This is a genomic window from Streptomyces sp. NPDC014864 (assembly GCF_043081525.1).
Classification (GTDB): domain Bacteria; phylum Actinomycetota; class Actinomycetes; order Streptomycetales; family Streptomycetaceae; genus Streptomyces.
In genome coordinates, this window is record NZ_JBIBWT010000006.1 from 1 (window position 1) to 53,472 (window position 53,472).

Sequence of the window (53,472 nt, forward strand, 5' to 3'; positions counted from 1 at the left end):
CGGCTGGCTGCACACCTACAATCACCACCGCGGACACACCGCGCTCAAGGGCCAACCACCCGCCAGCCGCGTCCCCAACCTCACAGGGCAATACACCTAGGGCGGTTCGCCCACGCCGGTCCGCGCGCCGGGGGAGCCGCCCCAGGCGCGCGGACCCTGGGATTCGGAGTGCCGGCACGGAGACCGACGGCGGGGTGGGACGGAGGGACGCCCGCGGAATGGGAAGCGTCGCCCGAAGGGGCACGGGAGGAAGGGCAGTTCGAGATCTCCCGTCGTCGGCCGGGGCGGCCGAGGGCCCGGTCGGCAAGCGCGGGCCGTGAGATCCGCAAATCTAGTGGCAGTGTGGAGAATTCCACCAAAACATGACAAGCGTGTTGCAAATGTGAAGGTGCCTTTTGGCCGAGATCACCCCTTTGGCGGCACAACTCCCCGGCACGCCAAGCGTTGACTAAGCGCCGGGCATCCGCCCGGGTGTTTTGCGTCAACCCCAAGGAGTACCTCTCGATGTCGCGTATCGCGAAGGGCCTGGTCCTTACCTCCGTCGCCGCCGCGGCCGTCGCCGGCGGTGCCGGCCTCGCCTCCGCCGACAGCGGGGCGACCGGTGCCGCTGCGCAGTCCCCGGGCGTGCTGTCGGGCAACGTGATCCAGGCCCCGATCCACGTCCCGGTCAACGTCTGCGGCAACACGGTCAACGTCATCGGCCTGCTGAACCCGGCGTCCGGCAACGCCTGCGCCAACACCTGACGTCCGCGCGTCCGCTGGGCCGGCCGTCCTCCTTCGGGTCCACCGTGGGAGGGCGGCCGGCCGCGTTCCCGACCCCGGTCGGGCCCAGGGGGCCGCGGCCGCCACCTCCTACGAAGTCATATGACGGCTTCGTATGACGACTCGGCCATCCGGCGCCCCGGGGTTTCCGTCCCCCGGAGGGCTCGTTAGGCACGGCGACGAAGACACCTCCGGTGACGCACGTCGCCGAAGAAAGGAACACGATGAAGTCCTTGAAGGCCGCCGCCGTCATCGCCGGGTCCCTGGTGGTCGCCGGCGCCGCCGCGCCCGCGTTCGCCCAGGGGTCCGCCGACCTCGCCCCCACCAGCCTCAAAGACGGCGTGAACACGCTCACCAAGGGCCCCATCGACGTGATGCCGCTGAAGCACCAGTCGGACGCGCTCGACACCGAGAACAAGGGCTCGGTGCTCAACACCGTGAAGGGCACCACCACCGACCTGAACCGCAACTCGCTCCTCGGCGGCCTGCCCCTGAAGGGTTGAGGCGGCTTGCCGACGCGCGCGGAGCCCCGAGCCCCGGGTGTCCGCCCCCGAACCCCTGACGATCGACCTCTGTGTACCTGAAAGGGACCGTAGCTGAGATGAAGTCGACCACCCGAGGAACCCTCGCCGCCGTCGTCACCGGCCTCGCGGCCGCCGTGGGAGCCGCGGCGACCCCCGCGTCCGCGGCGGGCGCGGTGCCCGTGACCGTGCCGCTGAACGGTGCGGAGAAGGCTCTCGGCACGGAACTGCCCGAGGTCGGTGGAGAGATCCCGCTGCCCGCGGCGGCCAGGCCGGAGGCCCCGCGCTTCGTCACCGGACGGCTGCTGCCGGAGCGGACGGTACCGCAGGTGCCGTTCAACGGCGGCCTGCCCGGTCTGGGCGCGCGGGCCCCGCTGGCCCACGTGCTCGGTGACGGTTTCGACCACGTCGGCGTCGCCGCGCCCGCCACGCCCCTGCGCACGCTGACGCCCGGCCTGTCCCTGGACGCCCCGCTGACCGCGCCGAACCCGGCCGGCTCCCACCTGCCGGACCTGAAGCAGCCGGAGATCGGCGTTCTCGCCCCCGTGCTGCGGACCGACCCCACGGCCGCCCTGACGGCGGGGACGGGCCGGTAACGGCCGCCACCGGGAGGCCCGTCCGGTAACGGCCGTCACCGGGACGCCCACCCGGTGATCCACGCCGGTCACCGTCCGTGCGGCGCGTGGGTGTCGGTGTGAGGCGTCCGGCGGTGACCGTGGGCGGCGTTCGGCGGTTACGTCTACGGACAACCGAACCGGACGAGGAGTCAAACCATGGACGTCAGCGTCGGCGGAGCACCGGTGGGAGCTGAAGCACCCCTGGACACGGCGGAGTCGGCGGGTGCACAGCCGCAGGTGCACGGGCGGATCCCGGCGGGCGCCGGGGTCGTACCGGTGGGCCCCGCGTCCCGCGCACGGGTGGTCCGGACCCGGCGGGACGTGACCCGCGGACTGCTCGCCTCCACCGTCGCCGTCGCCCTGGCGCCGGTCGTCACCGCCTCCCGGCCGCCGCGCCCGGAGACCGATCCCTGGGCCGGGCCGGGCGACCTCTCCTTCGGCGAGACCTACCGGGGCCGCCGTATCGAAGGCGTGTGGGTGCCCGAGCGCGGCACCCCCGGCGGCGGGCAGTGGCACGTCACCGTGGACGGACGCCCGCTGGACCTGATGCGCCGCGCCGACGGCACCTGGCTGAGCGTGGTCGACCACTACCAGTCGTACCGCACGCCCCTGGAGGCGGCCCGCGGCGCCGTCGACGAGCTAGGCCCCGGTGAGGAGCTGCGTGACGTGGCCCCCGGGCCGATTGCCCCCATGTCGGTGATTCCGGGACCACCTGCCGCACCCCGCACGCCGGTGGCGCCCGGCACGACGGGCACGGCCGGGGCGCGGGACGCGGGGCCGCCGCACGCGGGGGGCCTGCATGGCGTACACGCGTAGAGACGTCAGTACGCTCACGGCGAGCGGTTCCTGCGCTGGCAGCGCCGCCCCCGCGAGGCCCGCCACCTCCCCGCCTCCCCACCGGGACCGGGCAACGCCCAGCACGGCCGCATCCTCGCCCGGCACCGGAAACTGCCGCCGTGGGACGTGACCCCGGACGCCCTGGACGACGTCGGCCGGATCTACCGGTACGCGTGAGGCGTATCGGGGACCGAGATCCAAGGGCGAGCCACGGCGCCCTCGTTCGGGTCTCGGACCGGAAGACGGTGGGCAGAAGCCGTTCCTCGTGCCGGGCCGGTTCACCGCGGAGAATCCGGTGCGGGTTGTCGCGGATGCCCGTGCCGTGCCCGCGCGTGTGGTCGAGCGGACGGACGACTGGCCTGCCTTCGGGCGGTGGCCGCAGCAGCTGCCCGCCCGGTTCGTGCAGCGCTGCGCGCCGGAGCCCGCGGAGCCGGGTCCCGGCCTGTCGATCGGCGCTCCGGCCTTGCTGCGGAAGTGGCGGGCGAAGAAGCCCGAGTGGAAGGCGCTCTTCAGTAAAGAGCCCGCTGTACGGCGGCGATCGGAGGTCGGACCGTGTCCTTCAGGAGCGTGAGCGCCGTGCCGCCGTCACACGCGAGGGCGGCCGACGCGCCGGCCGACGTACTGCAACGCCCCACCGCAGATCAGCATGAGCAGGCTGCAGGCGAAGGCCGTAATGTCGCCAAGCCGGCTGCGCCGTCTCCTGACGTCGGTGCCACGGTCACGATCACTGCGTGGCGGGGTTGCTGTAGTCGTTGAGAAGGGGGCTGTGGCGTTCGGTGAGTGGGCCGACGCCGAGATCTTCACGCATGAGCGTGCGCATCTCGGCGGCTGCTGTGCCGCGTGCCTCCCAGCGTGCGCGATCCTCTGGGCTGCTGACAGCCGTGCCCTCGACGTAGCCGTCGCAGATGCTTCGCAGGCAGTGGAACACGTTGTTGGAGGCCCTGACGACGGGTTGGGGCGCGATGAGCCACATCCGTTCCGATGCGATGGCTATGCCTGAATCCCGAAAGGCTTGGCGCAGCGCGAGCGTCCGCTGGTCGTCGGAAGGGTGCTCTCGCTCGGCCAGGGCCCGCAGGCTTTCCCCGAGGACCTTCACGGTGGTGGTGTACTGCGTGTAGATGTCGAGCCGCAGCCGAAGAGCTTCTTTGGCGTCCTCGTGCTTCCACCGATTCCGATCGGCGATGAGAGTGGCGACGATGCCGATCGCGGCCCCGGCCAGGGTGGAGAGCAGTGGCAACCAGTCCATGCGGGCCAGCTTGGGCCATCCCACGACGGCGGCGCCAGGAGGGTTTCGAGGACGAATCAGTACCGCCGGTGCCGAGACCATCCGACGCTGACCCGTAACCAATCTCCCAAGACAGCACAACTGAGGCGGGGGAGCGAGTGTGATGACGGCCCCGGCGTGCTCGTAGGCCCTGGGCTCGCTTCTGATGGACTCCCTGAAATCCCCCAGTGCTCCCCGCCGGTCGCTGTCCGATCGTGCACGCCGAGGGCACACTCGGGGCCCTCCCACCTTGCCCTGGCTGCTCCGCGACCATCCAGCCAGGGTGACGCCGCGCAGAGGGAGAAGGCGGCGTGGTTCGTCGTTTCGTGCTCGTTGCTGCCACGCAGCCGAGCGTGACCGGCTGGGGCGAGCCGTCCGGATCGTGATCGGATCACCGCCACCGTGACGCGTCGGAGTTTCTTGACGCGTCGGATTCTTCCGACGCATACTGAGGTCATGCCTACCGACGTGTTCGGCGTGCTGGCAAACCCAGTGCGCCGCAGACTGCTTGAAAGCCTGCGCGAGGGGCCTCGCTCCACGGGGGAGCTGGCCGGCTTGTTCGAGCTCGGGAGGCCTGCGGTCTCCGAGCACCTGGCGGTGCTCCGGACCGCTGGACTGGTGCGTGAGGAGCCACGCGGCCGGCACCGCTTCTACCACCTCGAACCGGCCCGGCTGGCCGAGGTGAGTGAGTGGCTGCACCCGTTCGAGCACTACTGGCGACAGCGCATGGACGCGCTGTCCGATCTCCTGGACGAAGAAGAAGGAAACAGCAAATGACCCCGATCGACACGATCACCTGCGAGAAGTCCCTGCCCCACCCTCCGGCGGCGGTATGGAAGGCCCTGGCCGACCCCGCGCTGCACGCCCGCTGGTGGGCCGCAGGCGACGTCAAGCCGGTCGTCGGGCACCGCTTCACCCTCGACATGGGCACCTTCGGCCACCAGCCCTGCGAGGTGACGGCGGTCGAGTATGAGCGCCTCCTCGCGTACCGGTTCGCCGAGGGGACCCTCGACACCACCATCACCTGGACGCTCCACCCGCAGGGCGAGGGCACCCGACTCGTCCTCACCCACGCCGGCTTCGACCTCGACTCCCCGATGGGCCGACAGGCCTACGAGGGCATGGGGAAGGGCTGGCCCCACGTCTTGGAGCGCCTCGACGCGGCCCTGGCCGAGTCCGCCTGAGGTGCACGCGACCCGAGCATCCTCATCGGTTCCCCGTGCGCCCGGAGGGCACCGATCGCCCAGACGGCAACGGGCATCCCGGCTCCGACGACACCGCGGTGCGCTGCTGAGGGCCAAGCCCACCCGCTTCGCACCCGCCGCCGTGCGCACCGCTCTTCGTGAGCCGCGCGCACCGCTCTTCGTGAGTGGACGTTCAACGCGAACCGGCGTTCGCGTGCGCCCCGAGACGTGGTGCCGTCCTCAGATGGTCGAGCGGAACTCCCTGCCCGGCTCGGCCTGGGAGGACCCGGAGAAGGCCGACCAGGTCCTGCAGGCAGTCGACACCCGCCTCGACGGCCGGCACGCGGCGGTCTCCTGCCAAGGGATCCAGGCAGGAGCCGGACGCCGGAGGCCGAAGAGCCACCGTCTGGACGCCCACCCGAATAGTGATCATGCTGTGACCTTGTTGTATACACCTCAGAAGCCCTGACGAATACGGTCTCGCTGTGTCTAGCAACGAGCATCCACGTCCGTATCACCCCAGACCCGACGGCGACCAGTGGAACGCGGTGCGCAACGACCACTTCGTGCAGTGGGCCGGCATCAAGGAAGGCCCGGTTCCCGCCCGGAAGCGTGCGTGGCCCCGGAATACCGCGCTGGCCGTAGCGGCGGCCGCCGTGGTCACGGCCGCCCTCCTCGCAGTGAGTTGCACGACCTCGTCATCCCCCGAACGCGAAGCCGCCGCAGCCGCGACGACAACGGCCGCGCCCGCACCGCGAGCCTCAGCGACGGCCGCTCCCGCGGCGGAGCGGCCAACAATCCCCCTGGCCGAGGCGTTTCCGGTCCATGTGGCGGACGGCAACGGTGGCACCTTCACCAGGCTGGGCCGGGCCACGCTGAAGTCCTGCACCGAGCCCGACTCGGTCGGGTCGGCACTGGCCGCCGAGATCGACGCCGGCAGAGGGTGTCTCGGCGAGGAGATCGCTCTATACAAGGACACGCACAACAACCAGTTCAACCTGGCCGTCTTCACAATGCGGGACCCCCAGGAGACGGTGAAGCTGGTGACCCAACTGTCCATGAACTTCAACGACTACGAGGTCGCCGCGCAAGCCCCACCGCCCGGATCCGGCCTGCCGACCCTGCCGGCCAACAGCGGAATGGTGCAGGCCTTCACCGGACAGGGCCGCGCCATGGTGGCGGGACTTGGCCAGTGGTCGGACGGCCGGACGAGCGAGTATCAGAAGCTGGCAGATCGCTTGGAACCGCTGCTCAAAGCGGTCTCGAAGAACGTCGCTCGCTACGAGACCGCAAATTGAGCCTTTCGACGCACCACTTCCCCCACCTCTCGTCCCGTGTCCAACTTCCTCACCTCACCGAGCCGTCAGCGCTGCCTTCGCTGCCGTGCGACCACTGCATTTGGGCTGAATGCCGGCATCCTGGACCAGCTCCTCCTCCCACAACTGCTCGAGCAGCGGCAGGGCCACCTGTTCCTGACCTGCTCTCCAGGAAGCGTCGTGCCCGGGAAGAAGTTCCCTGCCGCGAAGACCGCAAGACGTACCTCCTGCGGTCACGGGCCTCTTCGTCCCGAAGCAAGTCGCCGGAGCGCCCTCCCATAGGTGGGGTACCTCTCACCTGCTGCGATGGTCCGCAGGCGTCCGCGCTCGTCGGCCCCCGCCTGTCGGCGCTGTCACGCAGTCAGGCACTCACCTGAGGCTTGCGCGTGTCTCCCGACGGGCCCTGCCCCCAGGGACCGAGCGGGCCAGCGCGCTGAGTACGAGGCAAGCGGTACCGAGGAGGAAGAACGCGCCCATGGCGATCACGGGGCCGCTCATCGCCCGCCATCGCCGCCTGCAACAATGCCGCGATGGGCGCTGGTCGCCCGCTCGCGGAGGGGAATGGCGTTGATCATTCGCGGCGTGATCGGTCTGCTCCTGCTGCTCGCAGTCAGCGCCTGCGCGGCGGTGGCATGCGGTTACCGCGGTGTTGACGTGTGGGTTTGGGACTGGGCAGACGCGCTGCGCACCCCGTACGGAAATACCTGGCGGAGCCTTACCACCATGCGGATCTCCTTCGGGATCCTGGGCGTCATGCTCCTGGCAGGACCTTTGCGAGCGCTGGTGAGCTGAACCCAGCCCGCCCCAGAATTCCTCGGGCACGCGCCGCACACTGGCTGACCGGCGTTCCGCCGGGTTGGGCACGAGAAGGGCACGGGCTGCCATCGACCACCCCTCTACGAGTTCGATCCGCGATAGCGCCAGCCCGGATCGCCACGGCTGTATGAGTGCACTACTCCGCCGAGAACCGCGGCGATCCGCTGGTGTCCGCCGTCGTTGATGTCAGGCGTGGATGTCAGCCTGCCGCACGATGCCTGCGGTCGCTCGTGGTGCTCGTTCGGGTGCGTACCTCGTGCACGTTCGAGCCCAGGTGTCCAGGCTTGACCTCAGTATGTGTCTTCTCGTGAAGGTGAAAGAACATGCCGACGTACGTCACCTTGATGACCTGGACCGATCAAGGGATCCGAAACTACAAGGACACCGCCAAGCGCGCCGGGACCTTCGATTCAGCACTACAGAAGCTCGGGGCGAAGCTCCTGAGTATCTACTGGACCGTCGGTCCGTACGACGTCGTGGCCATCGTCGAGGCGCCTGACGACGAAACTGCCGCCGCAGCACTCCTGCAGCTCGGTGGGGTGGGCAACGTCCGTTCCACGACGCTGCGGGCCTTCGGCCGAGAGGAGACGGAACGCATCATCGCCAAGACGGCTGGCTGACGACCACCACACACTGCAGGCGATGGCGTTCGGCGAGCCGGCTCCGCAGCCCGCTACGACCCTCCTGCCTACTGGCCGCAAGGTCAATGAGGGCTGGTGGGCCGGCCAGTCGGCCCGTGATGGGCATTTGTGGTTGGCTGCGGTCGTGGCGGTTGCTGTACTCCGCTGCCGTACCGCAACCGCTGATCCGACGTCCTGGCGGGACTTACGGTCCGTCTTTCGACGGCCTCGTTCACGTACCGACTCCGTCAACCATCACGGGCCATGCGCACGAAAGGGGTTCGGCAATCGGCGTGAGTGCCGAACCTCTTCCGGTTTACCGTCCGACGGTAAGCGCCCAGCGGACCTGGGAAGGGGCCGTCACGCTCACGGTGCCGTGATCACGGGCGCGCTTCAGGGCGAGTTGGTTGAAGGTACTGCTGACCTCCCCATCCACGCATTCGAGAGGGAAGCTCAGCCCGACCGGTTCCACGGTGACGGTCAGGGTTCCCTTGCCCTGGCAATTCACGAGGACTGACAGCGGTCCGGCCTTGATTCCGCCTCGGATCTCCAGCTCTCGATTGCCCGTAGCGTTCACGGCCTGCGCCACAACCTTCCCCTCAGGAAGCACCGGCGCTTTGGTCACAGTCTCCCCAGGAACGTTCTCAGCGCGCTCTGACGTCGGCGAGCTGGTCGGAGAGGTTGTGGACTGGGGCGGCGACGTATGAGGAGAAGGCGTGGCCTGGTCCTGATCGCTGGTGCAGCCCGCCAACGCGACCACCGCTGTGAGTCCCGCGATGGCCGTCAATTTTCTTAGCTTTCCCACAAGTACCACCCAACGCGATAGGGGGAGTAGCTGACGACCGTCTTCTCGGGGGAGACCGTGCAATTCGTGGGCATCTCAATCGCCTCGTTCGTCCGCAAGGGCGCCGTCGGTTGAAAACGCTGGTGCCGCCAAGAGCGCCACAGCAGGCGGCCCGCTCATCCTCGCAACGGGGTGAGCGGGCAACAGGTAGGGGGCTTGATCGTCCCGCGTTACTTCTTCTTGCCCTGGGTGTGGTCGGGGATCTTGGTGAGCTGGGTCTTTGATGGTCAGGGGCGGTGGGATCGTGCGCCTGATGGTCGTAGTTGGTCGTCATTGGCCACTGTTGAGCGGCCCCGGACGGCCCAGGGACGGCCCAGTCAGCAGGCCCTCGGGTCTCGTCATCTCGCGTTGTCGGTGGGGGCGGCTACTGTTCAGCCGCCGACGAGAGCCACAACCTGGGGAGGGGCTTTGGGAGCCAAGACGGGTTTTCTGGTGTACGCCGACGGCGACGTACCGGGGCTGCTGCGTGAAGCGGGCCCAGTGGACCTCGCACGCACGGCCAGCATGATGCGGCGGCTCTACCCGGGCTGGGAGATAGAGGAGAGCGAGGGCTCGACTCTCTGGGACGGCGTATACCCTCCGGAAGGGACGGCGTACGCGGCGAGCTGGCCCGGCCTCGAGATCATAGGCGACCAGAGGGTGATGATCGACTTTCCTTCCCAGCTTCCGGAACATCTCGTTGCGGCGAGCGTCGGCCGGCGGCTCGTGCTGCACACCATGCACAGCGTCGTGGACTGGCTCGCGTTCGCCGTGTGGGAGGACGGCCGACTCGTCCGCTCCCTGAGCCTGTCCCCGGACAGCGGCATCATCGAGAACATCGGCGAACCACTCTCCTTCGAGCTGCCCTACTGGGCCGGAGACCGCCCGGCCGACGTCATTCCCTGGCCGGACGAGGACGAAGACCCGTACCCACTGCCGTTCCACCCCTTGGAACTGGGCGAAGACGCACTGCGCGCACTCTGCGGCTTTGTGATGGAGAGCCGGCCCGAGCCTGACGACATCGATACGGACAGCATCCGACTGCACGGCTTCCGGGTCTTGGACCTGAACGGCCCTGGTCCCGCGGAGCGGGAAGCGGCGTTGCAGAGGGCCGCGGAGGCCATGGGCCCACCGCGCTTCTTCTCTCTTGGCCCCGACGGCTCACTCATCGAGCGCGACGGCCTCTAGCGCGGGACTTCTTCGTCCCGAAGCAACTTGGGCCGCATTGCTTCGGCGAGTGCCTGATGGACTGTTGCGAACGGCTGCCCCGCATGTGAGGTGCGAGTCCGGCTGACCGCCCGCTCGATCTTCGCGAGATGGGCCGCCACGATCGGCATCGCCTTGTCGTCCTCGCTGGGGTCCACGGCCATGGGCCAAGCCGATCAGCGCCGACTGATCGAGTCAAGTCCGGCACCGAGCCATCAGCTTGGGAAGCTTGGGTCATCTACGGCCGGTTGCGGCGATGACCTGTGGCGGAGTGGCTAGGGCACCTGACCGGCCGGCGACCTGGTCCCCGCCATTCCCCGTGGTTCCCCGCACGACCTGGCACAGTTCTGGCACGACCTGCACAGCGTCTGACCTGCGGCTGGCGACGCTGTGATCGAGCGGCTGGGCGGCTTCGACGTGCATTCGACAGAAGCCAGTGATTGCTCCGGGACGGGGGCTGGGCTATGTGCGGTGCGCCCGCGGCACCGCTGATGCGGACACTCCGGGCCGGACCTAGACTGACCAACGCATAGAAAGTTCCGAATTAGGGAGATGTGCACCGTGGCTAAACGAGGGAACAAGCGACGTGGCCGTAAGAAGAAGAAGGCCAATCACGGCAAGCGCCCCAACGCCTGAAAAGTCGTTCTCTTTCCGAACCTCGTGTGCGGATTCTGCCGGTCAGGCATGGGGTGGTGGCCGTCGCGGGAGCCTCGACTCGTTGATCAGACGAGTTGCCGTGGGGGTGTCGGATGCCGTCGATGCGGGCGGTTCTGGAAGCGCGGCGGAAGGCCGCGGTCGTGCGGGTGGAGGAGCTCGAAGCCGAACTCGAACGGGTTCGGGCGGACTTGGCGGACGCCGAAGAAGTCCTCAGGCACCGGGCGATCGGGCTCGAGCAGTATCTGGAGGCACTGGCCGAGGAGGAACAGCCTGCCGAGACGGTCGTCGGGGTGTCACAGAGGAAGCCGGTCGGGCCTCGACGCGCCGTGCCGCATCGGGAGAACGCGGCCGGACTCGAGGACCTGTCGGTGGACTATCAGGCGCTGATGGCTGTCGCCGCGGAGGCCGGAGCCGAGGGACTGGGTGCCAGGCGGGCGGCCGTGGTACTCGGCTGGGACAGCGCGTCCGCCTCGCGCGTCGAGGGGGCGAGGGCTCGCCTGAAGAGGCTGGTGGAACGGGGCTGGCTAGTGGAGGCGAAGCCGGGAAAGTTCACGATGCCGCCGTCCGAACAGGTTGATCATGTCGGGCGGCCAGACGGCGGTTCATGAGTGCGATCATCGACCAGCGGATGACGGCCTCGCTCGTGTCGGTGCGTCGTTCGTAGTCACGGACCAGGCGCCGGCTGCGCAGGAGCCAGGCGAAGGATCTCTCGACGACCCAGCGACGTGGCAGGACCTCAAAGCCGCTGGCATCGTCGCTGCGGCGGACGATGTCGAGGACGACTCCGAGATGCTGGCTGGTCCAGTCGATGAGGTGCCCGGTGTAGCCGCCGTCGGCCCAGACTCGCGCCAGTCGCCGGAAGTTCTTCTTCGCCGCGGGCAGAAGCGTCCGGGCGGCGTCCCGGTCGGTCGTGGAGGCCGGTGTGACCATCACGTCCAGCAGGAGTCCGAGCGTGTCGGTGAGCAGATGCCGCTTGCGCCCGTTGATCCTCTTGCCCGCGTCGAACCCGCGTGAGGCGTGGGCGACGGTGGCGTCCGCCTTCACCGACTGCGAGTCCACGACCGCGGCGCTGGGTTCCGGGCCGCGGCCCTCACCGGTGCGGACGGCCTCACGGAGCCGTTCGTGCAGCTCGGTCACGAGGCCCGCATCCCGCCAGCGGACGAAGAAGGAGTAGACACGCGGCCAGGGCGGGAAGTCGGACGGCATCGCCCGCCACTTGATGCCGTTGTCGACGAGATAGCGCACCGCGTCGATCATCTGCCGGTGGCAATAGCCCTCCGGCCGGCCACCCCGGCCCGCCAGCCAGCCCGGAACCGGCAGCAGATCCCGAACCAGAGCCCACTCGGAATCGCTCATGTCCGAGCCGTACCGGGGCCGGCGATCCGGCCGGTCGGCCGCGTTCCCGAACCTGTGGGCGAGACAGTCACACCCACGAGTGGACGAACTGGACTCGGCAACCGCGACCACGCGACACTTCGACAACAGGGCCTCTTGCTTCTCGCTGGACTCGACATCCGCGAGCTACCAAGAGGCCCTTCCTTCATGCCCTGACGTCAGCCAACTCACCCGATCAAGGAGCCCGTTCGAAGCAGACCGAGCACACGAGCGGATAGAGAACGGCCAGTGAGCCAGACGGCCGAGGGGGCCCATGTCTGCGCCGTCCGAATTGGGGTAAAGACTGGGATCCCGCAGCGGTGCGGGAGCACGGCAAAGAGCCGGACCGGACGAGACCGAGGCCGGCTCTTGGGCGACCTTGCAGAGTCGGGCGGTTCGAACCCGCGCGCACGGCTCCGAAGGGCCCTTCGGGCCGCTGAGGAAGTGCTGGTCAGGGCCTCGGAAGGGGTCAGAAGACCGAGATTCAGTCCACGGATGGTCCAGCGTCCAGTGGAGCCTGGTACCCAAGCGTCCCGCCGCACGGATGAACGGCGGAACGGAGGATTTCGCAGGGCTCGCCCAGAGTCGCCAAGGTTGCCACGTCAGGTGTGACCGGCAGGGTCTAGACCAATCCGGTAAGCCTCGCAACGGCCTACACGGCAACCAGCATGCCAGCGCACGCGACTCCCGTGATCATCAGAAACGCGAGGCGAAGTGTCCCGTCACCCGTTCGATCAAAGCCACGTTCTAGTGGGGAATCAGCCGCAGATTACGCATCTCGATGAAGGGCACGCAGCTGTCGTGGTGGCTGTCCTTACTGGGGATCCTCGCTTCTCGGGGGCGCTGCAACTTCCTCTCGATGAAGAGGCGGCGCATGATTCAGCAAGTAAGTGGACGCAGGCGTGGCGTGAGTGGAAGCGCGACGTAGAGAAAGCGATCAGAGAAATTCTCCCGAAAGCTGCGTAGGTTCGACGTAGAACCATGGTTGCTCGGGAACTGGAAGAAAGAGTGGGTCTTGTTCCTCGCGCGCCTCTACAGGATTAGGGCAGCCCAAGGCACGACGTTGAGGCCATTTTTTCGAGGGTCGCGCCAAATGGCTGCCCTCAAAGCCGCGGAGTTGGCCGCTCCAGCCACAGGGGGCCGGGTCTCGTGCGAGGTCCGCAGTCCCGGCCGGGTGCGCATGAGCTGCTGCTTCGCCGCCTCCCGGGCGGGAGCGATCCAGCGGGCCCGGGCCCGCGTCCTCACGGCCCGTCCGGCACGGCCGGCCTGAGGGCTTTTCCGGCGGGCCGCCGCCGGGCACCGCTCGTATCCGCGCCACAGCGCGAGGGCCACTTCCGGGAGCGCCCCGGAAGTGGCCCGTTCGCGGTGCGGGCGTGTCTACCAGGCCACCGGCAGCTCCAGCGGGAAGCGCCGGATCGTCTTCGTGTCCCAGCGCAGCTTCTCCGGTGGCACCGCGAGCCGCAGTCCGGGGAACCTCTCCATGAGCCGTCCGATGGCCACTTCGAGCTCGGCCATGGCCAGCGGCATGGCGATGCACCGGTGTCCGCCCCAGCCGAAGGTCATGTGCGGGGCCGTGGGCCGGTCCGGGTCGATGAGGTCCGGGTCCTGGTAGCGCTCCGGGTCGCGGTTGGCCGTCAGGTAGGACACGTGGACGAAGTCGCCGGCCCGGATGTGGGCGCCGTCCAGTTCGACGTCCTCCAGGGCCACCCGGGGGATGCCCACGCCCTTGCGGAACGGGATGCAGCGGAGCATCTCGTGCAGGACGTCGGTGAGGCCGTCGGGGCGCCGCCTGAGCCGGTCCATCAGCTCGGGTCGCGTCAGGAGCAGGTAGGTGATGTCGCTGATCTGGCAGGTCGCCGTGTCCTGGCCGCTGAGCGCCAGCCCCATCGTCATGACCGCCAGTTCCCGGTCGTCGAGCTGTTCCTCGCCGTCCCGGGCCGCAGCCATCACGCTGATCAGGTCGGGACCGGGCGTGCAGCGGCGCTGCTCGACGAGCTTGGCGAAGTAGGCCGTCAGATCGGCCTTGGCGCTCGCGGCGACCTCCTGGTTCTCCTCGCCGACGACGAGGAGCTGGTGCAGGGACTCCTGGATGCGGGGCCACTCCCCTCGTTCGATGCCCAGGAGGTCCAGGACGGTGTGCTGGGGCAGCGGGTCGGAGAGGTGCCGGACCAGATCGGCCGGCGGGCCCTGCTCCTCCATCTCGTCCAGCAGGTTGTCCGCGAGCCGGACGATCCGGGGCCGCATCGCCTCGACCTGCTGCTGCGTGAACGCCTGCGAGGCCAGGTGGCGGACGCGGTTGCTCTGCGGCGGGTCCATCACGTTGATCGACTCCGGCGAGACGATGGGCTCCGGCGTCATCCGCGGATAGTCCCGACCGATGATGCCCGCCCTGCTGAAGCGCTGGTCGGTCGTCACCTGCTTGACGGACTCGAAACGTGTGATCAGCCAGGCGTCCGCGTCGCCGTAGGGCAGCCGGATGCGGGCCGGGGATCCGCGGCGCATGAGGTCCGAGAGTGCGGGGTCGAACTCCAGGGCTTCGCTGTGGTCGAACGGGCAGGTGATCGGCTCGTCGTCCGCGGTCATGGGCTGGTTCCTCCGGGCATGGGTACGACGTCGGTGGTGTCCACGGCTCGGCGCAGGGCCATGGCGAGCGCGACGGCGTCGCCGACGGCCCAGTAGTGGACGAAGAACAGGCGCGGCTCGTCGGTCAGGTGGTGGTGGTGCAGCTCGACCAGTTCGATGCCGCCCCGCCGCAGGGCCACGAGCGCGGGCTGGACCTCGCCGGCGGTCATCACCAGGTCACCGCTGACGGCCGCCCTGCCCCCGCCCAGCGGCTGGAAGTTGACGGAAGTGGTGGAGCCGAGCCCCGGGGGCAGGATCAGATGACCGTCGGCGACGGTCTCGCGGCGCACGTAGGTGGACTTGTAGACCACGCCGTCGGGGACGCCCTTGACGCCCATGACGGCGTCGATGGCGGCGGTGTCCAGGTCGACCCGCGGCGCGGGGGCGGCCGGTTCGGGGGGCGGAGTGCCGGTGCGGTCGAACGCGGCGCGCAGGCCGCGGGCCACGGCGACCGGATCGTGCCCGTGGGCGTGCACGTGGAGCCACCAGACGTCCGGCTCGTGGGCGAGCAGGTGCTTGTGGATCGCGGTCTGCATGATGTCGTGCTGCTGCAGGACGTCGGTGACACACTGCAGTTCGTCCTCGGTGAGCACGACGTCGCCCATCAGGAGCGTGCTGCCGTCGGCGTACCGGACGAAGGACACGTGCGTACCCAGGGCCAGCGCGGGGTCGATCCGGACGCCGTGGGAGAACACCCTGAGATCCCGGCGCGGCAGACCCGTGTGGTACATGAACCGCCGCATGTCACCGGGCCGGCCCAGCGCCCTGCCCACGTCCACCCAGTCCGCCGGCGTGGTCATCACCGGCGCCACCTGGGCGCGGCCGTGCGGCCCTGACAGGGCCCGGGCGTCGGGGACCCCGGCGAGAACGGGGGCCACCACCGCCGCGGTCAGCAGCTTGCGCCGGGACGGGACGAGCGGGGGGCGGGTGCGGTGTGATCGGTCGTCAACCATGTCGTATGCCTCCTGGCCCGATCGAAGCACGCGAAAGCGCGCAGACCGGCGACCCGCACCGGCACACCCCGCCGGGTGGGCTAATGGGCCACCGCACAGCCGCTGTCCACACCTCAAACCCGCCTGGCGCGCCATCTGCACCTGTCAGCACGCCACGTGGTCGGCGTAGCGACTTTGGCCGGGAGTTTCAACGACCGAGTCAAGGCTGTGGCCGCCCTCCACCGGTGAGGGCGGCACCTCGTCCCGGGGGTCGTCTGTGCCTGAGCCGACGAAAGTCAGCCACGACGGTGGGCATGCCGACTGATCAGGTGCCCGTGTGTCTCGCTGCAGCCCCGCCGGCCTCGACCACGTTGTCTGTTTGGTGGCCTCGGGCTGAGTCAAGCCGTCTGCGCGGTGGGCGGGGTGGGGGATGAAGGCCCGGTCGTCGCGCAGGAGGGCCCACAGCACGCTGGTGCGGCGTCGTGCGAGGGCGATGAGATTTGCTCTTCCAGGGTGAGTGCGGCGGCATCCTCGCCGGTCCCGTCATCCGACGGGCGTGGCGCAGCGCGCGTAAGGCCGTACTGTCCCCGCACGTCTACGAGTCGCCCACCGGGCGGCGTGTGTACGACAACCGGAACACGCGCCCGACGAAGTGGCTCAACGACGGCATCCCGCCCGCGCAAGTGGCGGAGTGGGCTGGGAACAGCGTCGCCGTGCTCCCGGCCACATACGCACGCTGCATCGACGGCCGGCTGCCTGGTCCGAAACTGCGGCTGGAAGCCGCGGGCGACCTGCCACAGATGCCGGGCGCCGGCTGAACCCCGGCCGAGACTTCGACGTGTATTCGACACAGCCACCCGCGAAAACCCGGTGACAGCCGGACAGCCCCGGAACCTTCCCTTGATCGTCGAGGGAGTGCCCGGGGCTCAGCCGTGTCGAGTGCCACCCGTTCTGACCAGCAAAAAAGCCCTCCCGAGGGGAGGGCTCCCAGTGGCGCCCCCGGCAGGACTCGAACCTGCGGCCAAGCGCTTAGAAGATGCGGGCACGCCTTGGTGAGGCGATCGGCTCCTCCCTTGGGATCGCCGTGCCGGGCTGTCGGGTGCCGCTGCCGTCCGTCGTCGTTGCCGTCAGCGCTGCCGTCACTGCCGTCGGCCGCGGAGTCGTGTGACCACCGCTTTAGGAGAGCGGGTGGGGCGTCGGGCCGGTGACCTGCTGCTTCGGGGGGCGAGATGGCGGGCACGGATGCGCGCGCCAGTCACCCTTGTTGACCGCTGGTGACCCCTGCATCTGGCACGGCTGTGGCACGGCGACCTCTTCGTCCCGAACTACGGGCGCGGCTGTTGCTGAGGGCTGCTGAGGTGGTGAGGCGGCCGCCCCAAGCCGACAACGGTCGGCTTCAGTCACGTCGGTTGCTGTACTTCTGTGCTGTACCGGGCAGTCCGGAAGGGTCGGTCGCGCGTGGCCGGCCGGATCCGCGGTGGACGCTGGCCCGGGTGAGCACCGTGATCGAGCGGCGCTTCCACGTGGTGACGTGGCCCAGCTAGAAGATCAGCTCACGCGATACTTGCTGAGCACGTGTATCACCCCTCCCATCAGGAACTTTCCGCGGCCGCCCAACACCCCGTAGATCTCGACGAAGGCGTCTATCGAATCCGGCACTGCCGCGATCCGCACGGTGAACGTGCGTCGGCCGGTCAGCCGGTGGCTGTACCACGCATCACGCTCGACGTCCGTTCCCGACAAGGCCGCCTCGACGACCTCCCATTCGGAGTCCCCGAAGTCGTGCTCGGCGAAGTGCGCCAACACCTCGCATAGGGGCCGTAGGTTCTCGCCGTATATCCGCTGCTTGTCCATGGCGCGAGTCTCGCCAACCGAGTGGGGGTGGATACCGTCCCAGACTCCCAGGCGCACGAGGCGGCGCTGGCGGGCTCTTTCGAACCGGGCGAACAACGCAAACCATCCGCCGAGCAGCATGCCCACGCCCAACGCGGGCAGAACGTCGCCCTCGAAGACGAGGATGAAAGGGCCCCAGAGGAAGATCCCTGCCACAAGCCAGACGACGAGTGGCCGCCTCGCTGCGAACATCTGAGATCTGGTCGGAGGTCGTTGTCCTCCGAGGGCGCGGTCGAAAGCCCAGAACGCACGCGCCAGAGCCCCACCCTTGATCGCCATGTCGGGATGGTAGCCCGTCCCCCGCTACAGAAGTAGGCCCCGACCTCCGCATCGCATCGTTGTTCTACCCGAGCCGGAACTTAGCTGGTGAGACGGGGCAACAGCCATCCGATGCCACGAGCCCGAGGTGGCCTAGTCGGCGCTCACCGTCTCCCTCCTGGCGGAACCATGCCTCGCGGTCGGCGTAGCGACTTTGGCCGGGAGCTGCTTTGGCGCGAGTGATCATGGCCCCGTAAGCTTCCGGCGCGTCGGGCAGTCTGTGGACCTGCCCGGTAAAGCACGACGTTGGGGCCATGATCTTCGAGGCTCGCGCCAAAGTGGCTGGCTAAAGTCGCGGAGCCGACCGCCCCAGCCACGACGGGTTCTGTCCACTCTTCATGGCCGCGTCCGCCGTCCGGCCGGTGGCCCGGTGCGGGATCAACGGGCCGTACGTACGTCCGCGCATCTGGCAGCGTCGGCCCGCATGCCGCCGCCACCACGATCCGGCCTCTTGCGGTATCACAAAGCGTCTTTGACCTGCCCCGTTGGGGATCGCCGTTCGTCCTCCGTGCCCGTGTTGGAATGTGGCCGCTGCGGGCGGCGACGGGCGGGCGGCGACGTGCGCCGGTGGCGAAGACATGGAGGCGGCGCGGCGGCGACCGGCCGGCGCCGCCGCGCTTGGCGCGGCCCTCGGTTGATCCGACCTACTGGTGTGGGCAACCGGGTGGAAAGGGGCGTGACGTGGCCCCGGACGCGGGGCGTTGGGGTCGAGCTGCGGTTGCGTCTTTCCTCTCCTGAGGCCGGATCGTGGTGGCGGTGGTGTGCGGGCCAGCGCGGCCGTTGATGCGCTTGGGCGGAGTGTGCGGCGGTCGGGTTGGCGGTGATCGACGAGGAGCCGTCGGCCGCCGGACGAGCGAGCGCAGCGAGCCTTGATGAATGTAGGGAAAGTCTTATCCCGCTGGGATGAGCTGCCTGCCGTCGTGGCTCCTCACGTGGGGGCCGTTGCTGTCCAAGGCATCCAGGACTCTGATCGCGAAGACCTCCGACATGTGCTGGCGGATCTCGTCGGGCGTGCACCAGTCGACGGCAGTTGACTCACTGGATGTGCGCTCGGTGCCGGCCGCTGGCTTGCAACGGAAGACCAAGGCCACGACGCCGAGCTTCATGTTCTTGTAGACCCCGGTCAGTTGCTGGACCTCGACCTTGATGCCGGTCTCCTCGAAGACCTCGCGTATGACGCCTGCCTGTGGGGCTTCGTCCAGTTCCAGCACGCCGCCGGGTGGTTCCCAGGTGCCGTTGTCGGCTCGGCGGATGACGAGGATCCTGCCGTCTGCGCGCACGGTGATTCCGGCAACCGAGACCGAGTGTCGTGGGCTCTCGACCGGCACTCGCCCATCCTCCCGCTACGCCGCCATGTCGCCCGGCGCCTGGCCGTGCTCGAGGTACACCGGGGAGCTCTTGGCGCGGGCCTCGATCGCTGCCAGGATCCGGCGGGCCAGTCGTGGGATGGTGCGGTCTGGGATCTCGTGCGGGGGTACGAACCTGACGGCCTTCAGCTCGTCTGCCTGCGGGCGGATCCGCTCTACGGCCTCGGGGGTGAGCTGGCCCCCGTCGAAGAGGTAGAGCACCTTGTCGCCTTCGGTGGCGTTCGGTGCCCAGTCGACGGCCAGGAGGCGGCCGAGTGCGGGCGTGATACCCAGTTCCTCCTGGACTTCGCGGGTGGCAGCGTGGAGCGGTGATTCGCCGGTCTCGACGTAGCCCCCGGGGATGTCCCAGTAGTCCTTGTAGGTGGGCTCGACCATGAGGACGCGTCCGCCGGCATCAAAGAAGAGCGCACCCGCCGCCATGCGCGGATGCGCCATCTTCGCTTCGTGCTCGTTCGCTGCCATGCAGCCGAGCGTACCCAGTTAGACCACGTGCAGCCGGTCGGCGAGGCCTGCCATGGTCTGGCTCGGTCGTCCGCGGTGGTTGCGTACCCACGTGAGGACCAGTTCGCGTGCGAGGTAGTGGCTGCGTACCTGCTCAGGGGCCCAAGTCTCCGCTTCAAGGATCATCGCCAGGGCGTCGTCGACGCGGTTGTGGGCGCTGAGTGCGCGGGCTACCTCGATGTTGTGGCGTGTCCGCCGCTCCGTCGGCAGGCTGCTGGTGTCGATCCGCGGGCCCAGGTCGGCGGCGATCTGCATGTCGCCCAGCTCGGCCGCGGTGGCCACGCGGTGGATGGCGACGTTGGTCGGGCCAAAGGCTGTCCACATGTGGTTGGCGTCCCGTCCGAGCTTGCGGGCGGCCTGGTCGGCCTCGGCCAAGAACTCGCGGACCATCGCACGGTCGTCAGCACGGGCGGCTGCCATAGAGCCAGCAAGGAAGAGCGTCCCGTAGATGGAAAGGAACTCCGGGGTGGCGTCCGTCAGCCCTGGGCGGAGGTGGTCGGCGGCATCTCCGACGAGCTGTACGGCAGCGTCGAAGCGACCGGTCGACAGGAGGCAGTGAGCCACGGAGCGGAAGAGGGACCCGGTCACCGCCGGATTGCCGGACTGCTGCGCCGCTCCAAGGCCCCTGTCGGCGGCGATCCACGCTAGATCCACCTCGCCGACCTTGCCGAGGACCATGGCGGCGCTCTGGTACGTCATCGCCAACAACTCGTTGGCCTTCTCGCGGTCGGGGCCCTCGTACGACTGCGCCGCGATCAGCGCGTCTGCCAACACCAGGGGCAGACGGTGGGTCGCGAAGCCGTAGCGAGATGCCTGGTAGGCGTCCAGCACCTCGGCGACGCTTGTACGCAGTTCGTCCAGCGGGGTCGGACTGCCTTCGGTCGGCAGGCCCAACAGGGGCGTGAGCTGGCGATAGTTCATCAGTGCCGAACGGAGCGCCGGCACCGTGCGGTTCCCGCTGTCGGCTGTCCAGTCCATGAGCGTCGGCTCGGCGAGCAGGTCTCCAAGCGACACGTCGAGTGCGTCGGCCAGTGACTTGATGACCGAGAGTCTGTCCAGCTCCAAGCGGTTGTTCTCGGCCTTGCTCAGCCAGTCGACCGTCCGGCCGACGCGCCCGGCCAGGACCTCCTGGGAGATGCCGCGCCGACGGCGGTACCAGGCCACTCGCTCACCAATCGTCAGGTTCGTCGTCATTCCTCGCATGGGAAGAGCGTCCCCCCGTCTATCTCTACGGCCCCGGAAGGTTTTTCCGGGGTGGTGAGTCCGTCCAGTCCTAGCGTTGTTGACAGGCCGATGGGCTGTCAGATCGAGAGGGCAACGGAAGGGCCGAGACCGTGCTGACCCCGGCAGAGAAACGGGAACTGATCGACCAGATAAGGGGACTTGGTGAGGAGCTGGCAGACGTTGCGCGTCGTGCCGACGACCTGGTCAACGTCCTTGCGCCTGCTGCCGAACCAGGTTCTCCAGCTGGTCCATCCGCTCAGCGAGGCGGCGCACGTCCCGGCGAACCTCCGAGAGGTACTCCGTGATCTGCTCGAACTCGGGGCTGCGTTTCACGGGGCTGCCCTCACCCGGCATCGCGGCAAAACTTCCCTTGCCCTGGTGAGAGACCGCGAAGCCGTCCTCGCGCAGGCGTGCGATGGCCTGCCGGGCAACGGTGCGCGACACCGAGTGGTCCGCCATCAGTTTCGCCTCTGACGGCAGCTTCTCTCCCGGAGCGAGCTCCCCGTCGCGGATCCGGCGTTTGAACTCGTCCGCGATCTGCAAGTACGCGGCCCGCCCGGCAGTGAAGTCGGCCATAGCCCCTCTCCGTGGTTGTCGTACCTAGTGCAGCACATCGCGCCGACAGGCGTCGAGAGAACCACTTGACACACCAAGTAAGACAAGTCCATCCTCTAAGCCAAGCTGACGTACTAAGTACGTCAGGCTCATCGATCCAAGGAGCGCGTAATGCGTCAGATTCCCGTCGACACCTCCGGCGCGACCGTGATGGTCGCCAAGGCTCCGCAGCCGAAGGTCAAGGACCGCCGTACTGGTGAGATCGCCACCGACGTCGAGACCGGCGCGAAGATGATGACGGTGGACGTGATGTTCGCGGCGAACGACGAGGTGGAGATCCTGTCCATCGCCGTCCCGGAGCCCGGCATCTCCGGTGAGCTGGCCATGGGTACACCGGTCGCGCTGACCGGGCTGATCGCCCGGCCGTGGGAGAACGACTTCAACGGCCAGAAGCGGCACGGCATCGCCTTCCGCGCGGTTGCTGTGACCTCTCTGGCCGAGGCCGCTGCGACCTCTCAGGCGGCCTGATCATGACCGGTTTCACGGTCGCCCTGGTGGGGGTCGTCGCCGCTGCGGGTCTCCTGCGGTGGCGGCGCCCCGCCTGGTACTGGCTGACCTTCGGCGTCACCCTCGCCACTCTGCGGGTCCTGGTCCGCTACGCCACGGTCATGGACGCCTGCGGGCTCACGGTCTCGCCCTCGCGGTGGCGGCTGGCGTTAGCCCGGGCCACGAACCGGCCCGTGCCGGCCTCCCGTCCGCCGCGGATTCTGCGGCTGCGGCCAACGCGGACCGGCCTGGTCCTCAAGCTCAAGCTCCGGCCCGGTCAGGACGCCTTCGACGTCGCCGCCGCCTCGGACCGGCTCCGCCACTCGTTCTCGATGTACGGCGTCACCTCGCGTGAGGTCCGCTCGGGTGTGGTCGAGGTGCGGATGACCGGCTACGACGTGCTCAAGCGGGTGCAGATGCCCGCCAAGGTCGATGCTCGTCCGATGCGGGTTCCGGTCGCGCTGCGGGAGGACGGCTCGGTGCACTACCGCGACTACCGGGCGATACCCCACGGCCTCACCCTCGGAGCCACGGAGTCCGGGAAGTCGGTCTACCAGCGCAACCTCGTCGCCGGGCTCGCCTCACAGGACGTTGCCCTCGTCGGGATCGACTGCAAGCAAGGGGTCGAGCTGTTCCCGCTGGCTCGCCGGTTCTCCGCCCTGGCCGACAACCCCGACACCGCCGCCGAACTCCTCGATTCGCTCGTGGACCGGATGGAGGGCGTCTACCAGGTCATCCGCGCCGAGCAGCGCATCACCGCCGACGTGCCGGACGCGGAGATCGCCGCCGACATCTGGGACCTGCCCGACCACCTCCGGCCGACCCCGGTCGTGGTCCTGGTAGACGAGGTCGCCGAACTCGCCCTGTTCGCCTCCAAGGAGGAGGAGAAGCGGCGGGACCGCATCATCACCGCCCTGGTCCGCCTCGCCCAGCTCGGCCGCGCGGCCGGCATCTACCTGGAGATCTGCGGGCAGCGCTTCGGCTCCGAACTCGGCAAGGGCATCACCATGCTCCGCGCCCAGCTCACCGGCCGCACCGCCCACCGCGTCAACGACGAAACCAGCGCGAACATGGCCTTCGGCGACATCTCCCCGGACGCCGTCCTCGCCGCCATCCAGATCCCCGCCGAGATGCGCGGCGTCGCCGTAGCCGGAGACTCCACCGGCGGCTGGCACCGTATCCGCGCCCCGCACACCTCACTCCGCCAGGCCGTCAACACCTGCAACCGGCACGCCGACCTGACCCCGGAACTGCCCGAACTCGCAGCCTTCCGGCCCGCCCTGTCCGGTACCCCTGCGGCCCCGGTGCCACTGTCCAAGACGGCCCCGGCCACGGCCTGACCTTCCCCGCTCTCCGGTTGGCGTGACCGCCTTCGCGCCAGGTCCCTACCCCCGCCATGCCCGATGAAGGGAGAACCGGCATGTGCCCCGACTGCGAGGACTTCGCCCGCACCGTGCTCCTGCTCGGCCAACTCGCCCTCTACGCCGACACCACCGGCGCCGACCTCGACTTCGTCAACACCATCAGCCCGTCCCTCGCGGCCTCGCTGCCCGAGCCCCCGCCGGGCACCTTCCCGCCCGGCTACGACCCGAACGACGGCCCCGACTACCCCGGAGAGGGGCAGTGAAGATGTCAGAGTCGCTGACCGGCCTGGACGATCTCACCCCGGACGACTTCCTTCGCCGACTGGCCGCCCTGCGCGAGCAGCGGGACCAGCTCGACCGGCTCGTCCGCGCCTACCTCGCCTATGCGCGGGAGTTCACCGGTCCCCGGCCCTACACGCTGGCCTCGCTCGCGTCGGCGGCAGGACTGTCGATCTCCGGCGTCAGGACCGCCTACTCCGCCGCTGACTGCACGGTTGTGGCGCGCTGCCTGGGGCGTCCCCCGCGGGGGCAAGCATGACGAAGGCCAATCACCCCACCCGACCGGATGCCGTCCTGGTCCAGGCCGTCATCGCCGGAGCCCTCTCCTTCGCCCACCTCCACGACCTGGCCGCCGCTGCCGGACAGGACGGCTGGAAGGCCTGGGCCTACCCGGTCAGCGTCGACCTGCTCCTGGTCGCCGCCTGGCGACGCCTCCGCTGCGACGGCCCGTCCCGGCTCGCCTGGTGCTGGTTTCTGATCGCCCTGGTCGCCTCCCTCGGGGCGAACATCGCCACCGCCGGATTCCTCGACCTGGCCGACCCGCCCGGCCTGCTCCGCCTCGGCATCGCCGGATGGCCCGCCCTCGCCTTCCTCGGCGGCACCCTCCTCGCCCACTCCGCTCATCACACCGAGCCGGTCCCGCCGGCACCTGCCCCGATCCCGGAACACGAGCCCGGCGACGTGCCCGAGCCGGTCGCGGAACCGGAGCCGGAGCCGGAGGCCACACCGGCACCGGACACGGAGGAGTCCGCTCCTGTGGCCCCTCCTGCCCCTGCGCCTGCGGTTCCGGCGGTGCTGGTCGATCACGCCCGCAAGGTCGCCGACGACTACCGCACCCGCACCGGCTCCCCGATCGACACCGACACGCTCCGCGCCCGCCTCGGCGTCCCGCCGCACCTCGCCGACGCCATCGCCGCGCACCTCGCCTGACCAGGAAGACAGACCGATGACCCGTGACCCGGCCGACCTGACCGCCTCCGACTACCTCGACGGCGCCCGCGAGATGGCCGCCGCCGACCGGCCCTACCTCGCCCACCTGCTCGCCGAGGAAGCCGCCCGCCGCACCACCGACCCGGCCACCGCCGTCGGCATCCGCGCCAGCTTCCCCGACCCGATCGAGACCCGAGAGGAGACCGACTGACATGCCCGCCCGTGACCACTTCCACTCCGTGATGAGCATCGGCCCGGTGCAGATCGGCACCCACCGCGACCGCAACGGCCGCACCAAGCACGCCGCCGTGTGCACCGCCGACCGCTGCGGCTGGTCCGCCGACTACTCCAGCGCCTCCGCCGCCCAGCTCGCCGCCCGCACCCACCGCTGCCGCGTCCGCTAGGAGGAGTCGTGCAGGTCCCGCTCTGGCTCGCCCTCGCCGTCGTCGGCTACCTCGGCGTCAAGCTCATCCGCCCGCCCTGGTGGCTCGTCGCCGTCCTGCTCCTGGGCGGCTACCTCCTCGCCGACAGCCTCCTCGCCCCCGCCATCCACGCCGCGATCACCAAGTAGCCCGCCGCGAAGGGAGAAACGCCATGCTCCGCCCGAAGATCCCGACCATGCCCACCCCCACCCGGCACACCGCACCGCCCGCCGTCGTTGAGCCGACCGCCGTCGAGCAGTGCCCGACCCCAGCCGCTGTCCCCGCTCCGGTCCCGGTCCCGTCCCGGCCCACGGTGCAGCTCACTCCGGGCGCTCTGGTCGCCCTGGTCGGCGGCGGTACGGCCGTGGTCCTGGTCGTCGGCGCCGTTTTGGTCTCCATGCTCCTCGCGGTCGCCGTCACCGCCGCCTCGGTCGCCGTCTGCGCCGTCGTCCTGCGCTCGCTCCTCGCCTCCCAGCACCGCCGCTGAACGGCCTACCGGGGCGACGCACAAGTCGCCAAGCACGCCGTCGCCACCCGGACTGACTGACTGACTCGGCAAGCCAACCGCCATCGCCATAAGGGAGAACACCATGGACCCGCAGATAGCCGCCGCCATCGCGCCGTTACTCGGCTGGGCCGTGCACGGCGGCATCCTCACCCGCCGTCTCGCCACTGCCCGCCGCGACCCGCTCACCGGCCTGCACCCCCGCGCCGGATGGACCGCCCGCGCCGAACAGTGCATCCGCCGGCACCCGCACGCTGCCGTGCTCCTGGTCGACCTCGACCACTTCAAGACCCTCAACGACACCCACGGCCACGCCGCCGGGGACGCCGCCCTCGTCGCCACCGCCGACCGGCTCCGTACCTGGTGCGGACGCCATGGCACCGCAGGCCGCCTGGGCGGGGATGAGTTCGTGGCCGTCGTTCGGGACCTGGCCGCCGTCGACCTCGACGCTCTCACCGCTGCACTTCACCAGCCGCTCAACCACGGCGACTCGTCGGTGCCGCTGGCCGCCTCTGTCGGTGTCTGCCCGGTCGCGGAGCTGTCGGTCGCCGTGCTGTCCGATGCGTTCGCCGCTGCTGATGCGGCCATGTACGCGGCCAAGGGCCGTGGCCGTCGGGGCTCGCGCGTCTCTCGCTGAAAGGCCGCCGGGTGGCGCACAAGCCGCCAAGCACGCCGCCACCCGGGGCCGTTCCTTCCAACCGCAATCGAAAGGAACCACCATCATGGCCCACCCCACCCCGCCGCGGGCGCGCATCTGCCCGGCCTGCGACGGCTTCGCCTCCGCCGCCATCACCCTCGGCGGTCGCGACCCGCGCGGCCACCTGCGCACCATCACCGCCCACTGCCCGACCTGCCACGGCACCGGCACCGCCCCCGCCCGCCGCACCCGGGAGGGCGCCCGTGCCTGAGCAGCTGCTCGACCCGACCACCCTCGGCGACCTGCTGAGGGTGGCCTCGGCCGACGACTACCACCGCTGGGAAGACCAGATCCGCCGCACCGGCGGCTGCTCCGACCCCATCCACCTGACCGGCTGGGTCCTCCACAAAGACAAAACCACCGGCCAGATCCTGCACCACTACTCCACCGAGGGCGAGCCAGGCGGACGGCTCCGCCTTGCCTGCGGCAACCGCCGGGCCTCGCGCTGCCCCTCCTGCGCCTGGATCTACGCGGGCGACACCCACCACCTCATCCGGGCGGGCCTCGCCGGGGACGACCGCCGCGACATCCCCGCCACCGTCCGCGACCACCCCCGCGTGTTCGCCACCCTCACCGCCCCCTCCTTCGGCCCCGTCCACAACCGCCCCGACCGAGGCGTCTGCCGCTGCGGCACCCGCCACACCGTCGACGACCCGGCCCTCGGCACCGCCCTCGACCCGGAGACGTACGACTACGCGGGCGCCGTGCTCTTCAACAACCACGCGGGCAACCTGTGGCAGCGCTTCACCACCCGCCTGCGCCGCGAGATCGCCGCCCGCGCCGGCCTTTCGCGCCGCGAACTCCCCGAGCACGTCCGGGTCTCGTACGGCAAGGTCGCCGAGTTCCAGAAGCGCGGTGCCCTCCACTTCCACGCAGTCATCCGCCTCGACGGACCGAAAGGCCCCGACACCCCGCCGCCCGCCTGGGTCACCGTCGAACTCCTCGCCGACTCCATCCGCGCCGCCGCCGTGCACTCCTACACCTCGGTCTCTGTCCCGGCCGCCGAGGACCAACCGGCCCGCACCTTCCGCTGGGGCCGACAGCTCGACGTCCGACCCGTGAAGGCCTTCGGTGACGGCTCCGACATCACCGAACAGGCCGTCGCCTCCTATGTTGCCAAGTACGCCACCAAAGCCGCCGAGAACACCGGAACCCTCGACCGCCGCATCGGCGAACTCGCCGAACTCGACCGCCACCAGGTCCCCGATCACACCCGTCGGCTCATCGAAGCCTGTAAGACGCTCGATCCGCTCTACCCCGACCGCCGCCTATGGGCCTGGGCTCACATGCTCGGCTTCCGCGGCCACTTCTCCTCGAAGTCGCGCCGCTACTCCGTCACCCTCGGAGCCCTCCGCCAGGCGCGTGCCGACTACCGCGCCGCCCAGGAGCACGCCGCTCTCGGCCTGGAGGACGTCGAGCCGGACACCGTCCTCGTCCTGGCCGACTGGCAGTACGCCGGACACGGCCACACCCCCGGAGAATCCGCCCTCGCCGCCACCATCGCCCGCGACCTCCGTCTCAACCGCGAAACCGCCCGCGAGGCCCTACGCGACCAACTGGCCCTGGAAGGAGCCGCAGCATGACCACCGCTACCGCCGAACTGCTGACCGTGCCTGAAGTCATGGCGAGGCTCCGGCTCGGACGCTCCACGGTCTACGACCTGATCCGCTCCCGCCGCTTGGTCTCCATCACTGTTGGCCGCGCCCGCCGCATTCCTGCTGACGCCCTGCGTGACTTCATCGCCCACGAGATCGAGGAGGCTGCCTGATGGCCAAGCGGAATCCCAACGGGGAGGGCACCATCTACCGCCGCAAGGACGGGCGGTACGAAGGTGCGGGCTACGTCCTCATGCCGGACGGAACCCAGAAGCGCCGGCGCGTCTACGGCAAGTCGTGGGAAGAGGCTCGGAAGAAGCTGACCGAGATGCTCGCCAAGAGTGACCAGGGCATCCCGGCTGCCGACACGACCGAAAGCCTCGGCGCCTACCTCGCTTACTGGCTTGAGCACATCGTGAGCCACAAAGTGCGCCCCTCGACGGTCTACAGCTACAGCAAGTGCGTGAACGCCTACATCGTTCCTCGCCTCGGGAAGAAGAAGCTGGCTCGGCTGTCCGCCAAGGACGTGCGCCTCTTCCTCGACTGGGCTCGACAGGCATGCCAGTGCTGCGCTCAGGGCCGTGACGCCGCCCGTCCGGCAGACGTACGCCGCTGCTGCGCTGCCACCCCCAAACGGTGCTGTGAGCGTCGGTTGTCGCCCCGTATGGTCCAGTACCTTCACGCGGTGCTGCGGAACGCCCTCCAGCACGCGGTCCGTGAGGAGCTGGTGCAGCGCAACGTCGCCAAGCTCGTGCAGGTTCAGACTCCTCGGTACCGTGTCGGCCGCGGCCTGTCCGTCGCCGAAGCGAAGAAGCTCCTGGCCGACGTGCGGGACAATCGGCTCAGCGCGGCCTACGTGCTCGCGCTCTACCTGGGACTCCGGCGCGGTGAACTGCTGGGCCTCCACTGGTCGGACGTTGACCTGGACGGGGGATCTCTGGAGATCCGTACGGCCCTCCAACGGGTCAACGGGGAGCTGACGCTGACCGCCCCCAAGACCCGTCGTTCGGAACGGCCCGTCCCGCTCCCGGCCGTGTGTGTCGACGCACTCCGCCGGCACCGTGCGCACCAGGCCGAAGAGCGCCGGGCGGCGGGGGAGCAGTGGCAGGAAACCGGCTTGGTCTTCACCACCAGGCGGGGGACTCCGATCGAGCCGCGGAACCTGAACCGGCACTTTTACCCGATCCGTGAGCGGCTGGGCCTGGAGGTGCGCTTCCACGACCTGCGGCACACCTGCGTGACGCTGCTGCTGGGCCTCGGTATCCCGCCACACATCGTCCGCGACATCGTCGGGCACAGCGCGCTAGACGTGACCATGAACATCTACGCGCACGCCGACATGACCGAGAAGCGGGCCGCTCTGGATCGGCTCGGGGGTCTGCTGGCCGACGAGTGACGAGGTCGTTGCCGTCAGCGTTGCCGTCAGAGACACGAAACGCCCTGGAGGGAAGATCCCCTCCGGGGCGTTTTTGCTGGTGGCGGGTGGCGCCCCCGGCAGGACTCGAACCTGCGGCCAAGCGCTTAGAAGGGAGTCGCCTTCTCCGCCTGCGGTAGGCCGCTGACCTGGGATGCAGTCGATTGGCGTTGTACCGAGATGATTCACTTCACCGTGTATTCACCGGAGAGTGCAGCTTTGCCGGCGCTCGGCGTCTCGCACTTCGGTCAACTCTGGGATGCCTCCGCCGCGAGGCAGGCAACCGTCTCGGCGAACAGCCGTTGGTCGGCCGTGTAGTAACGGGCTCGGGTCCACCAGAATGCGAAGAAGTGGCGCTGCACCGGAGTGGTCAGCGCGATCAGCAGCTCTCGTTTGACAGCCTCGTCCCGCTCCGATAGCACCACACCCCGGGCGTTGGCTGCATAGGCAACGGCGAAGTCCTTGTGCCTCTGCAAGGGCCAACTACCGGCGTACGTGAAGACATTGTCGACCATCCATCGTGTGGCGTCGTCGAGCTGCTGCAGCCACCGCTCCCGCTCTCCCTTCACCCGGTCCCGCAGGGTGGGCGTCCAGTCGGGGTTGTCCACGGGGGTCTGCTCCAGGAGTGTGCAGGTCGCCAGGACCGTCATCAAGTGGGTCCCGAAGGTATCGCGGGCGGCATGGGCCTCACCGATCCGCTTCTTGCGGGCGTCCAGCCTTGGAGTGGCGACCAGGCCCACCGTGACGGCGGTGACCAGGGCGGTGATGGTGGCCACCAGGAGGGTCCACAGGAGGTTCATGACTCACATGCTCCTGCATCGGGCTGCGAACCGTGGGCGGTTGGCCCGGTGGTCGTTCGCCTGGCAACGAGTTCCACCGGGTCGAAGAACAACCGCCACGGAGGCACACGGTTCCGGAGTGATTGCGTCGATTACTCCGTATAGCTCTCTGACCTGCGGTGGAGCCCATCAAAGGGGATCAGCGACACAGACTGTGTCGGAGGTGTGTCGCGCATCGTCCCGAAGCTTGCCCTGTCTGTACCTGAGGCGGTGCCAGACCACTTCCGCGAGAAGCCGCCGTTCCAACCACCGTGACGTCAGGGCATTCTCAGGGTCTCTGGTGCAGCACCTGAGTTGAGCCAGGCCAAGCGCTTGGAAGGCGCTGGGACAGAGCACCGGAGAGCGGCGTGACGTGGCGCTTCTTTCGGAAGTTCGGCGCCTTCGGGGTGCATGCGACAGACGGGACTCACAGGTCGAACAGACTCTCCTGGAAGTTCTCGACGACATCCCGTCGCGGGTAGAACAGGCCCAGCAACAGAAACGTCTTGGGGCGAGCCGCGACGTTTCCGACGAAGCAGTGCACGGCCTTCTCCGGAGTGACCATCCGATCGAACCAGCGCTCGCGAAGCTTCTCCTCCACGGCGTCCTTCCCGTACTGACGAAGGAACTTGCGGTACGACTCGCCCGCCTCCCAGTCCCTCAGGCCCATGTCGTGACCGCCGCACTCCTGATCCGCACAGCGGAAGCTGTACCGGAACTCAAGGGGCACCCACTCCAGCTGGCGGAGGTCCTGCGCGAGTAGATCCAACTGATCCGCCAGGGCCGCCTTGGAAGCGGGCCAGGGCTCGGCAGGAGCAAGGCGGAAGCCAGTGAACTCCGCTGGGCGGAAGACTCCGAGCGACGTGCCCCGCACCTCCTGGTCCCGCTTTATGCAGCAGAGGGACGACGCCACGAGGGGCCGAACATGTGAGAAGCGTTGGCGCCAGCCGTCTGCTGTCCCGAGGCGCTCGATGACCTTGAGAGTCTGCAGATTGGGACGCAAGCTCTCGGGACGGCGGTCCCCATGGTGCCGCTGCACGTCGACCTCGACGATTGAGTACTTGGCGAACTGGCTTTCCTCGTTCAGTAGCCGGAACGGAACTGGGAAGAGCCGCACATGCTGGGGCGCCCCCTGGTCGAGCCGTATGCCAGCCACGCAGCTGGTCTCGTGGTACTTCGCGGACAGTTCCGGATAGGTCTTGACCGTGATCATGATCTGTGCGCGCTGCCAAGCTCTCGATCCCATGGTTGCCCCCTCCACTGATCTCCAGATCCGATTGGAGAAGAGGCATGCGCCACCGGCAAGAGCGCGTACAGGGGCGAGGGATGAAGTCAGGCCAGGGGAATTACGGGCACCGCAGCCCGTTTGCGGACTGTGTCCAGAACGACCTTCCGGTGGCAGCGACTCTCGTCCTTCTCGAAGCACAGCACCGCAACCCGGGACCGGCGGGCATGCTCGGCGAGGCGCTCAAGATCGGTCTGTGCCTCCTCGGACTGCATCACCCCACGGAACCGGGCCCGGCCGACGTCGAGGCGGCCCTCCCAGAACGGTGCCCGGTTGTCCTTGGGATTTCCCAGGCCACGTAGGTGCGTGTACTCGATGCCGGCCTCGGCAAGTGCCTCCCCGAGGCGGGTCTTGCTGAAGCCCTTCTTGCGGCTGATCGGCGTAAGCCGTACGTCCGCCACGACATCGATATGACTGTCGAGGAGCGAGGCGACGAAGGAGTCGATGTCCCGGCCCTCGTAGCCAGCGGACCAAAGGCCGGGAGTCACCTTGGTCTCCCGGAAAAGCTCATCGAGGGAGACCTCAAGAGCCTCGGCAACCGCTCCAACGGTGAGGAAGCTTGGCTGGATCGCGCCCTCGCTCTCCAGACGGGCAATCGTCCCAACGGCGAGGCCCGCCTCCTTGGCAAGCCGTTCACGCGTCCACTCGCGGGCCTCCCGCAACGCTCGTACCCGCTGGGCCAGGGCACGTACGTGGTCGTGGGGACGCGCTGAGTGATGACCTGCCATGGTCGTGATCCTAATGGGCTTTGAGGCGGCTGGGCATGGTGTTCCTGGTCAGCTGGAGGACGGGATTCGCGAAGGCCACTGCCCTGGTACGTCACTGTCGGGGTGGCGGGACTTGAACCTACGACATCTTCGTCCCGAAGTAACTTGGCCGGGTGCCCTACCTTGGGCTGGCGTGCTTGTCACCTGCGCTGATGGTCTGCAGGCGTCCGTGCGTGTCCGCCGCTGTCCGTCGGCGTTGCGCCGCAGTTCAACAGTCACTGCAGCGCAACGGCGAGGTACACGAGTACGTTCCAACGGCTTCCCTGCCACTTGGTGTGCACCGCATAGTGCAGGAGTGAAACTGGCGATCACCATCCTGACAGTAGCCAGCGGCGCACTGCCGGCGCTGGGGGTGTGGCTACTGTGGCGGCGAGTTGACGGCCGGAGAGAGCACCTCAGGCGCAAGCTCCGCAGGTACGAAGAGATCATGGGAGACCCTGGGCTCTCGGAGGAAGAGCGCGGGAGCAGGCTGGAACAGGAAGTGCCCAGTGAGAGCACCATGGGGGACCTCCTCCATATTCGAGAGCGCATTGAGCTGGTAAGCCTTGAGCAAGCACCGGAGGTCACAGCCCCCGCCGTTCTTGCTTCCATCGGCCTGATCTGCGCAACCGTCGCGGGCCTGCTGTCGACGTGGTTCGACTAACTTTCCCGTGGATCGAATGCGGGGCTTGCAGCCGCATGCGGGCTTCGATGGCGGGGAAGCCAACTTCGGCACAGGAACGCGTCCGGTCAGTTGGTTCGGCTCAATCGTAAACGGAGGCAGGCTTCCAGATGGTGACGTAATCTCACTCTCCTGATGAAACATCAAAGGATCTAGGGACGTTGACGTGGATCATGGGGGAAGGGAAGTTGTGGAGCCTGAGAATGGACTCGAGGGGACCGGTCACACGTCGAAGCGCGGAATTTTCGATTGTGAGGAAGCCTACCGAACGCTTACCCGATCCGACTATGAGCGTATTTTCGCTTCCTGCTTGATCGTGCTTGACGCTAATGTATTACTTAACCTTTATCGATCTAATGAGCGGACGAGGAGAGATACGCTTTCGGTACTCGGCAGGCTGCAGGAACGTCTATGGATCCCGCATCAGGTATTGACTGAATTCTGGAGAAATCGCAGCCTCCCGTCAGTCCGGGGACATCACCGCACCAAGGCCCAAGAAGCAAGCGCATCTTTGGATAAATCCTCGCGATCAATTAAAGACGCACTGGATAGATGGCTCAAAGACGTTCATCTCAATAGTGATGAAGAGGTGCGTCGACGGATCGAGTCTGCTAAGAGCTCACTGAACGGGGTGCTCGAAGGAGTTAAGTCACTAATTCGTGAGCAAGCGGAAATGGATGCAGTCGAAGGTACGGCAACTACCCATACTGATCCAATTCTCAAAGATCTCGAAGGTCTATTGCGTGGAAGAATTGGTGACCCCCTGTCGTCAGAGGAGTTCAACGAGGCCGTGCAGGAAGCGCAGCGCCGCGCAGACCGTGAGATACCTCCCGGATACGCTGACTTTCGGTCTAAGGAAGCTGAGCGGGCCGCAGGTGATTACATCCTCTGGGTACAGTTGCTTCGCGAAGCCGCAGAGCGCTGTCAAAATGTCCTGCTCGTTACCGGGGATATCAAAGAGGATTGGTGGGTTCGGCGCGACGGAGATATTCCGGCACGTCCCCGAAAGGAACTCGAACTAGAGTTGCGCCAGCAGGCAGGCGTAGACCTTTACATGCTGACCCCCAGTCAGCTACTCGCTGAGGCGAATGAAATTCTGGGATTGAAGGTCGATCAGCGCTCAGTAAGTGACTTGGCTACCTCGGAAAATGCAAGCTCCTCGACCTTCCCGCGAAGCTTCGTTCATGAATTTCCCAACCTTTTTCGACGTGCGCATCGTCGCGTACGGAGTGAAATCACGGCACTCACGAGCAGTGGATCGGACAGCCTCTATCCAGCAGCCCTGGCTAGCGTCCTGTTGGACGAGCTTGGTCAGGATGCGTTGAATCGCGGAGGCACGGTTCTTCCTCTGTTGGGACAGGACTATCCAGTTGTTGACGGCAGTGTAGTAATACCCTTGCGTTGCGGCGGGGATGAATTGGCGATGCGACACGCTCATGTAAGGGTAGGGTCCAGCGCGAAAGTTGCGCGAGCTATTAAATATTTGGAAGCCTGTACGGATGTGCGGAAGGGTGAGTTGCCGCCAAACTCGGAGGTATCCGTTTGGATCCAGACCCGAGTTAATGGGATCGTGGTAGTTCCCTTCGCTTCTAGCCTAAGAGAAGGTGTCAGGGAGATCCAGTGGGGAATTTTGGAACGAGGGCATCGCGGGCATATGACCTGGGTTCCCAGAGGCAGGGCTAAATTTGCTCATCCGTTGCGACTCGGACAGCGCCCCTGAAAAGCGGGCGGTGGATCGGCTTTGGCGCGAGTGATCATGGCTCAGTAAGCTTCGGCGTGCCCTTCTCTGACGCCAGGCGGCCTGTGCGCGCGGTATGGGTGCCGGCAGCCGGCCGGGCTGGAGCGGGGTGCAGGCACGAGCGCAGGCACAGCCAGGGGCTGGGCCGCGCGCGGTGAGCGGAGCGAGCTGCCTTGATCGAGGTGCGGAAAGTCCGTGTCGGCTACTCGTCCCTTGCGAGGCGGGCCAGATCGGAAGTCGCCTCCGGCTCCTGCGTCCATCGAAGAGATCGGCTCCGCCGACGGGCTGCAACACTGCCGGGGTGTTGCAGCCGTCTTGCCCGGACAGCCCGGACACCGGCATTTTGAGCTGTCCGGCCCGTTTCTGCAGGTGAGAGCCCATTGGCGGACAGCCGGACTGTCGGGACACCTTATGTGGATTCGCTCGGGACCCGGACAATCCGTCCGGGTCTCCTCCTTTTCAGTGCCCCACCCTGGCTACGGCGGTACGAGCTGAGCCCGCTTACCCGTTCTCCGCCACGTCGGTACCGTGAAAGACGCCCCTACTCAGCAGCGGGAGGCAACGCCCCATGCGTGGTCTTGGAGATCACCTCAGCATCGGTGAGCGCATCGCGTTCTATCGGAAGCGCCGTGGCTACACGCAAGAGGTGCTGGCCGGCCTGGTCGGTCGTAGCACTGACTGGCTCGCGAAGATCGAGACGGGACGCCGAAATCCACCCCGTATTGACATGCTCGCCGAGCTGTCGCGCACCCTGCGCGTGTCCCTCGGGGACCTCCTCGGTCAGACCGTGCTCATGGAAGACGAGCGACAGCAGGACGACGTCCCCGCCGTACGTGATGCACTCATGAGCCCGCGCCGGCTGTCGCGTCTGCTCTTTGGTCCCGAGGCTGAGGCCCAGCTCCCGACACCGGCCCTTGTGGCCGTACGTGTCGAGCAGGCGTGGAACGACTATCAGGATGGGCGACTCGGCAGTGTGATTGCAGCGCTGCCGGCGCTTCTCCAGACCGCACAGGAACTGGAGGATCGAGCGGCGCGCCGCGGGGGTGACCGGAGCGCCTGCTGGGCAGTGTCGGCCCGTACGCACCACCTCGCGGCTACGACTCTCGCGAAGATCGGCGAGTCTGACATCTCTTGGCTTGCCGCAGAGCGCGCCATGCGAGCCGCTGACGAGTCGGATGACCCGCTCGTGTTGGCGTCGGCTGCACGATCCGGCACGCATGCCTTGCTCGCCAACGGGCGCTATGTCGATGCGCTGGAGCTGGGGGACACAGCAGCTGCGTGGCTTTTTGCTCAGGTGACCGACAGCGACCCTGCGGCGCTCAGCCTGCTGGGCATGATCCACCTGCGGGCCGCTGTCGCGGCAGCCCGGCATCAAGATCGGCCTACCGCAACGGCGCTGTTGGGGCGTGCTGAAGAACTCGCGAATGACCTCGGGTCCGACGAGAACTACTGGCAGACCGGATTCGGGCCGACGAACGTGTTGCTCCATCGCCTGTCCATTGAGCTGGACCTCGACAACGTCTCGTACGTGGTGGAACACGGCCGGATCAACGTCGACCACATGCCGCAGGAGCGCAGCGTCTCGCACCGAATCGACTTCGCCCGCGCCCTGTCCCTCGCTGGACAGGGGGATGAAGCGTTCGCAGAGCTGCGCACTGCCGAGCGGACATCGCCGCAGCTCGTACGCAACAATCCGAGGGTGCGCGAGACGCTGCGTGATCTGGTCAAGCAGTCTCCTGTGACTGGTGGCTCGCGTTCGTCCGAGGTGTTCGTGATGGCTCAGCGGTGCAGGGCGGTGCAGTGAGTTCAGGCAAGCGCGGAGTGCTCGGTGTCGTCGGGTCGGCGGCCGGAGGCGTAGAGACGCTGCGTACCGGTCTTGTCGAGCCCGCGATTGACCGTGGATGGCAGGTGGCGGTCACGCTCACGCCGACCGCTGGTAGGTGGCTGCGGAGAAGCGGGGAGGTTGAGCAGCTGGAGAAGCTCACCGGTCTGCCCGTACGTGATGAACCGCGTCTCCCTGGAGAGGCCCAGCCGCATCCACCGGTTGACTGCTACGTTGTCGCGCCTGCCTCGGCCAACATGGTTGCCAAGCTCGCAACCGGCCTCATGGATAACCAGGCGCTTACTCAGGTCGGCGAGGCCATCGGCACTCGTGGTCTGGCGGTTGTGGTCTTCCCTCGGGTGAACGCGGCGCATGCTCGCCATCCCGCATGGCAAGGTCACATCGACACCCTTCGGGCTGGGGGAGTGCACGTCGTCTACGGCCCGGATGTCTGGCCACTATACGAGCCGCGGGAAGCACCGGCAGGGCGCGAACTCCCATGGGGGACAGTGCTGGATGCTGCCGAGGAGGCCTCTCGGTGACGAGCCGTCAACTGAGCTGATCTGCAAAGAAAGAGGACCCGGACAGTCTGTCCGGGTCCTCTTCCGTTTCCGGCCGCATGCTCGTTGGCATGTCAGGGATCAACGATCGAAGGGGCGAGTTGGGAGGTCTGGCTCCCGCGGAACTTGCCTTGGTCGAAGCGAGTTTGAGCGAGGCCCGCGCCACGGCTGAACGGTTGCTGAGGCGTGCGGACGAACTCACGGCGAGGGCGGAGTCTCGTCGCCTACGAGCCGTTCGAGGCGATCCAGTCGCTCACCAAGCATACGGAGAGCGTCATGAATCGAGCTGAGCTCCGCAGCCAGCGCTGTGAAGGCGGGGCTACTTCCCGGCTCGGTGCCGAGGGGCATCGATGGGTCACGGACGAACGTTCCGCGGCCCTGCTGGGTGAGAACCAACCCTTCGTCGCGGAGCTGGCCGTACGCGCTCTGCACGGTCATGAGTTGGACGCCCAGGTCTTTGGCGAGCTTGCGAGCCGCAGGGAGCTGGTCTCCCGGAGCGTACTCGCGGTTCGGACCCGCGATCTTCTCGCGGAATTCCGCGGCGATCTCTTTGGCCGCGGGCGTGCGCTTGGGCGCTTCTGGGCTCTGCTCCATGGATCCGAGAGTAGCCGGACCTAGGTCAATCTCTGCTCTTCCTTCGAACCTCCTTGACACACAGATTGACCTAGGTCAATCTGAAAAAACCGCGGCGCTGGGACTCCCCAGCAAGGTCGCCCGACGTCGTGGTTCTCCCTGCTCATTCGACTCAGGAGAACGTCCATGCGCACGTACATCGGCCATCAACAGGCCGTCTCCGCAGAGGACTTCGTGGAACTTGCCCTCGGTACGCCGGTTGAGCTGTGGCTCGGCGCTGAGGGCGAGACGGAAGAAGAGCGCGCGGCTCGTCTGGATGCGGCGCGCGACATCCTCGCCGACCTCGAGTACCGCAGCTTGCCGGACGAGGTGGCCCGCATCGCCGCTGAGGTGATCGAGGTACATGCCCCCGAGCTGTTCAACGTCGTTCCGCTGGCGCGTCCGCCCAGGCGCCGCCGGCCTCCCCGGAAGGGAGCGGCGGCATGAGCGACAGCACCAACTACCAGGACCGCATGTTCCTGGAGAGCGAGGCCGTCTATCAGCGGATCCTCGACGGTCAGGTCAACGATGTGGAAGCCGAACTCATGGAAGCCCAGCTCCGGGCTTCGGAGGAGGGGGACACGGCATGACCACCGCGACTGAGGTCACCAACCTGCCGGCGGTGCCGCCGCTGACGAAACCGGAGATGGGACTGGCCGGGCTGGGCGCACTCGCCGCGTCCGGAGTCGGCGCCCTGGGGCTCATCGCCTCATTCGACGCCGTCTCCGCTGCCGCTGCCCGCTGGGGGTTCGGTGAGCCGTGGATGCTGCCCGTCGGGATCGACGTGGCCATTCCGGTGTTCACCGTGGCCAACCTGCTGTTGATCCGGATGGACATGGCGTTGGCGTGGGTGCGGTTCGTGCCATGGGCGCTGACGCTCGTCACCTGCGGGCTGAACGTCGCGGCCGGGCACTCACTGTGGGCGAAGGTGGCACACGGCACGATGCCGCTGCTGTGGGTGGTGTTCTCCGAGATCGGCGCCCACGTCTACGCCGTACGGATCGGCGCCGCGACCGGCCGGCGGATGGAGAAGGTACGGGTCTCCCGCTGGATGCTCGCCCCGCTGTCGACGTTCGCCCTGTGGCGGCGGATGACGCTCTGGGAGATCACGTCCTACTCGGAGGCGCTGAAGCGGGAGCGTGAGCGGCAGTTGGCCCGCGCCCGGCTACGCGAGCGGCACGGGCGGCGGTGGCGGTCGAAGACGCCGCGCCCGGAACGCGTGCTCCTGAAGCTGGGCGAGCTGGCCCCGGCGAGCGAAGACACCCCGGCCGTGCCGCCGCAGCAGACGGAGAAGCCGAAGCTCGAGGCGCCCAAGACACAGCGCAAGCGCCCGGCCAGCAGCAAGAGCAAGGCCAAGACCGGCAAGACGCCCCGGACCCCGGCGGAACTGCTCGCCGAGGCCCGCGAGGCCACAGCCGACTGGGCCGATGACGCGATCAACGCAGAAGCCATCCGGACCACGCTGCACTGCTCGGCTGCCAACTCCCGTGTGCTGCGCGACCTGCTGCTGAACGAGCGGGCCGAGGGGCGGCGCCTGCGCTCCGTCGACGGCGAAGACGAGGGGACCGAGGAGGCGGCGGCATGAACACCTGGTTGACCATGGTGGCCGCGGCGGCTCCGGTCGCCTCCGGCTGGATGGCCCACACGCTGTGGCTGCGGCGGCGCCTGAACGTCGCCCGCCGGGACCCGCTGACCGGGTTACGGACGCGCGAGGCATTCACCCGCTGTGCCACCGCTGTGCTGCGGGACCCTCGCGCGGTCGTGGTGCTGGCCGATGTCGACCGTTTCAAGCAGATCAACGACGCCTTCGGCCACGCGGCCGGGGACGTGCTGCTGAAGGCGACCGCGGACCGCCTCGCCCGTCACGTCGGCCGCTCCGGGGTAGTCGGGCGGCTCGGGGGTGATGAGTTCGCCGCCGTCCTGATCGACGACCACGGAACTGCCGCCGACACGCTCGCCGCGCTGCACGGCGTGCTCGCCCGGCCGGTCGACGGCCAGGACTCGACCGTCCACACCACCGTTTCGCTGGGCTGGGTGCGCGCCGCCGACTTCCCCGGCGACGACCTGTCCGCGCTGTTGCGGCGGGCCGACGAGGCGATGTACGCGGCCAAGCAAGGGCGCGCGGGAACCCGCCGGGCGGTGCTGGGGCGGCTGTTCGCCACGGTCATCGGCCGGCGCGCCGGCCGCGCCGGAGCCCGGAGCGATGCGCCCGCGGTGGGGGTGGCCGCCTGATGTCCGCCTACGGCAAGTACTTCGACCCTTCCGGCTCCCGGTTCGGGGTCCCCACCTTCCCGTGGAGGTTCGCTCCGGACGGCTACGCCACCCGCCGCCAGCTGCGTGCCCGCGGGCTGCGCCCCGGCGGACAGCCGGTCGCCGCGCAGGTGCTGCGCCGCCACCGGGGCCGTAAGGCCGGGGTACAGGTCGCCTACCTCTACCGCGTCGACCGCGCGAAGCCGGTCCGGCCGATGACCTCCCGCAAGTGGGGCGCGCTCGCCCTGGCGATGCTCGCCCGCCGCACCTGCCCGCAGTGCCGGATCACCTACAGCTACTGCATCCCGACCTCGCTCGGAGTGTGCCTGCTCTGCGCCCATCCCGAGGAACAGCGCGCCGCCTGACCGAACGGGGCCCGGTCTCAACCGACCAAAGCAGCGGCCGGGCCCCGCATCCCTCTGAGAGAAGGAACCCTCAGTGAAGCATCCCGACGACGACAACGAACTCTTCAACCGGCTGGAAGCCGAGATGGCCAACGACTCGGACGGCGCCGTGGTCGACCTGGACAAGGCTCGGTCGGCCCGTACGGAGTCGGCCGACCGCGCGCCCGACCGGTCGGGCGACGCACAGCCGACCGAGTCGGCCGACCCGAAGATGGGGGAGTCGGACGACTCCGGCCCGACCCCGGTCGACCGTCAGACGCCGACTCAGTCGGGCCCCGGTCTGATCGACCGCGTCCGTGACGCCAAGCGGCTGGACGTTCTCCCGGCATGGGTGAAGGCGGGCCCGGAGTTCGCCGAGGCGATGCGGTGGCTGGCCGGGCACGTCTGGCACACCATGGCCTTCCACGCGGTCCGCGTGCCGTTCCTGTACGTGCCCAAGCTCATCTGGCGCTCCCCGCGCGGCCTCACCAACACCCTCGGCAGGATCAGCCGGTGGGCGGTAGACGCCGAGGGCGAGCCGCTGCGGCAGGCAGAGGCGCGGCGGGAGAACTCCGAGTTGTACCTGAAGCTGTCGCGGCAGCGCGACCGCCGGGTACGGCTGCGGATGATCCTGACCGTCCTCGGGGCCCTGTTCGTCCTGGGCATGAGCCTCTTCCTGGTCTACGGAGCCGAGCCGCGCACACAGGTCGTCGCCACCGTGCTCACCGTGCTCACGCTGGGCTGGTTGGGCGCGCCGGCGGATGCCCCGCTGGCCACCCGCGCGATCATCAAGACCGAGGTACAGAAACTGACCAGCGACATCGTGGTCAAGGCCATGGCCTCCATCGGCATCGGTCAGATCGCCAGTGCTGTGGCCAAGGGCCAGGACGGCATCAAGTTCGTCGCCCCGATCACCCGCGAGGGTCCGGGCTGGCGCGCGGACATCGACCTGCCGCTCGGGGTGACCGTCGCCGACGTGGCCGACCGGCGCGCCCGACTCGCCTCCGGCCTGCGCCGCCCTCTCGGCTGCGTATGGCCCGACGCCGACCCCAGCGAGCACGAGGGGCGTCTCATCCTGTGGGTCGGGGACCGCGACCTGTCCAAGACCGGCATGGTCAAGTGGCAGCTCGCCAACGCCCGCCGGCACGACATCTTCAAGCGGAACCCGTTCGGCATCGACCCGCGCGGCCGCGCTCAGTCCGTGCCGATGATCCAGCACAACATCCTGATCGGCTCCCTGCCCGGCCAGGGCAAGACGGCCTCCGTGCGCGTGCTGGCCTGCGGCGCCGCCCTGGACCCGTCCGTGGAACTGTGGCTGCACGAGAACAAGGGCACCGGCGACCTGGACTCCCTCGAATGCGTCTCGCACCGGTTCGTCTCCGGTATCGACGACGACTCGATCAAGTACGCGGCCGACTCCCTCAAGCTGCTGCGTGAGGAGGTCATGCGCCGCGCTGCGGCCATCAAGAAGCTGCCGCGGGACCTGTGCCCGGACAAGCGCATCACCCGGCAGATCGCCGACAAGCGCTCGCTCAAGCTGTGGCCGCTGGTTGGCGTGTTCGACGAGTGCCAGAACCTGTTCGGCCACCCCAAGTACGGCAAACAGGCAGGTGATGACGCCGAGTTCATCATCAAGCTCGGTCGCGCCCTCGGTGTCATCCTCATCCTGGCCACCCAGCGCCCGGACAAGGACTCACTCCCGACCGGCATCAGCGGCAACGTCTCGATCCGCTTCGCCCTCAAGGTCGCCGGGCAGGTCGAGAACGACATGATCCTCGGCACGTCGGCATACAAGAACGGCGTGCGCGCCACCTCCTTCCGCCCCGAGATCGACGCCGGTAACGGCTACCTCGCCGGAGCCACCGCGCTGCCGGTCGTGGTGCGCACCGCCTACCTGGACGACAACGCCACCCACGCCATCGCCCAGCGCGCCCACGCCCTGCGCAAGGCCGAGGGAACCCTGACCGGCCACGCGCTCGGAGAGGACCCCGCGGCCACGGCCGGCCCGTCGTACGACCTGCTCGCCGACGTCGCGGCGGTCGTGCCGCCGTCAGAAGAGCGGGTGTGGAACGAGCGGATCGCCGCCCGGCTCGCCGAACTGCGGCCGGAGGTCTACGGCGGCTGGAAGGGCGAGAACGTCACCAGCGCGCTCAAGCCGCACGGCATCAAGACCCGCGACGTGGCCGGCACCACCGACGACGGAACCCGCACCACCCGCCGAGGCATCGCTCGCACCGACCTCACAAAGGCAATTGCGGAGCGTGACGAAAATCGAGGCGTCGCCTAACCGCGCACGGTGCTACCGGTAGCACCTCGTCCTGCTACCGGTAGCACCCCCGCTAGCACCCCGTACAGCACTTGATCTGCGGTCTAGTGCATAGCACCCCACCTGCGAAAACCCCGGAAACCGACTGGAAGGGCCGCAGATGCCCCTCATCAGCCTTGCTATCGCATGCCTGCTCGCTGTCACTCTGGGTTATGTCGGAATGTGCGCGGCCAGCCCGTTCGGCACCTGCCGCAAGTGCAACGGCTTCGGCTTCGCCATGGACATCGACCGCAAGGGACGGCCCAAGCGCGGCAAGAGCTGCCGCCGCTGCAAGGCCACGGGCAAACGCATACGCGTCGGCCGCTGGCTCTTCAACCGCGCCCAGCGGATCTACCGCGAAGGCACCCACTGACCACCCACCCACACCATCCGAAGGGAGGTTCCGCGCGTGGCCGTCTCCATCTCGCTTGTGGCCCTGTTCGGACTCGTCCTCTTCTTCCTGCTGCGCTCCAAGTCCCTCGGCTACGGCGCCGCGTTCACCGCCGCCGGGTTCGGCTTCTTCCTCGCCTCCACAGGCGCTGCCGGCCCTATCAACCAGCTCGCCGCCGCCGTCGTCCACGCCATACCGCACCTGTGAGGAGCACCGCCGTGAACGAACCCACCTTGCCCGCGCTGATGCGTGACGTGCCCACTGAGCCGTACGCGCCCGCCCCGGCCGTGGTCGAACTGGCCGCAGAGCGCGGGCCGGTGGTGTGGGTGCCCGACGCCTACGGGCGCATGGTCCCCATGCCCAAGCACCTCGCCCCACCCCCGATGGTCCGCCCCGAGCCGCGCGACCTCACCCCGTTACCCCTGCTGGACCCCATTGCCCAGCGCTTGATCGGCGCCGGGATCGGCGGCGGCGTCCTGTCCGCCGGCATCGGATACGGCATCGGCGAGGCCGTCAACGCCATCGCCGGACTCGGCTCCGGCGCCCTGCTCTGGATCGCGCTCGCCGTGCTCGCCTGGCGCGCCCCCATCCGCGCCGTCGCCGGCGCCCGCGGCAGCACCGTCCACATCCGCAAGGCCGTCATCAAGCGCAGCCACTTCCACGGCTGAATCCCCCGAGAGGAGAGATGTGTTCGAGATCCGCGTCATCTGCGACCCGGCCGACACCGACCGGATCACCGCCGCACTCGGCGGCGCGTTCACCGCCGGCACCGTCCGCCGGTACCCCACCCGCGACGGCGAGCGCATCCGCCTGTACGTCACCGCCGACCACCGCCCCGAGCCCGGGCCGTGGCCCACGTCGAACGAGGCGTACGCGCTCGCCCCGAGCATCGTCCGCGAGATCGGATGGGCTGCCCAGACGGCCGCCGACAAGCCACTCGGCGAGCACCTGGGGCGGGAGTTCTGGCTTCGCAAAGCCGCGCTGCTGGACCGCATCGCGCTTCGGGACGAGGAGGACGGCCTCCGCGGCGACTCGGTGGAGGCGGCCACCGAAGCGGCGCATCGGCTCATCGAGCACGACCGGGAGGGCGAGGGCGACTACCACGGCGCCCCGTACTGGCCGGAGCACCCGGCCACCGCCGCCGACCCGCGCGGCTACGTCCGTCAGGAATACGCCCACTGGGCCAAGAACCACTAGCAACGCCGCGGCGGCGGGACTCCCCAGCAAGGTCGCCCGCCGCCGCGGTTCTCCCTGCCCATCCGCAGACAGAACAGGAGAACCCTCAGCATGCCGCACTCGGACGGCTCTGCCCAGCTCACCGCCGCGCTCGACGCAGCGTCGCATGACTGGCGCGTCTTCCCTCTCATCCCCGGCGACAAGCGCCCGGCCGTCTCCGACTGGGAGACCCGCGCCACCACCGACCCGGACCGCATTACACGCGCGTGGTCCGTCGCTGCCTTCAACGTCGGCATCGCCACTGGCCCGTCCGGCCTGGTCGTCATCGACCTTGACAAGCCCAAGCACCCCGGCGACAATCCGCCGGCCGCTTGGACCGAGCACGGCGTCACTGACGGCACCGACGTACTTGCCGTGCTCTGCGAGCGCCACGGCCAACCCTTCCCCGCCGACACCTACACGGTGCGCACCTGGAGCGGCGGCACCCACCTCTACTTCGCCGCCCCCGAGGGCGAACCCCTACGCAACACCGCCGGGGACAGCGCCCGCGGACTGGGCTGGAAGGTCGACACCCGCGCGTGGGGCGGACTCGTAGTCGGCGCGGGCAGCACCTTCGCCGGACACCCGTACGAGGTCACCCACGACGCCCCCGTGGCGCCCCTGCCGGGCTGGCTCGCCGAACTCCTGTGCCCCGCCCCGCTGCCACCGCAGACGCCCATCACGGTCGCCCTCACGGGCCACGGGCGGCGCTCCGCCTTCCTCCGCTCCGCCGTCAATGGGGAGGTGCAGCGGGTCACCGGCTCTGGCCCGCACGAGCACAACAACAGCCTCTACATCGCCTCCGTCGCCCTCGGACAGCTCGTCGCCGGAGGCGAGCTGAGCGAAGCCGACGTCACCGGCTGGCTCCTCACCGCCGCGCTCCAAGTCGGCCAGAGCGAGCGCGAGGCACGCCGCACCATCGCCTCCGGCCTGCGGGCCGGAGCACGACGCCCCAGGACGGTCGCGGCATGAGCACCAGCCCCATCCCGCCCCTGCACCTGTACTCCGTGCCCAGCGACCCCGAGACGACCCCCGAGGCGCCACCCAGGCGGGAGCGCCCACGGACCGCGTGGACGGCCGATCAGCTCATGGCCGCGCACTTTCCCGAGCCGAAATGGGCTGTGCCCGGCATCTTCGCCGAGGGTGTCAATGTGCTCGCGGGCCCGCCCAAGGTCGGCAAGTCCTGGCTCTCCCTTGGGCTGGGGCTGTCGGTCGCGGCCGGCGGCAACGCGTTCGACTCCGTGCCTGTCCATGGCGGCCCGGTGCTCTACCTCGCCCTGGAAGACACCCCGCGCCGTCTCCAGACCCGCATGGGCAAGCTCCTCGGAGGCCAGCCCGCGCCCGCCGGTCTGACCCTGGTCACCGAATGCCCGCCCTTCCCCCAGGGCGGCACCGAGGCTGTCGCTCAGTGGCTGGAGCGCAACCCCGACGCGCGCATGGTCGTCATCGACGTGTTCGCCAAGATGCGCGGCCAGGCCCCGGCCGGAGTGTCGGCGTACGACGCGGACTATGTCGCTGTCGGCTACGCCAAGCGGCTCGCCGACCACTACGGCGTGGCCGTCGTCCTCGTACACCACGTCCGCAAAGCAAGCTCCGAAGACTTCCTGACCGAGGTCTCCGGCACCAACGGCATCGCCGGAGCCGCTGACGCCACGCTCGTGCTGAAACGGGCCCGAGGGCAGGCGGACGGCATCCTGCACGTCACCGGCCGCGACGTGGACGAAGCCGAGTACGCCCTCAGCTTCCAACCCACCTCCGGCGCATGGCACCTGCTGGACGGCCCGGTCTCCGACCACACCGTCAGCGACACCCGCGCCACGATCCTGCGGTACGTCCGCGCCCACCCCGGAGCCAAGCCGAAGGACATGGCGAGTGCGCTGCCGAACGTCGACATCGACACGATCCGCCGCACCTGCAACCGCATGGCAGACGCCGGACAGCTCACCAAGGACCCCAGCGGCCGGTACTACCCGGACACCGAGACCCGGACACGGGGCGCCCAAGAGGTGTCCGCACTGTCCGGCTGTCCGGTGGCCACGTCTGACCAGCACGGACAGCCCGGACAGTCGGAATTGGAGCTGTCCGGCCTGTCCAGTGCGGATGAAGCCGAAGGGGGCGCGCGGTGACGGCAGTCCTACCGGGGTTCAGTGACGAAAAGCTCACGCTTGCCGAGATCTGTCAGGACCTGAAGATCTCGCGCTCAACCTTCTACGACTGGCGCGCGAAGGGGCGGGCCCCCCGTTGCATCAAGCTGCCCAATGGCGACATCCGGATCCGGCGCAGCGACTACGAGCACTGGCTTGACGAGCGGGAGGACAGCGCCTGATGGATGGCACGACGTACAACGTGAAGATTTGGAAGACGGCCATCTACCGGGGCAAGCGCAAGACCACTCACACGGTTCGCTGGGAGCTGGACGGCAAGGAGTGGCGAGCGCCGTTCGACACGAAGGCGCTCGCGGACGCCTTCCGCTCCGAGCTGGTCAGCGCCACGCGCCGTGGCGAGGCATTCAACCTCGCTACGGGACGCCCCCTTTCGCATCAGTCCGGGGCGAACGCGGTGAACTGGTACGACTTCGCTGTCCAGTTCGCGGACGCTCAATGGCACCGGACCGGCGGGAACAATCGCAAGAACACGTCCAAGGCGCTCATGGCGACCACCGTTGCTCTGCTGCGCACACAGCCGACCGCGTTCCGGCCGGTCGACGTCCGCACGGCGCTGCGGGAGTTCGCGTTCAACACGCGGCGCCGGGAGGATGCTCCACCCGAGATGACCACCATCCTGAAGTGGATAGAGCGCAACGCCCTGACCATGGCCGCATGGGAGGACCCCGCCAAGGTTGACGAGGTGCTTCGGGCCGTCGACTCGAAGTTGGACGGTACGCGCGCTGCGGCAAGCTCCGTCAAGCGCAACCGGCGGATTCTGAACGTGGCCATGGAATACGCCGTCAAGCACCGGATTCTGCGGGGGAACCCACTACCGAAGGGGAGGGGGGCGGTGCCCAAGACGTCATCCGCGGTCGACAAGAGGTGTCTGCTCAACCCGGAGCAGGCTGCGCGCTTGCTGGGGTGGGTACGCCGACGTCCCCGCGGCGGCCAGCGGCTCCACGCCTTCTTCGCGACGATGTACTACGCCGGACCGCGCCCGGAGGAAGTCGTGGCGATGGACGTTGCGGACGTCCGCCTGCCGGACGAGGACGCCGAGGACCAGTGGTGCGAGCTGTTGTTCCACACGGCTCAGCCGGAGGTCGGGAAGAACTGGACGGACGACGGCGAGATCCACGAAGAGCGCGGGCTGAAGGGACGCGCTTCGGATGACACACGCGTCGTGCCGGGGCACCCGTCGCTGACGCGGATACTGCGCGAGCACATCAAGGTAGAGAGTCTGAAGCCGGGGGATCTGCTGTTCCAGGGCGAGAAGGGCGGCATGCTCGCGGGCTCGGTCATCCGCCGAGCCTGGCGGACCGCTCGCGCGGAAGTACTCACCCCGGAGGAATTCATCTCCCCGCTCGGCAGGCGCGTGTACGACCTGCGGCACACCTGCCTGACCAACTGGCTCAACGACGGCGTCCCGCCGGCACAGGTCGCCGAGTGGGCGGGCAACAGCGTTCCTGTACTACTGGCCATCTACGCCCGGTGCATCTCCGGGCAACTCCGGGACCTCAAACAGCGAATCCTGGCCCGTGAAGATCTACCAGAAGTGGCCGGCTGACTAGAGCCTGATCCTGTGCTGGGCAAGGCATTGCCCAGCACAGGATCAGGGCCAGTGCGGTTGTTCACTGTTTTAGGGATTCCGGCGGTAGATCCAGTGCGAGGCCGCGGACAGCACCACACTGCGCATATGGACCGACGCCGTCGTCACGTGATCAGGGGAACACCGCGCGGTTAGCAGGCCAAGCTTGGCCAGCTCTGACAGGAAGGGCCGCGTGCCCCGCGCCGCAGGTGAGCACGAGACACACCGTGGCGCTACTCGAAGATGTTCGGGACAGGGATGCGATTGACGCGGCGGTTAGCGTTCCAGGCGGAAGCAACCGCCAAGTGAGCGGCCTTGAGGCGACCCTTGGTGCCGTCGGCGCGGGTGTTGTTGTTGGTAGCGATGGTCTGAATCTTGGCCTTGAAGGCCGTGGGATCGCCTTGGCGCTTGAGCTTCTGCGCCAACTCCTTGGGGTTCAGCTCATCGGAGTGCTTGGACATCACCGTGGCTATCCCGCCGATGGTGACGGAGTGCCAGGTGTCGGCGGTCCGGCCCCAGGCGTCTTCGGCAATGGTGAGCGACAGGTCCAGCATCTCGGGGCCGTGCTCCATGACGATGCCGAGGATTCCCTTAATGCCGCGCACACCGCTGGCCGAGCTGCTGCCAACCTTGAGCTGGTGCTTCTCCAGGACGGTGTTGGTGTCCACGAAGAGCGGGTGCCCAGCCAGCACACCGATCCTGAACTCGTCGTTTGGGCCGACCTTCGAGGACTCCTTGTTCTTGATGATGAACAGCGACGCCTCGTTGGCCATCGAGAGGTCGAAGTGAACCTCGCAGTGGATGCTTTGGACGGCGTCGCGAACCTTCTCCGGAACCGAGACCTTGCCAGTCAGAATGAGCTGGCAGGCGAAGACGCGGTGCATGCCGTCCACCGCGTACTGGCCATCCCCACGCTGAGAAAGGATCGGCGTCCCGAGAGCGGTGGGGACCAGCTTCTCAGCGATGGCTTGCGCACGGGCCTTGTTGAGGTTGCGCTGCGCGCGGGGGTCGAACTTGATGGTCCTTGGGTCCACCTCGATGTACTTAATCGGGTGGTCCGGGATGTCGTAGCTGTAGTCCTTGCCGGACAAGGCTTCTCCTCTTGTGTCAGCACCCCAATGGGGGTGACGGCGACACATGTCAGCTCCCGGATGCGGGAGACGGCGACTAAGCGGTGATCAGGCTATCGGACAACTGGGCTACTTAGAGCATGAGTTCGCGGATTGTGGCGGGCCACGAGCAGGTGGGAGGCATGGCCGTGGGCGGGATCCTCGCTGAGATCGGCCTCCCGCTCGACAGGCAGACGAACAGACGCCCGGAAGTCGAAGTTAGTAGGCTCGCGTGGCCAGACGAGACCAGGGGTGGGCTGTGAGAATCAAGGACCTGACCAGTGCCGCAGCGGTGGAAAGGGCCCTCGCCGAGTATGACAGTTTGGGAGGGCAGGGCTTCCGGGGGAAGTACAAGTTCGGGCCGTCGACGCAGTACTACGTCAGCCACGGTGGCCGGCTCTACGACGCCAAGGCGATCGCCGGCGTCGCTTACGGGTACCAGCATCCGAGCGATGGCGCGCTGTTGAACCATCAATTCGATGGCGGTGAGGCGGGTGCGAACCCGGTGCTTCGCGCCATGGGGTTCGTGGTTCTCAACAGCCAGTCGGGGACTGTGGACGCGGAGCGGGAATGGCGCATGGCTGTATGGGAGAACCTGCTCGCACGCCGAGACAGCTCAGGGCTTGTCACAGCGGACGCCGTTCGCGCGGTGGGCGCGTATGGCAACTTCCGGGGCATCTGGGCAGACAAGTCCCGCACCCAGAAGATCCATCCCGACGGCGTGACGATCGGGCTCAAGCACACCGGCCAGCACTACCCCGATGACCTGGACGAGAACGGAGTGCTCTACCACTACCCGGTCACACGGCAACGGGGTCGCGACCTCGGTGAAGTCAACGCCACGAAGGCAGCTGCAACGCTTCGGCTTCCCCTGTTTGTGATCACTGAGCATGGCAATCTCCGCGGCGTAGAGCTCGCGTGGGTCGAAGGCTGGGAGGACCAGAGCAGCCTGTTCTTGGTCAAATTTGGTGAGGCCCCGCCCGTACAAGTCCTGGACCATGACCGCTCGGAAGAGCAGCCGTTCCAGCTCGAAGGCAACAGGCGCCGCCAGCGAAACGGGACCGTGGTCGCACGACCGGACCAGGCACGCTTCAAGCTCGAAGTGTTCCAGCGGTACGGCCCATGCTGTCCGCTCTCAGGGATCGCGATCCCCCAGATGGTTGAGGCAGCGCACCTTCGAGGCGACGCTGATGGCGGGACCTCCGATGCCCGCAACGGCCTGCCGATGAACGCGGCGCTTCACAGGGCCTTCGACGCCCACCTCTTCGCCATTAACCCCGACACTTTGAGTGCAGAGGTACGTCCTGGTGGTCCGAGCTTGGGGGATATGGGCATCGTGCATCCGAAGCTCACCCTGGACCGTCTGCCGCACCCAGAGGCACTGAGATGGCGCTACAACGAGTGGCTGCGCTGCACTGGCCGTGAAGGGGAAGTGTCAGCCGATCTCTAGCCGGCCCCGGCCCCGGCCCTGCTGGCCCGGCGAACTTCTCCGCGTATTCACCGCAGCCCCCCGCAGAAACTCGGTTACGGCCGGACAGCGCCGGACCTGCCCCGCCATCACTGGGGAAGGGGCCGGCGCTCTTCTGTCTTGCCTGCACCTGCTCTGAGCAGCGAAAACGCCCTCCCGGTGGGAGGGCGGTGGAAGGCGCCCCCGGCAGGACTCGAACCTGCGGCCAAGCGCTTAGAAGGCGCCTGCTCTATCCACTGAGCTACGGGGGCCGGTGCGGTGGCCTCTGTCGTGGTGCCCGGGTGCGGGCTGATCCGTGACGTCGCCGGGGACAAGGATAGGGCTCCCGGCTCCTTGTCCCTGTTGCTTCGCCTCCGTGGCTCAATGTGGAGGTTCGGTGAAGCGGTCCTGATAATCGCAGGCAGGTACGAATCGTGCACCGCTTTTGGCGTCTGGCGCACCGGGTGTTGTGCACTCGTTATGCCTGGACTGTACCCGCGTCCCAGTCATCCCTTCCGTCCGTTGTGTTCGGTCGGCGCGCAGACATGCTCATATGCTTCAGAATTCCCCTAAAATTGGGCATTCTTCCCATGTGGTGACCTTGGACGTACGGCCTCAGCTGCTCGACGCACTCTCCGCCCTGCGCGACCGTGTCGCCGCCGCACGCTTTCCGCTGCCCCTCCCCGGGGCTCCACGCGCGCGTGCCAACCGCGACGAACTGCTCGCCCAGCTCGACGACTACTTGGTGCCCCGGTTGAGACACCCCGAAGCGCCCTTGCTGGCGGTTGTCGGGGGTTCCACCGGCGCAGGCAAGTCGACCCTCGTCAACTCCCTCGTGGGCAGACGGGTCACGGAGGCCGGAGTGCTGCGCCCGACGACCCGGACCCCGGTGCTCGTCTGCCATCCGGACGATCACCACTGGTTCAGTGGAGTGAGGATCCTGCCCCACCTCGCGCGCGTGTGGCTGCCCCGGCAGGACCCCGGGGACGACCCGCCGACGGCAGCGGAGGACGACACCACCCGCGTCCTGCGCGTGGAGACCGTCGACACCCTGCCGCCGGGCCTCGCGCTCCTCGACGCCCCCGACATCGACTCGCTGCTCGCCGAGAACCGCGTCCTCGCCGCGGAGCTCGTCTGCGCGGCCGACATCTGGGTCATGGTCACCACGGCCGCCCGGTACGCCGACGCCGTCCCCTGGCACCTGCTGCGCACCGCCAAGGAGTACGACGCCACGCTCGTCACCGTGCTGGACCGGGTGCCGCACCAGGTCGTCTCCGAGGTCTCCCGGCAGTACGGGGCGCTGCTCACCAAGGCCGGGCTCGGGGACGTACCGCGGTTCACCGTGCCCGAGCTGCCCGAGTCGGTCTGGGGCGCGGGGCTGCTGCCCGCCTCCGCCGTGGCGCCGCTGCGCACCTGGCTGGCCCACCAGGCCCAGGACCCCGTGGCCCGGCAGCACACCATGGACCGCACCGCCCACGGGCTTCTGGACTCGCTGAAGGCCCGCCTGCCCGAGCTGGCCGGTGCGTCCGCCGCCCAGTACGCGGCCGCCCTGCGGCTCACCGCCGCCGTCGACAGCGCGTACGACACCGAGTACGCGCGTGTGCGGGGGCGGTTGCGGGCCGGGGCCGTGCTCGCCGGGGACGCCCTGAAGCGGTGGCGCGCCTTCCCCCTCGACTGCACCGCGAGCGAACTGCTCGACGCTCTCGTGGAGAGCCTCAGCTCCCTCCTGCTGTGCGCCGTCACCGCCGCCGACGAACGCGTCGACGACGCCTGGCGCCGCGAGCCGGCGGCGGGCGCGCCCGGTCTCTCCGATCCCGACTTCTCTCTGCGGGACGCCGAGCACCGCATCGGGATCGCCGTACGGCGGTGGCGGCGGGAGCTCGAGGAGGTAGCCGAGGACGAAGTGCGCGGGCACGACCGGAGCCCCGCACCGGATCCCGAGGCCGTCGCCGCCCTCGTCGCCGCCGGCCTGCTGGGCCGCCGCCGGGCGCGCACCGCCGGCGAGGGGCTCGCCGAGCGGATCGGCGCCCATGGCGCGCTGCGGCTGCGCGAGCGCGCCGCACGGCTGCTCACCGACCACCTGGACCGCGTGATGCACACCGAACGCGAGCGGCGGCTGGCCCCGCTCGACGTCCTGGAGGTGCACCCGGAACCCCAGGCCGAACTCATTGCCGCGCTGTCCGTACTGCTGAAGGAGAGATGACCGGTGGCCGCCGTCACTGACCAGGACCGCAGGGAGCACGCCGATCGGACGGAGGGCTTGGTTTCCGAGGACACGAAGGGTGCCGGGGATGTCAGGGACACCGGCGGTGCCAGTAGTGCCAGTAGTGCCAGTGGCGCCGGCGGTGTCGGAAGCGGGCCGCCCGGGCAACGGACGCCGGGCGCGGGAGGACGCGACGCGACCCGGGCCACTCGGGCCACGGCGGCCGACGACTCTGGAACGGACGCCTCGGGAACGGACGTCCCGGGGGTGGGCGGCCCGGAGACCGAGCAGCCCCGAGCACGAGCCAAGGACGCCCCCGCGCGCGTGCACCACGACGTGCACGACCCGCACGGCCTGCACGACCTGAAGGACGGCGACGGGCACGCGCGTGCGCGGAGGAGCGAGGCGATCGGCCTCCCAGGAGCCGCCCGTCCCGCGTGCGACCCGCCGGGCGGTGCCGAGCTCTCCCGTACGACGGGCGACTCGGCGGGGGGCGACGAGCACACGCGCGTGGGACAGCACGGGCCGCACGCCGACAGCCGTGCGCGCGTGCAGGACGACGGCTCCGCCTCCGGCAGTACGGAGTCCACCGACGTCTGGGACGACGGCCTCATCGCGCGGCGCGTGACGGAGAGCGCCGCCCCCGAGCACGTGCCCGCCGCGGAGACCCGGGTGCCCGGCCCGCTGCCGGTGCCGCCGCTGGCGTACGACGGCCCGTTGCGGTCGCGGCTGGACGCGCTGCGCGAACTGGTGGGCCTGTCCCGCACCCGGCTCGACAGCCGCACGCTGGCCGAGGCCGGCCGCGTCCTCGACGAGGCGGCGGCGCGGCGGCGGTTGTCCGGGCAGCACACCGTCGTGGCCATCGCGGGCGCCACCGGCAGCGGCAAGTCGCAGCTGTTCAACGCGCTCGCCGGGGTGGCCATCTCGGAGACCGGCGTACGGCGGCCGACCACCGCAGCCCCCATCGTGTGCAGCTGGAGCGACGGCGCGGCGACCCTCGTCGACCGGCTCGG

General features: G+C 68.6%; 65 protein-coding genes, 1 tRNA gene and 1 pseudogene (1 of these 67 only partly in view). 50 read left to right on the forward strand and 17 right to left on the reverse strand.

Annotated features, from left to right (window positions below; genetic code table 11):
* Positions 1-504 precede the first annotated feature (504 nt).
* The 5 genes and pseudogenes from ACF1A5_RS12385 to ACF1A5_RS12405 form a co-directional block, all read left to right on the forward strand.
* Positions 505-744: a chaplin gene (locus tag ACF1A5_RS12385; protein ID WP_392192792.1), complete on the forward strand. Its 240-nt coding sequence runs from the start codon at positions 505-507 to the stop codon at positions 742-744.
* A gap of 242 nt (positions 745-986) precedes the next feature.
* A complete protein-coding gene (locus tag ACF1A5_RS12390) occupies positions 987-1,265 on the forward strand; it encodes a hypothetical protein (protein WP_392192793.1) in 279 nt (92 codons plus the stop codon).
* A gap of 98 nt (positions 1,266-1,363) precedes the next feature.
* Positions 1,364-1,879, forward strand: coding sequence for a hypothetical protein (locus ACF1A5_RS12395; RefSeq protein WP_392192794.1), 516 nt, complete (start codon positions 1,364-1,366; stop codon positions 1,877-1,879).
* Between the two features lie 177 nt (positions 1,880-2,056).
* The gene (locus tag ACF1A5_RS12400) at positions 2,057-2,716 is read left to right on the forward strand and encodes a tyrosinase family oxidase copper chaperone (RefSeq protein WP_392192795.1); all 660 of its coding nucleotides are present in this window, start codon (positions 2,057-2,059) and stop codon (positions 2,714-2,716) included.
* Positions 2,717-2,749: 33 nt separating this feature from the next.
* Positions 2,750-2,914 (forward strand): annotated as a pseudogene (locus tag ACF1A5_RS12405) (tyrosinase family protein); the annotation flags it as partial.
* A gap of 547 nt (positions 2,915-3,461) precedes the next feature.
* Here ACF1A5_RS12405 and ACF1A5_RS12410 read toward each other — a convergent pair.
* On the reverse strand, positions 3,462-3,983 hold the full coding sequence (locus tag ACF1A5_RS12410) for a hypothetical protein (RefSeq protein WP_392192796.1): 522 nt from the start codon (positions 3,981-3,983) through the stop codon (positions 3,462-3,464).
* A 474-nt stretch (positions 3,984-4,457) separates the two neighbouring features.
* On the opposite strand from ACF1A5_RS12410, the gene ACF1A5_RS12415 reads away from it, so the two are divergent.
* The 6 genes from ACF1A5_RS12415 (at position 4,458) to ACF1A5_RS12440 (ending at position 7,937) form a co-directional block, all read left to right on the forward strand.
* A complete protein-coding gene (locus tag ACF1A5_RS12415; protein ID WP_392192797.1) occupies positions 4,458-4,778 on the forward strand; it encodes an ArsR/SmtB family transcription factor in 321 nt (106 codons plus the stop codon).
* On the forward strand, positions 4,775-5,185 hold the full coding sequence (locus ACF1A5_RS12420) for an SRPBCC domain-containing protein (RefSeq protein ID WP_392192798.1): 411 nt from the start codon (positions 4,775-4,777) through the stop codon (positions 5,183-5,185). Before ACF1A5_RS12415 ends, ACF1A5_RS12420 begins: the two co-directional genes overlap by 4 nt.
* 244 nt (positions 5,186-5,429) lie before the next feature.
* Complete coding sequence (locus ACF1A5_RS12425; RefSeq protein ID WP_392192799.1) at positions 5,430-5,654, forward strand: hypothetical protein; 225 nt, start codon at positions 5,430-5,432, stop codon at positions 5,652-5,654.
* A 16-nt stretch (positions 5,655-5,670) separates the two neighbouring features.
* On the forward strand, positions 5,671-6,483 hold the full coding sequence (locus ACF1A5_RS12430; protein WP_392192800.1) for a hypothetical protein: 813 nt from the start codon (positions 5,671-5,673) through the stop codon (positions 6,481-6,483).
* Between the two features lie 579 nt (positions 6,484-7,062).
* Positions 7,063-7,293, forward strand: a complete 231-nt coding sequence (locus ACF1A5_RS12435) for a hypothetical protein (protein WP_392192801.1) — start codon at positions 7,063-7,065, stop codon at positions 7,291-7,293.
* Positions 7,294-7,640: 347 nt separating this feature from the next.
* Positions 7,641-7,937, forward strand: a complete 297-nt coding sequence (locus ACF1A5_RS12440; RefSeq protein ID WP_392192802.1) for a GYD domain-containing protein — start codon at positions 7,641-7,643, stop codon at positions 7,935-7,937.
* Positions 7,938-8,253: 316 nt separating this feature from the next.
* Here the strand turns inward: ACF1A5_RS12440 and ACF1A5_RS12445 are convergent, their stop codons facing one another.
* Positions 8,254-8,562, reverse strand: a complete 309-nt coding sequence (locus ACF1A5_RS12445) for a hypothetical protein (RefSeq protein ID WP_392192803.1) — start codon at positions 8,560-8,562, stop codon at positions 8,254-8,256.
* Positions 8,563-9,189: 627 nt separating this feature from the next.
* Here ACF1A5_RS12445 and ACF1A5_RS12450 point away from each other — a divergent pair.
* Positions 9,190-9,948: a DUF6928 family protein gene (locus ACF1A5_RS12450; protein ID WP_392192804.1), complete on the forward strand. Its 759-nt coding sequence runs from the start codon at positions 9,190-9,192 to the stop codon at positions 9,946-9,948.
* Here the strand turns inward: ACF1A5_RS12450 and ACF1A5_RS12455 are convergent.
* Positions 9,945-10,130, reverse strand: a complete 186-nt coding sequence (locus ACF1A5_RS12455) for a hypothetical protein (protein WP_392192805.1) — start codon at positions 10,128-10,130, stop codon at positions 9,945-9,947. The two genes, ACF1A5_RS12450 and ACF1A5_RS12455, sit on opposite strands and share 4 nt — an antisense overlap.
* Positions 10,131-10,518: 388 nt before the next feature.
* Between ACF1A5_RS12455 and ACF1A5_RS12460 the strand changes: the two genes are divergently transcribed.
* Positions 10,519-10,602: a 50S ribosomal protein bL37 gene (locus ACF1A5_RS12460; RefSeq protein ID WP_372496954.1), complete on the forward strand. Its 84-nt coding sequence runs from the start codon at positions 10,519-10,521 to the stop codon at positions 10,600-10,602.
* A 122-nt stretch (positions 10,603-10,724) separates the two neighbouring features.
* Positions 10,725-11,231, forward strand: a complete 507-nt coding sequence (locus ACF1A5_RS12465) for a hypothetical protein (protein ID WP_392192806.1) — start codon at positions 10,725-10,727, stop codon at positions 11,229-11,231.
* On the opposite strand, the gene ACF1A5_RS12470 is transcribed toward ACF1A5_RS12465, so the two are convergent.
* From ACF1A5_RS12470 to ACF1A5_RS12480, 3 genes are all read right to left on the reverse strand, one after another.
* Positions 11,173-11,979, reverse strand: a complete 807-nt coding sequence (locus tag ACF1A5_RS12470; protein ID WP_392192807.1) for an IS5 family transposase — start codon at positions 11,977-11,979, stop codon at positions 11,173-11,175. The genes ACF1A5_RS12465 and ACF1A5_RS12470 overlap by 59 nt on opposite strands.
* A 1,395-nt stretch (positions 11,980-13,374) precedes the next feature.
* On the reverse strand, positions 13,375-14,580 hold the full coding sequence (locus ACF1A5_RS12475; protein WP_392192808.1) for a cytochrome P450: 1,206 nt from the start codon (positions 14,578-14,580) through the stop codon (positions 13,375-13,377).
* Positions 14,577-15,572, reverse strand: a complete 996-nt coding sequence (locus ACF1A5_RS12480; RefSeq protein ID WP_392192809.1) for a DUF1259 domain-containing protein — start codon at positions 15,570-15,572, stop codon at positions 14,577-14,579. Before ACF1A5_RS12480 ends, ACF1A5_RS12475 begins: the two co-directional genes overlap by 4 nt.
* A gap of 479 nt (positions 15,573-16,051) precedes the next feature.
* Here ACF1A5_RS12480 and ACF1A5_RS12485 point away from each other — a divergent pair, with 479 nt between their 5' ends.
* The gene (locus tag ACF1A5_RS12485; protein WP_392192810.1) at positions 16,052-16,369 is read left to right on the forward strand and encodes a hypothetical protein; all 318 of its coding nucleotides are present in this window, start codon (positions 16,052-16,054) and stop codon (positions 16,367-16,369) included.
* Between the two features lie 730 nt (positions 16,370-17,099).
* Here the strand turns inward: ACF1A5_RS12485 and ACF1A5_RS12490 are convergent.
* The 5 genes from ACF1A5_RS12490 to ACF1A5_RS12510 all read right to left on the reverse strand — a co-directional run bounded on the left by ACF1A5_RS12490 (position 17,100) and on the right by ACF1A5_RS12510 (position 21,430).
* Positions 17,100-17,723, reverse strand: coding sequence for a hypothetical protein (locus ACF1A5_RS12490; RefSeq protein WP_392192811.1), 624 nt, complete (start codon positions 17,721-17,723; stop codon positions 17,100-17,102).
* A gap of 929 nt (positions 17,724-18,652) precedes the next feature.
* On the reverse strand, positions 18,653-19,090 hold the full coding sequence (locus ACF1A5_RS12495; RefSeq protein ID WP_392192812.1) for an NUDIX hydrolase: 438 nt from the start codon (positions 19,088-19,090) through the stop codon (positions 18,653-18,655).
* A gap of 15 nt (positions 19,091-19,105) precedes the next feature.
* Positions 19,106-19,591 carry an NUDIX domain-containing protein gene (locus ACF1A5_RS12500; RefSeq protein WP_392192813.1) on the reverse strand — a complete coding sequence of 162 codons (486 nt, stop codon included), beginning with the start codon at positions 19,589-19,591 and terminating at the stop codon, positions 19,106-19,108.
* Between the two features lie 18 nt (positions 19,592-19,609).
* The gene (locus ACF1A5_RS12505) at positions 19,610-20,824 is read right to left on the reverse strand and encodes a helix-turn-helix domain-containing protein (protein ID WP_392192814.1); all 1,215 of its coding nucleotides are present in this window, start codon (positions 20,822-20,824) and stop codon (positions 19,610-19,612) included.
* A gap of 234 nt (positions 20,825-21,058) precedes the next feature.
* Positions 21,059-21,430 carry a GntR family transcriptional regulator gene (locus tag ACF1A5_RS12510; protein WP_392192815.1) on the reverse strand — a complete coding sequence of 124 codons (372 nt, stop codon included), beginning with the start codon at positions 21,428-21,430 and terminating at the stop codon, positions 21,059-21,061.
* A gap of 150 nt (positions 21,431-21,580) precedes the next feature.
* On the opposite strand from ACF1A5_RS12510, the gene ACF1A5_RS12515 reads away from it, so the two are divergent.
* From ACF1A5_RS12515 to ACF1A5_RS12580, 14 genes are all read left to right on the forward strand, one after another.
* Complete coding sequence (locus tag ACF1A5_RS12515; RefSeq protein ID WP_392192816.1) at positions 21,581-21,937, forward strand: hypothetical protein; 357 nt, start codon at positions 21,581-21,583, stop codon at positions 21,935-21,937.
* Between the two features lie 2 nt (positions 21,938-21,939).
* Entirely contained in the window at positions 21,940-23,295 is a 1,356-nt protein-coding gene (locus tag ACF1A5_RS12520; RefSeq protein WP_392192817.1) for an FtsK/SpoIIIE domain-containing protein, read from the forward strand.
* An 80-nt stretch (positions 23,296-23,375) separates the two neighbouring features.
* The gene (locus tag ACF1A5_RS12525) at positions 23,376-23,582 is read left to right on the forward strand and encodes a hypothetical protein (RefSeq protein ID WP_392192818.1); all 207 of its coding nucleotides are present in this window, start codon (positions 23,376-23,378) and stop codon (positions 23,580-23,582) included.
* Positions 23,583-23,584: 2 nt separating this feature from the next.
* Entirely contained in the window at positions 23,585-23,857 is a 273-nt protein-coding gene (locus ACF1A5_RS12530; protein ID WP_392192819.1) for a hypothetical protein, read from the forward strand.
* The gene (locus ACF1A5_RS12535) at positions 23,854-24,528 is read left to right on the forward strand and encodes a DUF2637 domain-containing protein (protein WP_392192820.1); all 675 of its coding nucleotides are present in this window, start codon (positions 23,854-23,856) and stop codon (positions 24,526-24,528) included. The genes ACF1A5_RS12530 and ACF1A5_RS12535 overlap by 4 nt, the downstream gene beginning before the upstream one ends.
* Before the next feature lie 16 nt (positions 24,529-24,544).
* Positions 24,545-24,739, forward strand: coding sequence for a hypothetical protein (locus tag ACF1A5_RS12540; protein ID WP_392192821.1), 195 nt, complete (start codon positions 24,545-24,547; stop codon positions 24,737-24,739).
* A 1-nt stretch (position 24,740) separates the two neighbouring features.
* The gene (locus ACF1A5_RS12545; protein ID WP_311698312.1) at positions 24,741-24,932 is read left to right on the forward strand and encodes a mobile element transfer protein; all 192 of its coding nucleotides are present in this window, start codon (positions 24,741-24,743) and stop codon (positions 24,930-24,932) included.
* A gap of 8 nt (positions 24,933-24,940) precedes the next feature.
* A complete protein-coding gene (locus tag ACF1A5_RS12550) occupies positions 24,941-25,099 on the forward strand; it encodes a hypothetical protein (RefSeq protein ID WP_392192822.1) in 159 nt (52 codons plus the stop codon).
* A 23-nt stretch (positions 25,100-25,122) separates the two neighbouring features.
* Complete coding sequence (locus ACF1A5_RS12555) at positions 25,123-25,437, forward strand: SpdD-like protein (protein WP_392192823.1); 315 nt, start codon at positions 25,123-25,125, stop codon at positions 25,435-25,437.
* 103 nt (positions 25,438-25,540) lie between these two features.
* Positions 25,541-26,092 carry a GGDEF domain-containing protein gene (locus ACF1A5_RS12560; RefSeq protein ID WP_392192824.1) on the forward strand — a complete coding sequence of 184 codons (552 nt, stop codon included), beginning with the start codon at positions 25,541-25,543 and terminating at the stop codon, positions 26,090-26,092.
* 85 nt (positions 26,093-26,177) lie between these two features.
* The gene (locus tag ACF1A5_RS12565; RefSeq protein ID WP_392192825.1) at positions 26,178-26,363 is read left to right on the forward strand and encodes a hypothetical protein; all 186 of its coding nucleotides are present in this window, start codon (positions 26,178-26,180) and stop codon (positions 26,361-26,363) included.
* Positions 26,356-27,735: a replication initiator protein RepSA gene (gene repSA / locus ACF1A5_RS12570; RefSeq protein ID WP_392192826.1), complete on the forward strand. Its 1,380-nt coding sequence runs from the start codon at positions 26,356-26,358 to the stop codon at positions 27,733-27,735. Before ACF1A5_RS12565 ends, repSA begins: the two co-directional genes overlap by 8 nt.
* Positions 27,732-27,920 carry a helix-turn-helix domain-containing protein gene (locus ACF1A5_RS12575; RefSeq protein WP_356180534.1) on the forward strand — a complete coding sequence of 63 codons (189 nt, stop codon included), beginning with the start codon at positions 27,732-27,734 and terminating at the stop codon, positions 27,918-27,920. The genes repSA and ACF1A5_RS12575 overlap by 4 nt, the downstream gene beginning before the upstream one ends.
* The gene (locus ACF1A5_RS12580) at positions 27,920-29,143 is read left to right on the forward strand and encodes a tyrosine-type recombinase/integrase (RefSeq protein WP_392192827.1); all 1,224 of its coding nucleotides are present in this window, start codon (positions 27,920-27,922) and stop codon (positions 29,141-29,143) included. Before ACF1A5_RS12575 ends, ACF1A5_RS12580 begins: the two co-directional genes overlap by 1 nt.
* Before the next feature lie 266 nt (positions 29,144-29,409).
* Here ACF1A5_RS12580 and ACF1A5_RS12585 read toward each other — a convergent pair whose 3' ends face one another.
* The 3 genes from ACF1A5_RS12585 to ACF1A5_RS12595 all read right to left on the reverse strand — a co-directional run bounded on the left by ACF1A5_RS12585 (position 29,410) and on the right by ACF1A5_RS12595 (position 31,992).
* Entirely contained in the window at positions 29,410-29,961 is a 552-nt protein-coding gene (locus ACF1A5_RS12585; protein ID WP_392192828.1) for a hypothetical protein, read from the reverse strand.
* Positions 29,962-30,406: 445 nt separating this feature from the next.
* A complete protein-coding gene (locus ACF1A5_RS12590) occupies positions 30,407-31,225 on the reverse strand; it encodes a hypothetical protein (protein ID WP_392192829.1) in 819 nt (272 codons plus the stop codon).
* Positions 31,226-31,311: 86 nt separating this feature from the next.
* The gene (locus tag ACF1A5_RS12595) at positions 31,312-31,992 is read right to left on the reverse strand and encodes a DUF488 family protein (RefSeq protein WP_392192830.1); all 681 of its coding nucleotides are present in this window, start codon (positions 31,990-31,992) and stop codon (positions 31,312-31,314) included.
* Positions 31,993-32,326: 334 nt separating this feature from the next.
* Between ACF1A5_RS12595 and ACF1A5_RS12600 the strand changes: the two genes are divergently transcribed.
* The 4 genes from ACF1A5_RS12600 (at position 32,327) to ACF1A5_RS12615 (ending at position 36,794) form a co-directional block, all read left to right on the forward strand.
* Positions 32,327-32,674, forward strand: a complete 348-nt coding sequence (locus tag ACF1A5_RS12600; protein ID WP_392192831.1) for a hypothetical protein — start codon at positions 32,327-32,329, stop codon at positions 32,672-32,674.
* A gap of 334 nt (positions 32,675-33,008) precedes the next feature.
* Positions 33,009-34,412: a PIN-like domain-containing protein gene (locus ACF1A5_RS12605; protein ID WP_392193115.1), complete on the forward strand. Its 1,404-nt coding sequence runs from the start codon at positions 33,009-33,011 to the stop codon at positions 34,410-34,412.
* A 586-nt stretch (positions 34,413-34,998) separates the two neighbouring features.
* Positions 34,999-36,234: a helix-turn-helix domain-containing protein gene (locus ACF1A5_RS12610; RefSeq protein ID WP_392192832.1), complete on the forward strand. Its 1,236-nt coding sequence runs from the start codon at positions 34,999-35,001 to the stop codon at positions 36,232-36,234.
* A gap of 17 nt (positions 36,235-36,251) precedes the next feature.
* Positions 36,252-36,794: a flavoprotein gene (locus ACF1A5_RS12615; RefSeq protein ID WP_392193116.1), complete on the forward strand. Its 543-nt coding sequence runs from the start codon at positions 36,252-36,254 to the stop codon at positions 36,792-36,794.
* A gap of 216 nt (positions 36,795-37,010) precedes the next feature.
* Here the strand turns inward: ACF1A5_RS12615 and ACF1A5_RS12620 are convergent, their stop codons facing one another.
* Complete coding sequence (locus ACF1A5_RS12620) at positions 37,011-37,406, reverse strand: GntR family transcriptional regulator (RefSeq protein ID WP_392192833.1); 396 nt, start codon at positions 37,404-37,406, stop codon at positions 37,011-37,013.
* Positions 37,407-37,571: 165 nt separating this feature from the next.
* Here ACF1A5_RS12620 and ACF1A5_RS12625 point away from each other — a divergent pair, with 165 nt between their 5' ends.
* The 14 genes from ACF1A5_RS12625 (at position 37,572) to ACF1A5_RS12690 (ending at position 47,679) form a co-directional block, all read left to right on the forward strand.
* Positions 37,572-37,871 carry a hypothetical protein gene (locus ACF1A5_RS12625; RefSeq protein ID WP_392192834.1) on the forward strand — a complete coding sequence of 100 codons (300 nt, stop codon included), beginning with the start codon at positions 37,572-37,574 and terminating at the stop codon, positions 37,869-37,871.
* On the forward strand, positions 37,868-38,014 hold the full coding sequence (locus ACF1A5_RS12630; RefSeq protein ID WP_392192835.1) for a hypothetical protein: 147 nt from the start codon (positions 37,868-37,870) through the stop codon (positions 38,012-38,014). The genes ACF1A5_RS12625 and ACF1A5_RS12630 overlap by 4 nt, the downstream gene beginning before the upstream one ends.
* Positions 38,011-39,009: a DUF2637 domain-containing protein gene (locus ACF1A5_RS12635; protein WP_392192836.1), complete on the forward strand. Its 999-nt coding sequence runs from the start codon at positions 38,011-38,013 to the stop codon at positions 39,007-39,009. The genes ACF1A5_RS12630 and ACF1A5_RS12635 overlap by 4 nt, the downstream gene beginning before the upstream one ends.
* Entirely contained in the window at positions 39,006-39,656 is a 651-nt protein-coding gene (locus ACF1A5_RS12640; RefSeq protein ID WP_392192837.1) for a GGDEF domain-containing protein, read from the forward strand. The genes ACF1A5_RS12635 and ACF1A5_RS12640 overlap by 4 nt, the downstream gene beginning before the upstream one ends.
* Positions 39,656-40,039, forward strand: coding sequence for an RRQRL motif-containing zinc-binding protein (locus ACF1A5_RS12645; RefSeq protein ID WP_392192838.1), 384 nt, complete (start codon positions 39,656-39,658; stop codon positions 40,037-40,039). Before ACF1A5_RS12640 ends, ACF1A5_RS12645 begins: the two co-directional genes overlap by 1 nt.
* Before the next feature lie 73 nt (positions 40,040-40,112).
* A complete protein-coding gene (locus tag ACF1A5_RS12650; protein ID WP_392192839.1) occupies positions 40,113-42,344 on the forward strand; it encodes an FtsK/SpoIIIE domain-containing protein in 2,232 nt (743 codons plus the stop codon).
* Between the two features lie 139 nt (positions 42,345-42,483).
* Entirely contained in the window at positions 42,484-42,735 is a 252-nt protein-coding gene (locus tag ACF1A5_RS12655; RefSeq protein WP_392192840.1) for a hypothetical protein, read from the forward strand.
* 36 nt (positions 42,736-42,771) lie between these two features.
* Positions 42,772-42,960: a hypothetical protein gene (locus ACF1A5_RS12660; RefSeq protein WP_392192841.1), complete on the forward strand. Its 189-nt coding sequence runs from the start codon at positions 42,772-42,774 to the stop codon at positions 42,958-42,960.
* A gap of 11 nt (positions 42,961-42,971) precedes the next feature.
* Complete coding sequence (locus ACF1A5_RS12665) at positions 42,972-43,421, forward strand: hypothetical protein (RefSeq protein WP_392192842.1); 450 nt, start codon at positions 42,972-42,974, stop codon at positions 43,419-43,421.
* 19 nt (positions 43,422-43,440) lie between these two features.
* Positions 43,441-43,950 (forward strand): hypothetical protein, encoded by a 510-nt coding sequence (locus tag ACF1A5_RS12670; RefSeq protein ID WP_392192843.1) that lies wholly within the window; start codon positions 43,441-43,443, stop codon positions 43,948-43,950.
* Between the two features lie 90 nt (positions 43,951-44,040).
* Positions 44,041-44,940 (forward strand): bifunctional DNA primase/polymerase, encoded by a 900-nt coding sequence (locus ACF1A5_RS12675; RefSeq protein ID WP_392192844.1) that lies wholly within the window; start codon positions 44,041-44,043, stop codon positions 44,938-44,940.
* Positions 44,937-46,094, forward strand: coding sequence for an AAA family ATPase (locus ACF1A5_RS12680; protein ID WP_392192845.1), 1,158 nt, complete (start codon positions 44,937-44,939; stop codon positions 46,092-46,094). Before ACF1A5_RS12675 ends, ACF1A5_RS12680 begins: the two co-directional genes overlap by 4 nt.
* Positions 46,091-46,294 carry a helix-turn-helix transcriptional regulator gene (locus ACF1A5_RS12685; RefSeq protein WP_392192846.1) on the forward strand — a complete coding sequence of 68 codons (204 nt, stop codon included), beginning with the start codon at positions 46,091-46,093 and terminating at the stop codon, positions 46,292-46,294. The genes ACF1A5_RS12680 and ACF1A5_RS12685 overlap by 4 nt, the downstream gene beginning before the upstream one ends.
* Entirely contained in the window at positions 46,294-47,679 is a 1,386-nt protein-coding gene (locus ACF1A5_RS12690; RefSeq protein ID WP_392192847.1) for a tyrosine-type recombinase/integrase, read from the forward strand. The genes ACF1A5_RS12685 and ACF1A5_RS12690 overlap by 1 nt, the downstream gene beginning before the upstream one ends.
* Before the next feature lie 254 nt (positions 47,680-47,933).
* On the opposite strand, the gene ACF1A5_RS12695 is transcribed toward ACF1A5_RS12690, so the two are convergent.
* Positions 47,934-48,791 carry a DUF6551 family protein gene (locus ACF1A5_RS12695; protein WP_392192848.1) on the reverse strand — a complete coding sequence of 286 codons (858 nt, stop codon included), beginning with the start codon at positions 48,789-48,791 and terminating at the stop codon, positions 47,934-47,936.
* Between the two features lie 277 nt (positions 48,792-49,068).
* Between ACF1A5_RS12695 and ACF1A5_RS12700 the strand changes: the two genes are divergently transcribed.
* A complete protein-coding gene (locus ACF1A5_RS12700) occupies positions 49,069-50,259 on the forward strand; it encodes an HNH endonuclease (RefSeq protein WP_392192849.1) in 1,191 nt (396 codons plus the stop codon).
* Between the two features lie 196 nt (positions 50,260-50,455).
* On the opposite strand, the gene ACF1A5_RS12705 is transcribed toward ACF1A5_RS12700, so the two are convergent.
* Positions 50,456-50,528: transfer RNA gene (locus ACF1A5_RS12705), tRNA-Arg, on the reverse strand.
* A gap of 320 nt (positions 50,529-50,848) precedes the next feature.
* On the opposite strand from ACF1A5_RS12705, the gene ACF1A5_RS12710 reads away from it, so the two are divergent.
* A complete protein-coding gene (locus ACF1A5_RS12710) occupies positions 50,849-52,459 on the forward strand; it encodes a dynamin family protein (RefSeq protein WP_392192850.1) in 1,611 nt (536 codons plus the stop codon).
* Between the two features lie 549 nt (positions 52,460-53,008).
* Positions 53,009-53,472, forward strand: the 5' end (the start) of a protein-coding gene (locus ACF1A5_RS12715) for a GTPase (RefSeq protein WP_392193117.1). 1,273 nt of this gene lie beyond the right edge of the window; 464 of the gene's 1,737 nt are visible here — the first part of the coding sequence; the start codon lies at positions 53,009-53,011; its stop codon lies off the right edge, out of view.

Excerpts from the sequence above, each read along its gene's own strand:
- ACF1A5_RS12595 (WP_392192830.1), bottom strand. The coding sequence starts at position 31,992 with ATGGCAGGTCATCACTCAGCGCGTCCCCACGACCACGTACGTGCCCTG.
- ACF1A5_RS12640 (WP_392192837.1), top strand. The coding sequence starts at position 39,006 with ATGAACACCTGGTTGACCATGGTGGCCGCGGCGGCTCCGGTCGCCTCC.
- ACF1A5_RS12610 (WP_392192832.1), top strand. The coding sequence starts at position 34,999 with ATGCGTGGTCTTGGAGATCACCTCAGCATCGGTGAGCGCATCGCGTTC.
- ACF1A5_RS12515 (WP_392192816.1), top strand. The coding sequence starts at position 21,581 with ATGCGTCAGATTCCCGTCGACACCTCCGGCGCGACCGTGATGGTCGCC.
- ACF1A5_RS12470 (WP_392192807.1), bottom strand. The coding sequence starts at position 11,979 with ATGAGCGATTCCGAGTGGGCTCTGGTTCGGGATCTGCTGCCGGTTCCG.
- ACF1A5_RS12675 (WP_392192844.1), top strand. The coding sequence starts at position 44,041 with ATGCCGCACTCGGACGGCTCTGCCCAGCTCACCGCCGCGCTCGACGCA.
- ACF1A5_RS12400 (WP_392192795.1), top strand. The coding sequence starts at position 2,057 with ATGGACGTCAGCGTCGGCGGAGCACCGGTGGGAGCTGAAGCACCCCTG.
- ACF1A5_RS12510 (WP_392192815.1), bottom strand. The coding sequence starts at position 21,430 with ATGGCCGACTTCACTGCCGGGCGGGCCGCGTACTTGCAGATCGCGGAC.
- ACF1A5_RS12475 (WP_392192808.1), bottom strand. The coding sequence starts at position 14,580 with ATGACCGCGGACGACGAGCCGATCACCTGCCCGTTCGACCACAGCGAA.
- ACF1A5_RS12465 (WP_392192806.1), top strand. The coding sequence starts at position 10,725 with ATGCGGGCGGTTCTGGAAGCGCGGCGGAAGGCCGCGGTCGTGCGGGTG.
- ACF1A5_RS12505 (WP_392192814.1), bottom strand. The coding sequence starts at position 20,824 with ATGACGACGAACCTGACGATTGGTGAGCGAGTGGCCTGGTACCGCCGT.
- ACF1A5_RS12500 (WP_392192813.1), bottom strand. The coding sequence starts at position 19,591 with ATGGCAGCGAACGAGCACGAAGCGAAGATGGCGCATCCGCGCATGGCG.
- ACF1A5_RS12435 (WP_392192801.1), top strand. The coding sequence starts at position 7,063 with ATGGCGTTGATCATTCGCGGCGTGATCGGTCTGCTCCTGCTGCTCGCA.
- ACF1A5_RS12585 (WP_392192828.1), bottom strand. The coding sequence starts at position 29,961 with ATGAACCTCCTGTGGACCCTCCTGGTGGCCACCATCACCGCCCTGGTC.
- ACF1A5_RS12635 (WP_392192836.1), top strand. The coding sequence starts at position 38,011 with ATGACCACCGCGACTGAGGTCACCAACCTGCCGGCGGTGCCGCCGCTG.
- ACF1A5_RS12440 (WP_392192802.1), top strand. The coding sequence starts at position 7,641 with ATGCCGACGTACGTCACCTTGATGACCTGGACCGATCAAGGGATCCGA.
- ACF1A5_RS12490 (WP_392192811.1), bottom strand. The coding sequence starts at position 17,723 with ATGGCGATCAAGGGTGGGGCTCTGGCGCGTGCGTTCTGGGCTTTCGAC.
- ACF1A5_RS12690 (WP_392192847.1), top strand. The coding sequence starts at position 46,294 with ATGGATGGCACGACGTACAACGTGAAGATTTGGAAGACGGCCATCTAC.
- ACF1A5_RS12680 (WP_392192845.1), top strand. The coding sequence starts at position 44,937 with ATGAGCACCAGCCCCATCCCGCCCCTGCACCTGTACTCCGTGCCCAGC.
- ACF1A5_RS12590 (WP_392192829.1), bottom strand. The coding sequence starts at position 31,225 with ATGGGATCGAGAGCTTGGCAGCGCGCACAGATCATGATCACGGTCAAG.
- ACF1A5_RS12535 (WP_392192820.1), top strand. The coding sequence starts at position 23,854 with ATGACGAAGGCCAATCACCCCACCCGACCGGATGCCGTCCTGGTCCAG.
- ACF1A5_RS12575 (WP_356180534.1), top strand. The coding sequence starts at position 27,732 with ATGACCACCGCTACCGCCGAACTGCTGACCGTGCCTGAAGTCATGGCG.
- ACF1A5_RS12620 (WP_392192833.1), bottom strand. The coding sequence starts at position 37,406 with ATGGAGCAGAGCCCAGAAGCGCCCAAGCGCACGCCCGCGGCCAAAGAG.
- ACF1A5_RS12540 (WP_392192821.1), top strand. The coding sequence starts at position 24,545 with ATGACCCGTGACCCGGCCGACCTGACCGCCTCCGACTACCTCGACGGC.
- ACF1A5_RS12655 (WP_392192840.1), top strand. The coding sequence starts at position 42,484 with ATGCCCCTCATCAGCCTTGCTATCGCATGCCTGCTCGCTGTCACTCTG.
- ACF1A5_RS12645 (WP_392192838.1), top strand. The coding sequence starts at position 39,656 with ATGTCCGCCTACGGCAAGTACTTCGACCCTTCCGGCTCCCGGTTCGGG.
- ACF1A5_RS12525 (WP_392192818.1), top strand. The coding sequence starts at position 23,376 with ATGTGCCCCGACTGCGAGGACTTCGCCCGCACCGTGCTCCTGCTCGGC.
- ACF1A5_RS12460 (WP_372496954.1), top strand. The coding sequence starts at position 10,519 with ATGTGCACCGTGGCTAAACGAGGGAACAAGCGACGTGGCCGTAAGAAG.
- ACF1A5_RS12425 (WP_392192799.1), top strand. The coding sequence starts at position 5,430 with ATGGTCGAGCGGAACTCCCTGCCCGGCTCGGCCTGGGAGGACCCGGAG.
- ACF1A5_RS12390 (WP_392192793.1), top strand. The coding sequence starts at position 987 with ATGAAGTCCTTGAAGGCCGCCGCCGTCATCGCCGGGTCCCTGGTGGTC.
- ACF1A5_RS12415 (WP_392192797.1), top strand. The coding sequence starts at position 4,458 with ATGCCTACCGACGTGTTCGGCGTGCTGGCAAACCCAGTGCGCCGCAGA.
- ACF1A5_RS12555 (WP_392192823.1), top strand. The coding sequence starts at position 25,123 with ATGCTCCGCCCGAAGATCCCGACCATGCCCACCCCCACCCGGCACACC.
- ACF1A5_RS12420 (WP_392192798.1), top strand. The coding sequence starts at position 4,775 with ATGACCCCGATCGACACGATCACCTGCGAGAAGTCCCTGCCCCACCCT.
- ACF1A5_RS12560 (WP_392192824.1), top strand. The coding sequence starts at position 25,541 with ATGGACCCGCAGATAGCCGCCGCCATCGCGCCGTTACTCGGCTGGGCC.
- ACF1A5_RS12625 (WP_392192834.1), top strand. The coding sequence starts at position 37,572 with ATGCGCACGTACATCGGCCATCAACAGGCCGTCTCCGCAGAGGACTTC.
- ACF1A5_RS12630 (WP_392192835.1), top strand. The coding sequence starts at position 37,868 with ATGAGCGACAGCACCAACTACCAGGACCGCATGTTCCTGGAGAGCGAG.
- ACF1A5_RS12520 (WP_392192817.1), top strand. The coding sequence starts at position 21,940 with ATGACCGGTTTCACGGTCGCCCTGGTGGGGGTCGTCGCCGCTGCGGGT.
- ACF1A5_RS12385 (WP_392192792.1), top strand. The coding sequence starts at position 505 with ATGTCGCGTATCGCGAAGGGCCTGGTCCTTACCTCCGTCGCCGCCGCG.
- ACF1A5_RS12530 (WP_392192819.1), top strand. The coding sequence starts at position 23,585 with ATGTCAGAGTCGCTGACCGGCCTGGACGATCTCACCCCGGACGACTTC.
- ACF1A5_RS12395 (WP_392192794.1), top strand. The coding sequence starts at position 1,364 with ATGAAGTCGACCACCCGAGGAACCCTCGCCGCCGTCGTCACCGGCCTC.
- ACF1A5_RS12455 (WP_392192805.1), bottom strand. The coding sequence starts at position 10,130 with ATGGCCGTGGACCCCAGCGAGGACGACAAGGCGATGCCGATCGTGGCG.
- ACF1A5_RS12565 (WP_392192825.1), top strand. The coding sequence starts at position 26,178 with ATGGCCCACCCCACCCCGCCGCGGGCGCGCATCTGCCCGGCCTGCGAC.
- ACF1A5_RS12545 (WP_311698312.1), top strand. The coding sequence starts at position 24,741 with ATGCCCGCCCGTGACCACTTCCACTCCGTGATGAGCATCGGCCCGGTG.
- ACF1A5_RS12480 (WP_392192809.1), bottom strand. The coding sequence starts at position 15,572 with ATGGTTGACGACCGATCACACCGCACCCGCCCCCCGCTCGTCCCGTCC.
- ACF1A5_RS12580 (WP_392192827.1), top strand. The coding sequence starts at position 27,920 with ATGGCCAAGCGGAATCCCAACGGGGAGGGCACCATCTACCGCCGCAAG.
- ACF1A5_RS12410 (WP_392192796.1), bottom strand. The coding sequence starts at position 3,983 with ATGGACTGGTTGCCACTGCTCTCCACCCTGGCCGGGGCCGCGATCGGC.